57 protein-coding genes (1 of these 57 running past the window's edge) are annotated in these 54015 nt (G+C 71.7%); 25 read left to right on the top strand and 32 right to left on the bottom strand.

Annotated elements, in window-relative coordinates:
- Positions 1-52 precede the first annotated feature (52 nt).
- Positions 53-409 carry a hypothetical protein gene (locus ASG63_RS06600; RefSeq protein ID WP_056213320.1) on the top strand — a complete coding sequence of 119 codons (357 nt, stop codon included), beginning with the start codon at positions 53-55 and terminating at the stop codon, positions 407-409.
- Between the two features lie 15 nt (positions 410-424).
- Here the strand turns inward: ASG63_RS06600 and ASG63_RS06595 are convergent, their stop codons facing one another.
- Both ASG63_RS06595 and ASG63_RS06590 read right to left on the bottom strand, forming a co-directional pair.
- On the bottom strand, positions 425-1294 hold the full coding sequence (locus tag ASG63_RS06595) for an NAD(P)-dependent oxidoreductase (protein ID WP_056213435.1): 870 nt from the start codon (positions 1292-1294) through the stop codon (positions 425-427).
- A 42-nt stretch (positions 1295-1336) separates the two neighbouring features.
- A complete protein-coding gene (locus tag ASG63_RS06590) occupies positions 1337-2356 on the bottom strand; it encodes an alpha/beta fold hydrolase (protein WP_056213317.1) in 1020 nt (339 codons plus the stop codon).
- A gap of 315 nt (positions 2357-2671) precedes the next feature.
- Between ASG63_RS06590 and ASG63_RS06585 the strand changes: the two genes are divergently transcribed.
- The 3 genes from ASG63_RS06585 (at position 2672) to ASG63_RS06575 (ending at position 6008) form a co-directional block, all read left to right on the top strand.
- A complete protein-coding gene (locus ASG63_RS06585) occupies positions 2672-4000 on the top strand; it encodes an MFS transporter (RefSeq protein ID WP_056213315.1) in 1329 nt (442 codons plus the stop codon).
- A gap of 74 nt (positions 4001-4074) precedes the next feature.
- Complete coding sequence (locus ASG63_RS06580; protein ID WP_056213313.1) at positions 4075-4887, top strand: SDR family NAD(P)-dependent oxidoreductase; 813 nt, start codon at positions 4075-4077, stop codon at positions 4885-4887.
- Between the two features lie 92 nt (positions 4888-4979).
- Positions 4980-6008 carry a matrixin family metalloprotease gene (locus tag ASG63_RS06575; RefSeq protein ID WP_056213311.1) on the top strand — a complete coding sequence of 343 codons (1029 nt, stop codon included), beginning with the start codon at positions 4980-4982 and terminating at the stop codon, positions 6006-6008.
- 53 nt (positions 6009-6061) lie between these two features.
- Here ASG63_RS06575 and phoB read toward each other — a convergent pair whose 3' ends face one another.
- The 6 genes from phoB to pstS all read right to left on the bottom strand — a co-directional run bounded on the left by phoB (position 6062) and on the right by pstS (position 11641).
- Positions 6062-6766: a phosphate regulon transcriptional regulator PhoB gene (gene phoB, locus ASG63_RS06570; RefSeq protein ID WP_056213308.1), complete on the bottom strand. Its 705-nt coding sequence runs from the start codon at positions 6764-6766 to the stop codon at positions 6062-6064.
- Between the two features lie 30 nt (positions 6767-6796).
- Entirely contained in the window at positions 6797-7522 is a 726-nt protein-coding gene (gene phoU / locus ASG63_RS06565; RefSeq protein WP_056213306.1) for a phosphate signaling complex protein PhoU, read from the bottom strand.
- 86 nt (positions 7523-7608) lie between these two features.
- Positions 7609-8427 carry a phosphate ABC transporter ATP-binding protein PstB gene (gene pstB / locus ASG63_RS06560; RefSeq protein WP_056213304.1) on the bottom strand — a complete coding sequence of 273 codons (819 nt, stop codon included), beginning with the start codon at positions 8425-8427 and terminating at the stop codon, positions 7609-7611.
- A 52-nt stretch (positions 8428-8479) separates the two neighbouring features.
- A complete protein-coding gene (pstA, locus tag ASG63_RS06555; RefSeq protein ID WP_056213301.1) occupies positions 8480-9370 on the bottom strand; it encodes a phosphate ABC transporter permease PstA in 891 nt (296 codons plus the stop codon).
- A 33-nt stretch (positions 9371-9403) separates the two neighbouring features.
- Positions 9404-10378 (bottom strand): phosphate ABC transporter permease subunit PstC, encoded by a 975-nt coding sequence (pstC, locus tag ASG63_RS06550; RefSeq protein ID WP_056213299.1) that lies wholly within the window; start codon positions 10376-10378, stop codon positions 9404-9406.
- Between the two features lie 225 nt (positions 10379-10603).
- Entirely contained in the window at positions 10604-11641 is a 1038-nt protein-coding gene (gene pstS / locus ASG63_RS06545; protein ID WP_056213297.1) for a phosphate ABC transporter substrate-binding protein PstS, read from the bottom strand.
- Positions 11642-11980: 339 nt separating this feature from the next.
- Between pstS and ASG63_RS06540 the strand changes: the two genes are divergently transcribed.
- Together ASG63_RS06540 and dut are read left to right on the top strand one after the other, a co-directional pair.
- Complete coding sequence (locus tag ASG63_RS06540) at positions 11981-12868, top strand: HpcH/HpaI aldolase/citrate lyase family protein (protein ID WP_056213295.1); 888 nt, start codon at positions 11981-11983, stop codon at positions 12866-12868.
- On the top strand, positions 12865-13356 hold the full coding sequence (dut, locus tag ASG63_RS06535; RefSeq protein ID WP_056213292.1) for a dUTP diphosphatase: 492 nt from the start codon (positions 12865-12867) through the stop codon (positions 13354-13356). Before ASG63_RS06540 ends, dut begins: the two co-directional genes overlap by 4 nt.
- Positions 13357-13366: 10 nt before the next feature.
- Here dut and ASG63_RS06530 read toward each other — a convergent pair whose 3' ends face one another.
- Positions 13367-13573, bottom strand: a complete 207-nt coding sequence (locus ASG63_RS06530) for a DUF3606 domain-containing protein (RefSeq protein WP_056213289.1) — start codon at positions 13571-13573, stop codon at positions 13367-13369.
- Between the two features lie 165 nt (positions 13574-13738).
- Between ASG63_RS06530 and motA the strand changes: the two genes are divergently transcribed.
- The 8 genes from motA to ASG63_RS06490 all read left to right on the top strand — a co-directional run bounded on the left by motA (position 13739) and on the right by ASG63_RS06490 (position 19893).
- Positions 13739-14611 (top strand): flagellar motor stator protein MotA, encoded by an 873-nt coding sequence (gene motA, locus ASG63_RS06525; protein WP_056213286.1) that lies wholly within the window; start codon positions 13739-13741, stop codon positions 14609-14611.
- 2 nt (positions 14612-14613) lie between these two features.
- Complete coding sequence (locus ASG63_RS06520; protein WP_056213285.1) at positions 14614-15546, top strand: flagellar motor switch protein FliM; 933 nt, start codon at positions 14614-14616, stop codon at positions 15544-15546.
- Positions 15530-15829, top strand: coding sequence for a hypothetical protein (locus ASG63_RS06515; protein WP_056213282.1), 300 nt, complete (start codon positions 15530-15532; stop codon positions 15827-15829). Before ASG63_RS06520 ends, ASG63_RS06515 begins: the two co-directional genes overlap by 17 nt.
- A gap of 107 nt (positions 15830-15936) precedes the next feature.
- Positions 15937-16326 (top strand): flagellar motor switch protein FliN, encoded by a 390-nt coding sequence (gene fliN / locus ASG63_RS06510; protein ID WP_056213280.1) that lies wholly within the window; start codon positions 15937-15939, stop codon positions 16324-16326.
- A gap of 10 nt (positions 16327-16336) precedes the next feature.
- Positions 16337-17374: a flagellar motor switch protein FliG gene (locus ASG63_RS06505; protein WP_056213432.1), complete on the top strand. Its 1038-nt coding sequence runs from the start codon at positions 16337-16339 to the stop codon at positions 17372-17374.
- 27 nt (positions 17375-17401) lie between these two features.
- Positions 17402-18463, top strand: a complete 1062-nt coding sequence (gene flhB, locus ASG63_RS06500; protein WP_056213279.1) for a flagellar biosynthesis protein FlhB — start codon at positions 17402-17404, stop codon at positions 18461-18463.
- A complete protein-coding gene (locus ASG63_RS06495; protein ID WP_056213276.1) occupies positions 18463-18915 on the top strand; it encodes a hypothetical protein in 453 nt (150 codons plus the stop codon). The genes flhB and ASG63_RS06495 overlap by 1 nt, the downstream gene beginning before the upstream one ends.
- 294 nt (positions 18916-19209) lie before the next feature.
- Entirely contained in the window at positions 19210-19893 is a 684-nt protein-coding gene (locus tag ASG63_RS06490; RefSeq protein ID WP_056213274.1) for a response regulator transcription factor, read from the top strand.
- Positions 19894-20026: 133 nt separating this feature from the next.
- Here the strand turns inward: ASG63_RS06490 and ASG63_RS06485 are convergent, their stop codons facing one another.
- Complete coding sequence (locus tag ASG63_RS06485) at positions 20027-20275, bottom strand: hypothetical protein (protein WP_082504734.1); 249 nt, start codon at positions 20273-20275, stop codon at positions 20027-20029.
- A gap of 493 nt (positions 20276-20768) precedes the next feature.
- Here ASG63_RS06485 and ASG63_RS06480 point away from each other — a divergent pair, with 493 nt between their 5' ends.
- Positions 20769-20993: a hypothetical protein gene (locus tag ASG63_RS06480; RefSeq protein WP_056349604.1), complete on the top strand. Its 225-nt coding sequence runs from the start codon at positions 20769-20771 to the stop codon at positions 20991-20993.
- 25 nt (positions 20994-21018) lie between these two features.
- On the opposite strand, the gene ASG63_RS06475 is transcribed toward ASG63_RS06480, so the two are convergent.
- The 19 genes from ASG63_RS06475 to ASG63_RS06385 form a co-directional block, all read right to left on the bottom strand.
- A complete protein-coding gene (locus tag ASG63_RS06475; RefSeq protein ID WP_056213270.1) occupies positions 21019-21375 on the bottom strand; it encodes a cupin domain-containing protein in 357 nt (118 codons plus the stop codon).
- Between the two features lie 151 nt (positions 21376-21526).
- Positions 21527-22150 carry a transglycosylase SLT domain-containing protein gene (locus ASG63_RS06470; RefSeq protein ID WP_082487038.1) on the bottom strand — a complete coding sequence of 208 codons (624 nt, stop codon included), beginning with the start codon at positions 22148-22150 and terminating at the stop codon, positions 21527-21529.
- The gene (fliK, locus tag ASG63_RS06465; protein ID WP_056213266.1) at positions 22104-23849 is read right to left on the bottom strand and encodes a flagellar hook-length control protein FliK; all 1746 of its coding nucleotides are present in this window, start codon (positions 23847-23849) and stop codon (positions 22104-22106) included. The genes ASG63_RS06470 and fliK overlap by 47 nt, the downstream gene beginning before the upstream one ends.
- A complete protein-coding gene (locus ASG63_RS06460) occupies positions 23846-25090 on the bottom strand; it encodes a chemotaxis protein MotC (protein WP_244479829.1) in 1245 nt (414 codons plus the stop codon). Before ASG63_RS06460 ends, fliK begins: the two co-directional genes overlap by 4 nt.
- A gap of 14 nt (positions 25091-25104) precedes the next feature.
- The gene (locus tag ASG63_RS06455) at positions 25105-26520 is read right to left on the bottom strand and encodes a MotB family protein (RefSeq protein ID WP_056213262.1); all 1416 of its coding nucleotides are present in this window, start codon (positions 26518-26520) and stop codon (positions 25105-25107) included.
- Positions 26521-26524: 4 nt separating this feature from the next.
- Positions 26525-27199 carry a hypothetical protein gene (locus ASG63_RS06450; RefSeq protein WP_056213260.1) on the bottom strand — a complete coding sequence of 225 codons (675 nt, stop codon included), beginning with the start codon at positions 27197-27199 and terminating at the stop codon, positions 26525-26527.
- Positions 27199-28896, bottom strand: a complete 1698-nt coding sequence (gene fliF, locus ASG63_RS06445) for a flagellar basal-body MS-ring/collar protein FliF (protein ID WP_056213258.1) — start codon at positions 28894-28896, stop codon at positions 27199-27201. The genes ASG63_RS06450 and fliF overlap by 1 nt, the downstream gene beginning before the upstream one ends.
- Positions 28897-29005: 109 nt before the next feature.
- The gene (gene fliP, locus ASG63_RS06440) at positions 29006-29791 is read right to left on the bottom strand and encodes a flagellar type III secretion system pore protein FliP (protein ID WP_056213256.1); all 786 of its coding nucleotides are present in this window, start codon (positions 29789-29791) and stop codon (positions 29006-29008) included.
- Positions 29792-29797: 6 nt separating this feature from the next.
- Positions 29798-30292 (bottom strand): flagellar basal body-associated FliL family protein, encoded by a 495-nt coding sequence (locus ASG63_RS06435; RefSeq protein ID WP_056213255.1) that lies wholly within the window; start codon positions 30290-30292, stop codon positions 29798-29800.
- Between the two features lie 24 nt (positions 30293-30316).
- Positions 30317-31033, bottom strand: coding sequence for a flagellar basal body L-ring protein FlgH (gene flgH, locus ASG63_RS06430; RefSeq protein ID WP_056213253.1), 717 nt, complete (start codon positions 31031-31033; stop codon positions 30317-30319).
- Complete coding sequence (locus tag ASG63_RS27005; RefSeq protein WP_244479828.1) at positions 31033-31962, bottom strand: hypothetical protein; 930 nt, start codon at positions 31960-31962, stop codon at positions 31033-31035. Before ASG63_RS27005 ends, flgH begins: the two co-directional genes overlap by 1 nt.
- Positions 31959-33086, bottom strand: a complete 1128-nt coding sequence (gene flgI / locus ASG63_RS06420; RefSeq protein WP_056213251.1) for a flagellar basal body P-ring protein FlgI — start codon at positions 33084-33086, stop codon at positions 31959-31961. The genes ASG63_RS27005 and flgI overlap by 4 nt, the downstream gene beginning before the upstream one ends.
- Positions 33086-33568, bottom strand: coding sequence for a flagellar basal body P-ring formation chaperone FlgA (gene flgA, locus ASG63_RS06415; RefSeq protein ID WP_056213249.1), 483 nt, complete (start codon positions 33566-33568; stop codon positions 33086-33088). The genes flgI and flgA overlap by 1 nt, the downstream gene beginning before the upstream one ends.
- Positions 33569-33695: 127 nt before the next feature.
- Positions 33696-34484: a flagellar basal-body rod protein FlgG gene (gene flgG / locus ASG63_RS06410; RefSeq protein WP_056213247.1), complete on the bottom strand. Its 789-nt coding sequence runs from the start codon at positions 34482-34484 to the stop codon at positions 33696-33698.
- A 52-nt stretch (positions 34485-34536) separates the two neighbouring features.
- The gene (locus ASG63_RS06405; protein ID WP_056213245.1) at positions 34537-34881 is read right to left on the bottom strand and encodes a flagellar hook-basal body complex protein FliE; all 345 of its coding nucleotides are present in this window, start codon (positions 34879-34881) and stop codon (positions 34537-34539) included.
- A gap of 8 nt (positions 34882-34889) precedes the next feature.
- The gene (gene flgC, locus ASG63_RS06400) at positions 34890-35306 is read right to left on the bottom strand and encodes a flagellar basal body rod protein FlgC (RefSeq protein WP_056213243.1); all 417 of its coding nucleotides are present in this window, start codon (positions 35304-35306) and stop codon (positions 34890-34892) included.
- Positions 35306-35689, bottom strand: a complete 384-nt coding sequence (flgB, locus tag ASG63_RS06395) for a flagellar basal body rod protein FlgB (protein WP_056213241.1) — start codon at positions 35687-35689, stop codon at positions 35306-35308. Before flgB ends, flgC begins: the two co-directional genes overlap by 1 nt.
- 90 nt (positions 35690-35779) lie before the next feature.
- Positions 35780-37090 carry an MFS transporter gene (locus ASG63_RS06390; protein ID WP_056213428.1) on the bottom strand — a complete coding sequence of 437 codons (1311 nt, stop codon included), beginning with the start codon at positions 37088-37090 and terminating at the stop codon, positions 35780-35782.
- A 32-nt stretch (positions 37091-37122) separates the two neighbouring features.
- Positions 37123-39075, bottom strand: a complete 1953-nt coding sequence (locus ASG63_RS06385; RefSeq protein WP_056213239.1) for a hypothetical protein — start codon at positions 39073-39075, stop codon at positions 37123-37125.
- 198 nt (positions 39076-39273) lie between these two features.
- On the opposite strand from ASG63_RS06385, the gene ASG63_RS06380 reads away from it, so the two are divergent.
- Positions 39274-39471, top strand: coding sequence for a hypothetical protein (locus ASG63_RS06380; protein ID WP_056213238.1), 198 nt, complete (start codon positions 39274-39276; stop codon positions 39469-39471).
- A 77-nt stretch (positions 39472-39548) separates the two neighbouring features.
- Here the strand turns inward: ASG63_RS06380 and ASG63_RS06375 are convergent, their stop codons facing one another.
- Positions 39549-40532, bottom strand: a complete 984-nt coding sequence (locus ASG63_RS06375; protein ID WP_056213236.1) for a LacI family DNA-binding transcriptional regulator — start codon at positions 40530-40532, stop codon at positions 39549-39551.
- Between the two features lie 168 nt (positions 40533-40700).
- On the opposite strand from ASG63_RS06375, the gene ptsP reads away from it, so the two are divergent.
- The 4 genes from ptsP to ASG63_RS06355 all read left to right on the top strand — a co-directional run bounded on the left by ptsP (position 40701) and on the right by ASG63_RS06355 (position 47634).
- Entirely contained in the window at positions 40701-43253 is a 2553-nt protein-coding gene (ptsP, locus tag ASG63_RS06370) for a phosphoenolpyruvate--protein phosphotransferase (protein ID WP_056213234.1), read from the top strand.
- Positions 43250-44209 (top strand): 1-phosphofructokinase, encoded by a 960-nt coding sequence (pfkB, locus tag ASG63_RS06365; protein ID WP_056213232.1) that lies wholly within the window; start codon positions 43250-43252, stop codon positions 44207-44209. Before ptsP ends, pfkB begins: the two co-directional genes overlap by 4 nt.
- 82 nt (positions 44210-44291) lie before the next feature.
- Positions 44292-46019, top strand: coding sequence for a fructose-specific PTS transporter subunit EIIC (locus ASG63_RS06360; RefSeq protein WP_056213230.1), 1728 nt, complete (start codon positions 44292-44294; stop codon positions 46017-46019).
- Positions 46020-46128: 109 nt separating this feature from the next.
- Positions 46129-47634 (top strand): carbohydrate porin, encoded by a 1506-nt coding sequence (locus ASG63_RS06355; protein ID WP_244479827.1) that lies wholly within the window; start codon positions 46129-46131, stop codon positions 47632-47634.
- Positions 47635-47697: 63 nt separating this feature from the next.
- Here the strand turns inward: ASG63_RS06355 and ASG63_RS06350 are convergent, their stop codons facing one another.
- Together ASG63_RS06350 and ASG63_RS06340 are read right to left on the bottom strand one after the other, a co-directional pair.
- The gene (locus tag ASG63_RS06350) at positions 47698-48945 is read right to left on the bottom strand and encodes an MFS transporter (protein WP_056213226.1); all 1248 of its coding nucleotides are present in this window, start codon (positions 48943-48945) and stop codon (positions 47698-47700) included.
- A 429-nt stretch (positions 48946-49374) separates the two neighbouring features.
- The gene (locus ASG63_RS06340) at positions 49375-49641 is read right to left on the bottom strand and encodes a hypothetical protein (protein WP_056213221.1); all 267 of its coding nucleotides are present in this window, start codon (positions 49639-49641) and stop codon (positions 49375-49377) included.
- 512 nt (positions 49642-50153) lie between these two features.
- On the opposite strand from ASG63_RS06340, the gene ASG63_RS06335 reads away from it, so the two are divergent.
- The 5 genes from ASG63_RS06335 to ASG63_RS06320 all read left to right on the top strand — a co-directional run.
- Positions 50154-51017, top strand: coding sequence for a transporter (locus ASG63_RS06335; RefSeq protein WP_056213425.1), 864 nt, complete (start codon positions 50154-50156; stop codon positions 51015-51017).
- Between the two features lie 170 nt (positions 51018-51187).
- On the top strand, positions 51188-51508 hold the full coding sequence (locus ASG63_RS06330) for a hypothetical protein (RefSeq protein ID WP_056213219.1): 321 nt from the start codon (positions 51188-51190) through the stop codon (positions 51506-51508).
- Positions 51509-51720: 212 nt separating this feature from the next.
- Positions 51721-52998 carry an MFS transporter gene (locus tag ASG63_RS06325; protein WP_056213217.1) on the top strand — a complete coding sequence of 426 codons (1278 nt, stop codon included), beginning with the start codon at positions 51721-51723 and terminating at the stop codon, positions 52996-52998.
- Between the two features lie 290 nt (positions 52999-53288).
- Positions 53289-53558, top strand: a complete 270-nt coding sequence (locus tag ASG63_RS25045; protein ID WP_156394089.1) for a hypothetical protein — start codon at positions 53289-53291, stop codon at positions 53556-53558.
- 162 nt (positions 53559-53720) lie between these two features.
- Positions 53721-54015, top strand: the 5' end (the start) of a protein-coding gene (locus ASG63_RS06320) for a heparinase II/III domain-containing protein (RefSeq protein WP_056213216.1). The gene runs 2447 nt beyond the window's last position; 295 of the gene's 2742 nt are visible here — the first part of the coding sequence; its start codon is at positions 53721-53723; its stop codon lies off the right edge, out of view.

Raw genomic sequence — 54015 nt, 5'->3', positions numbered from 1 at the left:
GGCCATGGCGCGTTGCCTCCCCACAGGTCCGCCCCCGGACACGGAGCCCCCCATGACCTTACGATCCGAAACACCCCCGTCCCCGGGCAACCTCGCGGTCGCGACGCCGCCCGAATCCGACCGGCCCACCACCGCCATGCTGAAGGCGGACATCGACAGTGGCCGGACCGGGGACAAGATCGCCCAGTACGACCCCGGCCTGTCGCAGCTTGGCACCGACGACGAGGCGGCCGGCAACGCCCCCTCGCATGCCCGCGTGGCGCTCGCCCGGAAGACCGAGGCCGCGCCGCCGAAGGCGCGAGAGGCCGCGAGGCCGGAGACCGGCGGCGGCTGGGTCATGCCGCTGTTCATCGGCCTCGCCGCCCTGGTGCCGGTGGTGGTCGGCGTGTCGCTCTTCGTCTTCCGCTGAAGGCGGAAACCGCCCTCAGGCCGTCCGGCCCCGCCGGCGGGCGACCTCGGCGAGGGCCGCGAGGTCCTTCTCGGCGTCGCCGTGGCCCATCGCCTCGATGAGGTTGTCGCGCAGCACGCTGGCGAAGGGCATCGGCACCCCGGCGGCCCCGGCCGCGGAGAGCGCCAGGCCGACATCCTTGGCGCCGAGCTTGAGGTTGAACCCCGGCGGCTCGTAGCGCCGGGCCGCGATGAGCGCGCCGTAGTTCTTGTAGACGGGGGAAGCGAACAGGGTGTTCGTCAGGAGGTCGAGGAGGTCGGCTCCCGTCACCCCGTGGCCCTCGGCCAGGGCGGCCGCCTCGCCCATGGCCTCGATCGCCGCGATCAGCATGAAGTTGCCCGCGAGCTTCACCGCGTTGGCCCGGTGCGGCTCGGTCCCGAAGCCCCAGGTCCTGGCGCCCATGGCGTCGAGGAGCGGCTGGGCCCGCGCGATCGCGTCCAGATCTCCGGCCGCCACGATGTTCAGGGCGCCGGCCTCGGCGACGTCCGGACGTCCGAAGACCGGAGCGGCGATGTAGGGCACGCCGGCGCGGGCGTGGATGGCGGCGAGCTCCTGCGCCAGGGCCACCGAGATCGTGCTCATCGAGAGATGCAGGCCCGGGCGCCCGGGGCCGTCGAGGAGGCCGCCCTCCATGATCACCGCCCGCAGGGCCGCGTCGTCGGCCAGCATGGTGATGGCCGCATCCCCGGCGAAGGCCTCGGCGGCGCTCGCCACCGGGACCACCCCGTCGAGCCCGTCGGCCGCGCCGGCCGAGCGGTTCCAGACCCGGACCCTGTGCCCGGCCCGGACCAGGCTCGCCGCCATGCCGCGGCCCATCCGTCCGAGGCCGATCACGCCGACATCCATGCGCACGCTCATGTCGTCTCTCCCGTCGTGGTGGCCCGGCGCTCAGTGGCCGTCGAGGAATTCGAGCGTCAGGCTGTTGAACTGGTCCGTCGCCTCCATGTGGACGAGGTGCCCGATGCCGGGCAGCACCACGGCATGGCCGTTCGGCATCCGGCCGGCCAGCGTCCGCGCGTGCTCGGCATTGCGCCCCATCCCGGCCCGGAGGGCTTCCGGCGCGAAGGGCTTGCCGGGGGCGTTGTGGTCGTTCTCGCCCATGATGAAGAGGGTCGGGACCGGGAGCAGCGGGATCTCGTGCACCACCGGCTGCCCCCAGATCGCCTGGTAGGCATTGACGAAGGACTGCAGCCAGCGCGGATACTCGCCCGAGCCCTTCACCCGCTCGCGCAGCGACACGAAGGGTTCGATGGCGGAGGCCGGCAGCGACAGGGCGTAGTTCGTCATCAGCTGGCGGCGGTAGGACTCCGCCGTGGCGTCGCCCTCCAGGCGCAGCAGGGTGGCGTCGGAAACCGGCGGCACCGTGAACCGGTAATCCTCCAGGCCGATCGGCGCTTCGAGGACGAGGCTGTTGACCCGGGTCGGGGCATTGCGCGCGAGGCGCACCGCCAGCATCCCCCCCATGGAATGGGCCACCACGTCGACCCGGGCCAGGCCGAGGGAGTCGAGCAGCGCCACGGTGTCGGCCGCCATGGCGTCGAAGGTGTAGGCCCCCACGGGCTTGGCCGACTTGCCGAAGCCGAGCTGGTCCGGGGCCAGCACCCGGTAGCCCGCGCGGGTCAGGGCCTGGATCACCGGCTGCCAGTAGCTCGACGGGAAGTTGCGCCCGTGCAGCAGCAGGACGGTCCGGCCGTTGGCCTGTCCCTCCGCGGGCACGTCCATGTAGGCGAGGCGCTGGCGCTCGCCGTCGCGCATCCGCTCGAGATAGAAGACCGGGTACGGGTAGGCGAAGCCCTCCAGGGCGATGCCGAGGGGCGCCGTGTCGTTGGCGGTCGGCTGGGCGGCGGCGGGCGCCACGGACAGCAGGGCCGCCAGCAGCAGGGCGGAGAGTTTGAGGAGCGCGTCCATGTGGGGTCCCGGCAACGGCGCGCAATCCTACGCACCGGGCTGACATAGCGCAGGTTCCGCACCAGCGTCGCCCGATCCCGGTGACAAACGACACGCCGCGTTTCCCCGGCCCTTGCGGTTTCCGGCCCGGCGTCCCAGGGCTCGGCCATGACCACCGACGTTCCCGGCCCGGATCCGCGCGGCCGACCTTCCTCCCCGGACCGGACGACGTCCCGGGATCAGGATCCCTCCCAGGGTCAAGATCTCCCGCACCAGGATCTCCCGCCCCGGACACCGCCCGAGCCCGGACTGGACGGCATTCCGGTGCGCGAACGCATGCTGGCGCTCCTCGCGATCGGCCTCGCCATGACCATGGCGGTCCTCGACGGCGCCATCGTCAACGTCGCCCTGCCGGTGATGGCCAAGGACCTCGGGGTCGAGCCCTCCGCGGCGATCTTCGTGACCAACAGCTTCCAGATCGCGGTGACGGCCGCCCTGCTGCCCCTGGCCGCCCTGGGCGACATCCTGGGCTATCGCCGGATCTACCTCGCCGGTCTCGCCGTGTTCACGGCGGCGTCCGTCGCCTGCGCCTTCGCCCCCAGCTTCGAAGCCCTGGTGGCCGCGCGGATCGCGCAGGGGCTCGGGGCCGCCGGCATCATGAGCGTGAACACCGCCCTGGTGCGCTTCATCTACCCGCAGCGGATGATCGGGCGCGGCGTCGGCAACATCGCCCTGGTGGTGGCCATGGCCTCCGCCGCCGGTCCGACGGTGGCGGCCGCCATTCTGTCGGTGGCGAGCTGGCCCTGGCTGTTCCTGGTCAACCTGCCGGTGGGGCTGATCGCCCTGACGGTGGGGGCCCGCACCCTCCCGGTGACGCCCCGGAACGGCGGGCGCTTCGACCTCCGCAGCGCCCTCCTCAACGCCGTGACCTTCGGGCTCCTCATCATCGGGGTCGACGGCCTCGGCGACCCGGCGACCCGGGGCGTGGCGCTGGCCGAGATCGGGGCGGCCCTGGCGATCGGCGCGGTGTTCGTCCGGACCCAGACCCGGCTGGCGCGCCCGCTCCTGCCCGTCGACCTCCTGCGGATTCCCGCCTTCGCCCTGTCGATGGCGAGCTCGGTCGCCTCCTTCGCGGCCCAGATGATGGCCTACGTCGCCCTGCCCTTCTACTTCCAGGACGTGCTGCACCTCTCCGAGACCCAGACCGGCTTCCTGATGACGCCGTGGCCCCTGGCCATCGCCCTGATGGCCCCGATCTCGGGGCGCCTCGCCGACCGCTACGCCCCGGGACTGCTCGGCGGCTTCGGCCTCGCCCTGATGGCCACCGGCCTGACGGCGACGGCCCTCCTCCCCGCGGGCGCGTCGCATCCCGACATCGCCTGGCGCCTGACCCTGTGCGGCCTCGGCTTCGGGTTGTTCCAGTCGCCCAACAACAAGGTCATCATCACCAGCGCCCCGCGGGACCGCAGCGGCGGGGCGAGCGGGATGCAGTCCACCGCCCGCCTCACCGGGCAATCCTTCGGCGCGGCCCTGGTGGCGGTGATCTTCGGCCTGCACCAGGGCGGCCCGCCGGCCGGGCCGGTGACCGCGACCCTGTGGTGCGCCGTCGCGCTGGCGAGCCTCGGGGCGGTGACCAGCGTCCTGCGGCGCCAGCCCCGCGCCTGACGCATCCGCCGCGATCGCACCAGGGCCCGACCTGCGCGTTGACCCGGATCAGTGCCTCTCCGAAGGACGATCCCATGAACCTCGACCTGTCCGGCAAGCGCGCCCTCGTCAGCGGCTCCACCAGCGGCATCGGCTACGCCATCGCCAAGGCCCTGGGCGAACTCGGCGCCAACGTGGCGATCAACGGGCGGACGCAGGACCGCGTCCGCGACGCCGTCGACCGCCTGAAGCGCGAGACCGGCCGTGCCGGCTTCATCGGGGCGCCCGGGGACGTCGCCAGTCCGGACGGGGCGGCCCGCGTGGTCGCCGGCCTGCCGGACGTCGACATCCTGGTGAACAACACCGGCATCTTCGAGCCGAAGCCGTTCTTCGAGATCCCGGACGAGGACTGGCAGCGGTTCTTCGAGACCAACGTGATGAGCGGCGTGCGCCTGGCGCGGGCCTACACCCCCGGCATGGTCGCGCGCGGCTGGGGCCGGGTGGTCTTCATCTCCAGCGAATCCGGCGTGAACATCCCGGTGGAGATGGTCCATTACGGGATGACGAAGACCGCCCAGCTCGCCGTGGCCCGGGGGCTCGCCGAGACCGTGTCGGGCAGCGGCGTCACCGTGAACAGCGTGCTGCCGGGGCCGACCCTGTCCGAGGGGGTCGCCGATTTCATGAAGAGCATGGCGCAGGGGCAGGACGGCGGAGCCGGGGGCGCCGTCGACCTCGACGCCGCCGGCCGCGCCTTCGTGGCCGAGCACCGCCCGACCTCGCTGATCGGCCGCCTCGCCACCGTCGAGGAGGTCGCCAGCATGGTCGCCTACATCTGCAGCCCGGCCGCCAGCGCCACCAGCGGGGCGGCGCTGCGCGTCGATGGCGGCGTGGTGCGCAGCATCGTGTGAGGACGCGCCGCCCCGACGCGTGGCGGCCGGTCCGGTAAGGATTTCGCAAGCTCTGCCGCCGACCCTGGCCCGAACGCACGGGAGGGCGGTCGATGGGGGATTATGCGCTGGAAGGTCCACGCTGGGGAACGGGCGCGGCAGGCACGGGCGGCGGCACCGTCACCTGGGCCGTCGACGGCACGATCCCCACCGGCTTCGTGAGCCTCCTCCAGGCCGCCTTCGCCACCTGGGCCGCCGCCGCCGACATCGCCTTCCAGCAGGTGGCCGCGACGGCCAACGCCCAGATCGACTTCACCCTCGGGGGGATCGACGGGCTCGGCAAGACCCTGGGCTACGCCACCTATTCCTACAGCGGCCAGCGCATGCAGTCCGCGGAGGTGACCTTCGACAGCGGCGAGGGCTGGCACGCCTCCGGCGCCCGCGTCTTCGGCACCCAGAACGTCGATTTCTCCCTGGTGGCGCTGCACGAGATCGGCCACGCGCTCGGCCTCGACCATTACGACGCCAAGCCCGAGGTGATGAACACCATCCTCGACAGGGGCATCACGACCCTGTCGGCCGGCGACATCGCCGGGATCCAGGCCCTGTACGGTGCGCCGCCCGCCCCGGTGGTGGCCGCGGCGGCACAGACGAGCCCGGTCGCCGGCACCGCCGTCACGGCGGTCTATCGGTTCTACGACACCCATACGGGGGATCACTTCTACACCACGAGTACGGCCGAGAAGGCGCAGATCGAAAAGACGCTGCCGTGGTTCACCTACGAGGGCACCCCGTGGGCGGCCCCGGCCCAGGGCGCCGACACGGTGGACGTGTTCCGGTTCTTCGACACGGCCTCGAACGCCCACTTCTTCACGACGAGCGTCGCCGAGCGGGACCAGGTCCTCAAGACGGCGCCGACCTACACGTACGAGGGCGTGGCCTTCGAGGCCTACGCGGATGCGGGCGCCCCCGGCGGCCTGACCCTGGAGCGCTTCTACAACACCCAGACCGGCCAGCATCACTTCGCCGGCAGTGCCGAGGAAGCCAACGGCATCAACCACGGCGCCGCCGGTCCGGGCTGGGTCGACGAGGGCAAGGCCTTCACCGTCCACCTGCCCACCGATGCGATGATCTTCGCCTAGGCGGCGGGCCCGGCTGTCCGCCTGACGGCTGGGCCGACGCGCCTCGGGATCGGCTACTCGGCCTCGGCCTCGAACATCTCGTCGAAGGAGTAGCCCGAGCCGCGGACCGTGCGGATCGGGTCGCTCTGGCGCGGGCGGTTCAGGGCCTTGCGCAGGCGCCCGACATGGACGTCGACCGTGCGCTCGTCGATGTAGACGTCGTGGCCCCAGACGCCGTCGAGGAGCTGCTCGCGCGAGAACACCCGGCCGGGGCTCTGCATCAGGAATTCGAGGAGCTTGAACTCGGTCGGCCCGAGATGGATCTCGCGGCCTTCCCGGCGAATGCGGTGGCTGACCCGGTCGAGCTCGATGTCGCCGGCCACCAGCAGGTTGGCGACGTGGGCCGGCTTGGCCCGGCGCAGCAGGGCGCGGACCCGGGCGAGGAGCTCCGGCACCGAGAACGGCTTCACGATGTAGTCGTCGGCGCCCGTTCCGAGGCCCCGGATGCGGTCGCCCTCCTCGCCCCGCGCCGTGAGCATGATGACCGGCAGCCGCTCGGTCTCGCGCCGGGCGCGGATGCGGCGGCAGAGCTCGATCCCCGACAGGGCCGGCAGCATCCAGTCGAGCAGGACGAGGTCAGGCACCTGCTCCTGCAGGCGCAGGTCCGCCTCGTCGCCGCGGGCGGCCGAGTCGACGATGAACCCCTCGGCCTCGAGGTTGTAGCGGAGGAGGAGGGTCAGGGCCTCCTCGTCCTCGACGATCAGGATACGCGTACTCATCGTGCGCTTTCGATCAGACCGGCACGGGGGTCAGGCCGCGCCGGGCATGTCCACGGTGGCGTAGTTGGACGCGTCGTTCTTCGGGCGCTCGCGCTCGGCCAGGAGGTTCTCGCCGGTGACGAGGTAGTGGATCGTCTCGGCGATGTTGGTGGTGTGGTCGCCAATGCGCTCGATGTTCTTGGCCACGAACAGGAGATGCGTGCAGAACGAGATGTTGCGCGGGTCCTCCATCATGTAGGTCAGGAGCTCGCGGAACAGGGAATTGTAGAGGGCATCGATGGCGTCGTCGCGCTCCCAGACGTCGAGGGCCGCCTTGGTGTCGCGGCTGGCATAGGCGTCGAGGACGTCCTTGAGCTGCTCCTGCACCAGGTCGCTCATGTGCTGGACGCCGATGACGATCTTCTGCGGCTGGATCTGGTCGGCGATCGCCACGACGCGCTTGGCGACGTTCTTGGCAAGGTCGCCGATGCGTTCGAGATCGTTCGACACGCGGATCGCCGTCACGGTCTCGCGCAGGTCGATGGCCAGGGGCTGGCGCCGGGCGATGAGCAGGATCGCCCGCTCCTCGATCTCGCGCTGGAGGGTGTCGAGGCGGGCGTCGGCGGCGATCACCGCCTGGGCCAGGGGCGCGTCCCGGCGCACCAGGGCCTCGCCGGCCTCGGTCATCATCTTCTCGGCGATGCCGCCCATCTCGGAGATCGAGCGGCGCAGGTCCTCGAGGTCCGTATCATAGGATTTGACGATGTGGTCGGGCATGGGGTTCGCTCCTCGATCGGGCCCGTCTGTCCGGGGCCCGCCCTGGCGGTGATGGGGGACGCGGGCCGAGACCGGCCGGCGGAGGATCAGCCGAAGCGGCCGGTGATGTAGTCCTGCGTCTGGCGCTTTTCCGGATTCATGAAGATGCGCGTGGTGGGCCCGAACTCCACCAGTTCGCCGAGATACATGAAGGCGGTGAACTGCGAGATGCGCGCCGCCTGCTGCATGTTGTGCGTGACGATGACGATGGTGAATTCCGAACGCAGCTGCTCGATCAGCTCCTCGATGCGGCCCGTCGAGATCGGGTCGAGGGCCGAGGTCGGCTCGTCGAACAGGATCACCTCGGGGCGCTGGGCCACCGTGCGGGCGATGCAGAGGCGCTGCTGCTGGCCGCCCGAGAGGCCCATGCCGGATTGCTTGAGCTTGTCCTTCACCTCGTCCCAGAGGGCGGCCTTGCGCAGGGATTCCTCGACGCGCATGTCGAGGTCGGCCTTGGGCAGCTTCTCGTAGAGGCGCAGGCCGAAGGCGACGTTGTCGTAGATCGACATCGGGAACGGGGTCGGCTTCTGGAACACCATGCCGATGCGCGAGCGCAGCTCGTTCAGGTCGACCCCGGAATCCAGGACGTTCTGGCCGTCGAGGAGGATCTCCCCTTCCGCGCGCTGGTCCGGATACAGGCTGTAGATCCGGTTGAAGGTGCGCAACAGGGTGGACTTCCCGCAGCCCGACGGGCCGATCAGCGCCGTGACCTGGCGGTCGTGGAAGTTGAGGTTGACCGACTTCAGGCCGTGGAAGCTGCCGTAGTAGAAGTTCAGGTCCTTGACGGCGATGCGGACCGGTGAGGACTCGTCGGCCTTGTGGCGTCCGGTGAGCTGCGCGGACGTGATCCCGGGGGCGGCGTTCATCGGTTCAAGATCCTATCGGGCGAAGCGGCGGGGACAGGCGGCGCGCGGGTGGTCAGCGCGACCGCTCGGTCTTGATGACGAAGCGGGCCACGATCGACAGGGCGAGGATCGTGACGGTGATGAGGAGGGCGCCGGCCCAGGCGAGCTGCTGCCAGTTCGGATAGGGCGAGAGGGCGAACTGGTAGATCATCACGGGCAGGTTCGGCACACCGCCCATCAGGTTGGGGGCGAACCAGCTGTTGTTGTTGAGCGCGGTGAAGAGCAGCGGCGCGGTCTCGCCGGCGATGCGGGCCAGGGCCAGGATGATGCCGGTGACGATGCCGGCGCTGGCGCCGCGCCAGGTGATGCTCCGGATGACGATGGAGGGCGGGGCGCCCAGCGCGGCGCCGGCCTCGCGCAGGGTCGAGGGCACGAGGCGCAGCATGTCCTCGGTGGTGCGCACGATCACCGGGGTGGCGATGATGGCCAGCGCCACCGCGCCGGCCCAGCCGGAATAGGAGCCCATGGGGCGCACCATCAGCGTATAGACGAACAGGCCGATGAGGATCGAGGGCGCCGAGAGCAGGATGTCGTTGAGGAAGCGGATGACGTCGGCGATCTTCGAGTTGCGGCCGTACTCGGCCAGGAACGTCCCCGCCATCACGCCGACGGGCGTCGCCACCAGGATGGCCAGGAGGGTCATCACCAGGCTGCCGAGGATCGCGTTGGCGATGCCGCCGCCCTCGGAACCGGGCCCCGGCGTCGGGGCGGTGAAGAGGGTCGGCGAGACGCCCTTGATGCCCTCGACCACCAGCATGAACAGGATCGAGCCGAGCACGACGATGCCCACCAGCGTGGCGATCGTGCTCGCCAGGATCAGGATCCGGTCGGCGACCCGGCGGCCGGGCCGGACCCGGCTGATCCGGGCCGGGGCGGCGGTGGTGAGGGGGTTCGCGGCGTCCATGATGCGGCTCCTGACGACTCGGTGAGGCTGGCCTCAGGCGACCTTCGCGCGGCGGGTGAGGAGGCGCGCGACGATCAGGACGAAGAAGGTGATGACGAAGAGGATGCAGCCGAGGGCCATCAGGGCGTTCAGCTGCATGCCGTCGGCCTCATTGAACTCGTTGGCGATGCGCGAGGCGATGGTGGAGCCCGGGTCGAAGACCGAGCCCGAGAGGCGGTTGGCGTTGCCGATGACGAAGGTCACCGCCATGGTCTCGCCGAGCGCCCGGCCGAGGCCCAGCATGATGGCCCCGATGATGGAGACCGAGGCCTGGGGCACCAGCACGTGGCGCACCACCTCCCAGGTGGTGCAGCCGATGCCGTAGGCGCTCTCCCGCAGCACCGTCGGGATCTGGTCGAGCATGTCGCGGGTGATCGAGGCCACGAAGGGCACGATCATGATGGCCAGGATGATGCCCGCGGTGAGGATGCCGACGCCCGAGGGGACGCGGGCATAGAACAGGGTGCCGACGATCGGCATGCCCTCGACGAGGTTCGACACCGGCACCTGCACGAAGCGGGCGAAGAGCGGGGCGAACACGAACAGGCCCCACATGCCGTAGATGATGCTCGGCACCGAGGCGAGGAGCTCGATGGTCATCGAGACGGGCTTGCGGGCCCAGCCGGGGCAGAGCTGCGTCAGGTAGACGGCGATGCCGAGCGAGAGCGGCACGCCGATCAGCAGGGCGAGAACGGCCGAGGCCAGGGTCCCGACGATGGCCACGAGGCCGCCGTACTGCTCCTGCCCGATGTTCCAGACGCTGGAGGTGATGAAGCCGAGGCCGAATTCCTGGAAGGCCGGCCAGGCGCCGTACGCGATGGAGGCCAGGATGCCGGCCAGAAACAGGAGCACCAGGATCGCCGCGCCGTAGGAGGCCGCGCGGAACAGGCTGTCGCCGAGGCCGCCGGGCGTCTTGCGGGCCGCGGCGCGGCCCCGCGTCAGGGCGATCTGGTCAGTCAAGGCGGCCATCCGAATGTCTTCTCTTCACCGGGCGGCGTCCTACCCTGCGCCGGTCGTCGGCGCGAGGGGGGATCACCGGATCGTTGCCAAGGGGTGGCGATAGGGGGTGGCGAAGGGGGAGCCCGGCATCGCGACGCCGGGCCCGTCGGTCGCAGTCATTGGGGCGCGGTGGCTCGCCCCCTGGCCCCGCGGGCGGAGCGCCCGCGAGGTTCGGCTTCCCGGGTGAGGACGGGCCTACATGTTGAAGACGGGTTTGCCGTCCTTGCCCTTGATCTCCTTCCACGCGTCGTGGATCTGGCTGACGACGGTGTCGGGCAGCGGCACGTAGTCGAGGTCGACGGCGAGCTTGTCGCCGTTCTTGTAGGCCCAGTCGAAGAACTTCAGCACTTCGGCGGTGCGGGCCGCGTCGGCCGGATCCTTGTGGACCAGGATGAAGGTGGCGGCGGTGATCGGCCAGGCGCCCTCGCCGCCCTCGTTGGTCAGCGAGATGCCGAAGCCGGGGGCGGCTTTCCAGTCGGCGCTGGCGGCGGCGGCCTGGAAGGCCTTGTCGTCGGGCTGCGGGAACTTGCCGGCCTTGTTCTGGATCAGGGCGTAGCTCAGCTTGTTCTGCTTGGCGTAGGCCGACTCGACGTAGCCGATGGCGTTCGGGACCTGCTTGACGGTGGCGGTGACGCCCTCGTTGCCCTTGCCGCCCTGGCCCACAGGCCAGCTGATCGTGGTGGCCGCGCCGTACTCCTTCTTCCAGGGCTCGGAGACCTGGGAGAGGTAGGTGGTGAAGATGTTGGTCGTGCCCGAGGCATCGGACCGGTAGACCGGGGTGATGTTGGCGTCGGGGAGCTTCAGCCCCTCGTTCAGCTTGGCGATCTTGGCGTCCGACCACTTGGCGATCTTGCCGGCGTAGATCTCGGCGATGACCTCGCCGGTGAGCTTCAGCTTGCCCGGCTCGACACCCGGGATATTCACCACGGTGACCACGCCGCCCATGACGGTCGGGAACTGGACGAGGCCGTCCTTCTCCAGGGCGGGGCCCTTCAGCGGCGCGTCGGTGGCGCCGAAATCGACGGTCTTGGCCTGGATCTGCTTGATGCCGCCACCCGAGCCGATGGACTGGTAGTTCAGTCCGAGACCGCTCTCCTTGCGATAGGCTTCGGCCCACTTGGAGTAGACCGGGAACGGGAAGGTGGCGCCGGCGCCGGTGATCTCGGCCGCCTGAGCGGGGGCGAGAGTGGCGAGGCCGAGGCCCACGAGGGCGGCGAGGGTCGTGAATTTCATCTGTGGTCTCCTTGAGGAGCGCGCATCGGCCCGGGCGCGGCGCCCGTGCGCCGTTGTGCACCGCGCCATACGGTCGGTTGGGCTAAGGCGGTATGACGATTGCGCGACAGTTCGATGACACGGGCCCCGGACAGGGGCGGACCGGCCGCGGCCGACGCGCTTTTCCGGGGAGGACGGGCCGGCGCTCGGTCCGCGCCGCCGCCTTGAATCGGGATTCGCGGGAGGCTATCGCCGGAGCCGAGGGCGAGTCGCTGCCGGTCGAGGCCTCGACCGGAACGGCGCGCCGCCGGGTGCGGACGTGCGGCGCCCGATTCCCGACCGTGCCTCAAGGGATGCGCCATGACCGAGATCCGCCCGCGCCGCAGCGTTCTGGCCATGCCGGGGTCGAATCCGCGCCTGCTCGTGAAGGCCCGCACCCTCCCCACCGACGTGGTGATGATCGACCTCGAGGACGGGGTGGCCCCCGAGACCCGCGCCGCGACGCGCGAGGCCGTGGCCCGCGCCGTGGCCGAGGGCGGCTTCGGCCCGCGCGAGGTGGTGGTGCGGATCAACGCCCTCGACACGCCCGACGGCGCGGACGACCTCGCCGCCATCGCGCCGGCCGGGCCGGACGCGATCGTGGTGCCGAAGGTGACGGGGGCCGACGCCCTGGTGGCGGTGGGCTCGCGCCTGCGCCGCCTCGGCGCCCCGGACCGGACCCGGACCTGGGCCATGATCGAGAGCCCGATGGCGATCCTGCACCTCGCCGAGATCGCCAGCTCGGCCCGGGACGTCGACACCCGGCTCGCCTGCCTCATGGTGGGGCCGAACGATCTCGCCAAGGCCAGCCGGCTGCGCCTCGGCGTGCCGGGCCGCCCCGCCCTGATGCCCTGGCTGATGAGCGTGATCGCGGCCGCGCGCGCCTACGAGATCGACGTCATCGACGGCATCTACAACGCGTTTCGCGATGCGCCCGGTTTCGCGGCCGAGTGCGCACAGGGCCGCGATTGCGGCTTCGACGGCAAGATGCTGATCCATCCCGACCAGATCGCCCCGGCCAACGCCGCCTTCGGCCCCGACGAGGCCGAGATCGCCTGGGCCCGGCGCATCCTCGCCGCCTTCGCCGAACCGGAGAACCGCACCCGCGGCGTCATCGGCCTCGACGGCCAGATGGTGGAGCGCCTGCACGCGGCCGAAGCCGCCCGCACCGTGGCCCTGGCCGACGCCATCGCGGCCCGGACGGCGTGAGCGCGGCCCTCGCCGTCGAGATCCGCCTCCTGGACGGCCGCCTCTCCGGCTGGGGCTTTCCGCGCTGGGGTTCGGCGGCCGCCGCGGGCCTCGACCTGCATGCCTGCCTCGACGCGCCGCTGGCGCTGGCGCCCCAGGGGCCGCCGGCCCTGATTCCGGCGGGCTTCAGCCTGGCCATCGGCGACCCGGGCTGGTGCGGCCTCGTCTTTCCGCGCTCCGGCCTCGGCCATCGCGAGGGCCTCGTCCTCGGCAACGGCACCGGCGTGATCGACGCCGATTACGAGGGGCCGCTGATGATCTCGGCCTGGAACCGCAATCCCGGCGGGACCGACCTGCGCATCGAGCCCGGCGACCGCATCGCCCAGCTCGTCTTCACCCGCGTGACCCGGCCGGCGCTCACGCTCCGCGACGCCTCGGACGCGGTGCCGCCCTCCGGGGAGGCCGGTGCGCGGGGCACCGGCGGGTTCGGTTCGACCGGGCGGCGCTAGGGCGCGCACCTCATACGATGCCGCTGCCCGCGAAGGGCCAGGGCCGGCCGAGCTCAGCGGCGACCTTCGCGGGCTCGTGGCCGACCGCGGCGACGGCGGCCTCGACGTCCTCGCGCGGCACCTCGAAGCGGCGGGCCCAGTAGGCCAGGGTCCAGGGCTCCGAGACGTTGACGGTGGCGGGCTCGTGGTCGTTGTCGGGGGTCGCGCTGCTGCTCATGGCGTGTCTCGCTGCTGTATCGGGTTCCTCCCTAACGCGCGGCCGGGCCGCCGGTGCGTTTTCGCGGCTCACCCGCCCCCGCGCCCCGCCCACCCAGCCCCGCGCAAGCCATCCTGCGTAGGTCCGCTGCATCGGATTCCACATTCCCATCGGAGGCGTTGAGCCTTGGGCGTTCTGATCGGCCTCGTCATCGCAATCGGCTGCATGCTCGGCGGCTTCGTCGCCATGGGCGGCCACCTCGTCGTGCTCTGGCAGCCCTGGGAGTTCGTCATCATCGGCGGCATGGGCGCCGGCACCTTCGTCATGGCCAACCCGATGAAGACGGTGGTCGATACGGGCAAGGCCAGCCTCGACGCGCTCACGGGCAAGGTGCCCAAGCGCAAGGACTACCTCGCCCTCCTCGGCCTGATGCACGCCCTGATCCGCGAGCTGAAGACCAAGCCCCGCAACGAGGTCGAGCCGCATCTCGACGACCCGGCCAATTCCGAGATCTTCAAGGCCTACCCGGACGTGGCCAAGAACGCCGACCTCGTGCTGTTCATCTGCGACTATGCCCGCCTGATCCTGATCGGCAACGCCCGCGCCCACGAGATCGAGGCGCTGATGGACGAGGAGATCAGCGGCTACCGCAAGGACCGCCTCAAGCCCTACGGCGCCGTGACCACGGTGGCCGAGGCGATGCCGGCGCTGGGCATCGTGGCGGCGGTGCTCGGCATCGTCAAGGCGATGGGCGCCCTCGACCAGTCGCCGCAGATCCTCGGCGGCCTCATCGGCGCCGCACTCGTGGGGACATTCTTCGGGGTGTTCATGTCCTACGGCGTGCTGGCCCCCTTCGCGATCAAGATCAAGACCATCCGCGAGAAGCAGAACCACGTCTACATCATCGTGAAGCAGAGCCTGATCGCCCACATGAGCGGAGCGGTGCCGCAGATCGCCGTCGAGCACGGGCGCAAGGGCATCTCGCTCGGCGATCGTCCCACCATCGACGAGGTCGAGAACGCCACCGTCACCGGCGGCGCCCAGCGGGAGGCCGCCTGAGCATGGACGGCCCCACCGGGAACGCCACCGACATCCGCGCCCGCCTGATCGAGGCCGGGGGCCTGTCCCTCGACCGCATGCCGATGCTGAACGTGGTGTTCGACCGGCTCACCTCGGGCTGCTCGGACAACCTGAAGCCCCTCGTCGCCTCGCCGGTCTACTTCGCCTTCAGCGGCTTCGCGAGCGGCCGCTTCGGCGAGATGCTCGACGCCTACGAGAACAACGCGGTGGCGGGCATCTTCCACGCCCCCGAATGGGACAGCCACATCCTCATCGGCCTCGACCGGGACTTCCTCTTCACCATGGTGGAGGCCCTGTTCGGCAGCGACGGGGCCGAGCCGCCGGTGGAGGACGAGCGCGCCTTCTCCAGCCTCGAGATCCGGCTCGCCCAGACCATCCTCGAACAGGTCGGCCGCGCGCTCGAATCGTCGTTCTCCCTGGTCTCCGCGACGCCGTTCCGCCTGGAGCGGACCGAGACCCGGATGGAGTTCGCCGTGATCGGGGGGCGCAACAACAAGGCGGTGGAGGCCAAGTTCACCATCCAGGCCCTCAACCGCGGCGGCGAGATGTTCCTCATCCTGCCCCAATCGGTCATCAACCCGATGCGGCCGGCCCTGTCCAAGGTGCTCACCGGCGACACGGCGGCCCGCGACCCGAAATGGACGCAGCAGATCGCCGCCGAGGTGCAGAAGGCGGAAGTCACCCTCCGGGCGGTGCTCGAGGAGCGCCTGCTGACGCTGGGTGAGATCGCCGACCTCAAGGTCGGCCAGATCATCGGCCTCGACGCCACGCCCTCGACCCGGGTGAAGCTCGAGGGCAACGACCGCCCGCTGTTCTGGTGCCACATGGGCCAGGCGCAGGGCTCCTACGTGCTGCGGGTCGACGAGGCCATCGCACAGGACAAGGAAGGCACACCCGATGACACCGTGGGTTGACACCATTCTCCTCGTGGCCCTCGTGGCGACGAGTGCCTGCGTGGTGCCGATGTACCTCAAGCTGAAGCGCCTCGACCGGACCCAGGCCGAGTACGGCCGCATCCTGACGCAGTCGGGCCAGGCCCTCGCCCAGGCGGGCGACGCGGTCCGCAACTTCAGCACCGAGGGACGCGAGATCCTGGAGGCCCTCGACCAGCGCATCGGCGAGGCGCGCCAGACCCTCGCCGAATTGGAGGCGAGCCGACGCGATCTTGCGGCCACACGCGCCCCCCAACTCGGCTGAGGCCGGCCGATCCGCTTGCGCCCCGGCCGCGTTTACCCGATCCTTTCCCTTCCGCTGCCAGACGACTCTTCCCCTGACGTTCGATTGCAGCCCCTGACGAGCGGACGATGAGCAACAGCCCCTTCGACGATGCGGACCTCGCGTCCACCGGCACCGCCCCGGTCTTTCCGACCGTCTCGCCCAGCGTCGCGCCCGAGGGGTCGGCGACCGGCGACGCGCGGATCGGCGATGGCCGCAACCTCGATTCGATCCTGCGCATCCCGGTGCTGATCCAGGTGGTCCTCGGCTCGGCGACGATGCCGGTGGCCAACCTGATGAAGCTCGGGCGCGGCGCCATCGTGCCCCTCGACCACCGGGTCGGAGAGCCCGTGGACGTCACGGTCAACGGCCGCGTCGTCGCCCGGGGCGAGATCGTCGTGGTCGAGGAGGACAATTCCCGCTTCGGGGTCTCCCTCACCGAGATCGTCGGCCCGGCCGATGCCGGCCAGAACGGCTGAGGACGAACCCGTGGCGAGCGTGCCGATCCCCCACCGGACGCAGGGCGTCCACCGGCACCTCAACCCCGTGGACGAGGTCGCGGCGCTGCTGCTCGCCATGGGCAAGCCGGCGGCCGGTCGCCTGCTGAAGTACTTCGATCCCGAGGAGATCCGGCGCATCACGCGCTCGGCGACGCAGCTCGGCACCGTCAGCGCCCACCAGCTCGACGACATCGTGGAGATGTTCTCGCACGAATTCGCCGCCGACGGGCGCCTCGTCGGCACCGCGTCGGAGGTGGAGAAGCTCCTCACCGGCCTGCTCCCCGCCGACCAGGTGGCCGAGATCCTGGCCGACGTCCGGGGGGACGCCACGCGCTCGGTCTGGGAGCGCCTGACCACGGTCTCCGAGGGCGTGATCGCGAGCTACCTGATCAAGGAGCATCCCCAGACCGCGGCCCTCGTGCTGTCCCGCCTGAAGCCCGCGGCGGCCGCCAAAGTGATAGCCCACCTGCCCCAGCCCACCCGCAACACGGTGATGCGGCGGATGCTGAGCTTCAAGCCGGTCTGCGACGCGGTGATCGCCACCGTCGAGCGCGCCCTGCACGAGGACCTCCTCGCCAGCGGCGCCCGCAACGGCGGGGCCGACACCCACGCGAAGATGGCCGACATCATCAACAAGATGGAGCGGACCCAGATCGACGAGGTGCTCACCAGCCTGTCCGAGTCGCGCCCAAAATCCGTGGAGATCCTCAAGGGCCTGCTCTTCACCTTCGACGACATCGTGAAGCTCCAGCCCCGTGCCCGGACCACGCTGTTCGACGCCGTGCCCAACGACCGCCTGGTCCTGGCGCTCAAGGGCACCGACGCGGAGTTCCGCAGCGTCATCCTCGGCGCCCTCTCCGCCCGCGTCCGCCGCATGGTCGAGCACGAGCTGAACGGCGGCGAGCCGGCCGCGCAGAAGGACGTGACCGAGGCCCGCCGCAGCATCACCGACCTCGCCCTCGAGATGGCCGGGCGCGGCGAGCTGGAGATCAATTCCGGGGACGAGGTCGAGGCCCTCGTCCGCTAGGGACGGTGGCCCGACCCGGCGTGAGCGATGTCCGACGAGGATCAGGAGAGCAAGACCGAAGCCGCCACCGAGCGGAAGATCCGGGAGGCCGTCGAGAAGGGCAACGTCCCGTTCTCCCGGGAGGCCCCCATCTTCGCCTCGATCCTTGGCCTGCTCATCGCCCTCAGCTTCGTCGTGCGCGACGCGGTCACGCCCCTGATGCAGGCGCTCGCGCCCTTCTTCGACCATCCCCGCGATTTCGCCCTGGAGAACAATCAGGACGTCGCCCGGATTCTCGAAGGAACCGCGATGGCGGCCGCACGCTTCCTGATCCCGGTCGTGCTGATCCTCGGCCTCTGCGGCCTCGTCTCCGCCCTGATCCAGAACGTGCCGAGCCTCGTGGGCGAACGCATCCGCCCGCAATGGTCGCGCATCTCGCCGGCGGCGGGCTGGGGACGAATCTTCGGAAAAGCGGGTCAGCTCGAGTTCCTGAAATCGGTCCTTAAATTTTTAAGCATCAGTCTCGTCTGCCTGCTGCTCCTGCGCTCGGAGGGCAGCAAAGCCGTGAGTGCCATGTTCACCGACCCGAGCCAGATCCCGGACCTCATCCTCACCGTCTCGATCCGGCTCGTTTCCGTCGTCTGCATCGCCACCATCGTCATCGTGGCCGCCGACCTGGTCTGGTCGCGCCTGCGCTGGCAGCGCTCCCTGCGGATGTCGAAGCAGGACCTCAAGGACGAGCACAAGCAGACCGAGGGCGATCCCCTGGTGAAGAGCCGCCTGCGCTCCCTGGCCCAGGACCGCTCCCGCAAGCGCATGCTCGCCAATGTGAAGCAGGCCACCGTGGTCATCGCCAATCCGACGCACTACGCGATCGCGCTCCGGTATGCGCGCGACGAACAGCCCGCGCCTCTCGTTCTCGCCAAGGGAAAGGACCTCGTGGCGCTCCGCATCCGAGAAATCGCCGAGGCGAACGGCATTGCGGTCGTGGAAGACAAGCCTCTCGCAAGGTCCCTGTACGACAGTGTCGAGGTGGACCAGATGATTCCCGCGGAGTTCTACAGCGCAGTGGCTCAGATCCTGTTCTTCCTGTTCTCGAAGGCTCGCTGATGACCGAGGCGTCTTCCTCCCCCGGAGCCCTGTGCGTGGACGTCCCGGACGTGCTCGCCGATGCAGAGCGCGTCTTCGCCAACGCGATCCGGGACTTCATCGCGGAACTCTGCCTCCTCGACGGCGGCATCCTGATCGGCTGGGTGCAGGCCGCCCGGCACGGGAACATCGCCGACCTCGTCGCCTCCTCCGCCGAGCCGTTCTTCAAGGAAGCGACCATCGCGTACGCGGACGGGGCCGACGTCCGGTTCGACTGGGGCCGCTCGCTCACCGTGGTGCTCGACATGGAGTTCGTCACCGAACCCGTGACGGTGTTCTTCAAGCTCATCCTCGACGGCGTCTACGTGGGCGTCGCGATCCAGCGGATCCTGGCCGACCAGGGCCCGACCTTCTGCCTCGACGGCTTCGAGACGGCCCTCGCCGGGGCCCGCCTGACCCGCGCCGCCGCCTGAGCGGAGGCCGGGCGTACCGGCCCGATCGATCCGGCCCGGCCGCGTCCTCGCAGCTCCTCGCCCGCACCGCGACCGTTTGTCGACGCGCCGATCGCGCGATCACATCTGCGTGTGACCCGAACCTCATTGACGGCGCCGGCGATGCCCGACATTGCTAAATGATAGGCGATTCCCTCAGCAAGGCTGGACTTGAGGAGCGACGTGCAAGGCTCCGTACCGACCCCTGATTGTTTCGCTGTTCAGTTGTAACCCAGCATACCCCCCGACTGTCGCAAGATCATCCGGAGATTGCCGATGTATGTCCTGGTCGACGAGCGGCCTTCGGTGAATTCCGGCTACAAGGCGAGCTTCGACCGCGAGGGCATCTCCTCCCTCGGCCTCGACCCGCAGGAATTCACCCACTGGTTCCAGTCTTCCTCCCGGGTCGACCGCGAGGCGATCCAGGGCTTCCTCCTGGGCGATTTCGAGGGCCGGGCGAAGTGCGCCACGCTGATCCGCAAGCTGTCGCGCGCCCCCATCATCGCCCTGAGCGACGTGCGCTCCCTTGACCAGACCCTGCAGCTCTTCGAGGCCGGCATCGACGACGTGCTGCCCAAGCCCGTCCATATCCGGGAGATCCTGGCACGATCCGAGGCGATCTGGCGCCGGGTGAACGCGCAGGCCAGCCCGGTCCGCGAGGCGCCGCCCGAGCCCGAGCGCCTGAAGGTACATTTCGATGGCCGCGATCCCGAGGTGGACGGCGCGGTGCTGCCCCTGCCGCGGCGCGAGCGCCACATCCTGGAGTGCCTGGTGCGCAACCGGGGCCGGCGGATGACCAAGTCGCAGATCTACAACATCGTCTACGGCGTCTACAGCAACGGCGTCGAGGAGAGCGTCATCGAGGGCCACGTCAGCAAGCTGCGCAAGAAGCTCAGCCAGCGACTCGGCTACGACCCGATCGAGGCCAAGCGCTTCATGGGCTACACCTTCGTCGGCTGAGCCCCGCCTGCCGCGACGCCGATGCACAACGAAACGGGCCCACCGGGGCGGATCCTTCAGGGGATCGCCCGATGAGCCCGGGTTCGACGACCTCGGCGGATGGACCGCAGGGTCGCGGCGGTCGGTCTCTTCCTCAGAAGGAGCCCGTCGTTTCGACTTCGCTGCCGGCCAGCGCGCTCTGCGGGGCGGTGGCGGCCTTCGCGGGGGCGACGGGCTGAGGGGTGGTGGTCAGGTCGCTGAGGGTCCGCACCTGCTGGGTCTCGCGCGCCTGCTCACGGAACAGCGGGGGCGTCAGGTAGAGGGCCTCGCCCGCCATGGCCGCGCCGGTGGCGACGGTGGCGGACGCGAGGACGGTCAAGGCGAAGAGGCGGGTCGCGCGCATCTGAAATCTCCGGTTTGGCTGGCGACGTGCCGGCCGTTGAGGAGATGAAACCACATTTTTGTGCGCTGCGACTTGCTCATTTTGCAACGCACCATAATGCGAAGGCCTCAGCGTCCGACCACTATAGCGCATGCTCCAGAGGAGGGTTCGGAGGCTTCTACGCAAAGAGCCATGTCTTCAGCGCATAGGCCTGAAATGGAAGATTTGGCCGCCCAAATTTAATTTTCGCGTCTCTCAATCGTATTTTGATGTTCTCAGGTGAGAAACAGCACATGCGCCGCGGTTCATCAGCATCCGCCCCACCGATCGCGCGCCTGTGCTTGCAAGAGCGGCTCGCCGGCCGATCCCTGATCGGGCGCGGCCGTCGCCGTGATTCAGCGGCCCGCTCCTTGCGCATCGTCCTCCCCAAACGCCGAGGGGCGGAGGAATCTATTTACCACATTCGCCCGCTCACGCAGCCGTGACGGCCGAAAGCCGGCGCGCCGGACGTTCCGTGTTCATGCACATGTCCCGGTCGGCTCTCCCCGCGCTACAGACCCTGGCGGCCCTGCCAGCCCGTGACGCCGATATGCTGCTGGGGTCCGCGGAACGGATGTGTCGCGCCCAATCGGGTCGGGAACAGCAGAAGGCCTTGCGGCGCATCGCCGTCTATCGCCGTGTCCTCGGCCTGCCGCCGTCGATGCAGCTGATGCAGGAGCGATGGGCGGCCTCCGCGTGAGGACGCGCCCGATCCCCGGGACGGCTCAGGACCCTGCCGGCGGGGACGGCCCGTCGCCGGGCTCCGCCGTCGTGACCAGGGCCTCCGGGCGTTTGACCTCGATCTCGACGAAGGCGATCGGGTGGTCGGAGCCGTTCATCACGTCGTGCCGGATGCCGGCCGGGCGGGCATAGGCCTGTCCGGCCTCCAGGATGCTGTCGGTGAACCGGTCGCCGTCGTAAACCCTGAGGGTCCCGGCCACCAGCATCACGACGAAGTAGGGCCATCCGTGCTCGTGCCAGCCGGTGACCGCGCCGGGCGCGAAATCCCACCGCGTGATGCGCACGGTCGCGTCGTCCTGCTGGAGGGTGGCGACCGCGGGGATGGTGCAGGCAAAGGCCATGGGCGTTCCTTCCTGAGCCGGGACGCTCGCAAAGTCGGCGCCACCTGGCGGCCCCCGGAGGCCGTCCAGGCCACAAGGGGGCTCGGACGGGGGCGTGGCGCGAGAGGAGGCTCCGACGGAGTCCCCAACGCGCGCGCGCCTTAAGCGCGCTTTACTGGCAGAAGCTGCGCGCCCCCGGCGTCCAGGCGCCGAAGCCCGTGGCCACCATGTTGGTGATGACCCGGCAGACATACTGCTTCTGGGCCGGATTGTTGTTCGGACCCGCATGATAGCGCGCCACCGCCAGGGTCCAGCTGCCCTCGCGCGCCTTCAGCTGCTTCAGGAACAGGGTCGCGTACTCGACGTTCTGGCGCGGATCGATCATCGCCTCCAGGCTGGCGAACTTCTCGCGGTGATAGTGGTGGTTGATCTGCATGCAGCCGAGGTCGACGAGCTTGATGCCGCTCGCCCGCGCCTGGGCGAGCTGGCTCATCACGTCGGCGGCGCTGGTGCCGAAATAGGCCCGGCCCTGGATGTTCATGGCATAGGGCTGCAGCGAGCCGCGCCGGCCGCTCTCCGTCAAGCCGACCGCGTAGAGGACGCCGAGCGGCACCCCGTGCTTGGCCGAGGCCCCCGCCATCTCCCGCTCGCAGATATTGGCCGAGGCCGGCAGCGCCGCAGCCTTTCCCGGCACCGGCGGGGCGCTGTTGGCCAGCGCCCCGCCCAGACCGGAGACGGCCAGGCCGGGGCTAGAGGTAAACGCCGCTGCGATCAGGGCTGCTCGAAACGCTCTCATGCATCCGCTCGTGAAGGTCGGAGGCGGCCGGATCGCCGCCCGGGGAGGACCGGCGCCCGGCCTGGTCCGGGGTGGGGCGGCCCTGGTTCGCACCGGACTCGCCCTGGCCCGGGAAGCCCTGTGCGCCCTGTCCCTGTTGCGAGCCTGGATTCCCCGATGCGCCCCGGCCGTCGGCAGGGGGCGACGCGACGGTGACGGTGACGCTCTCGGGCCGGTAGCCGCCCTGGCGCAGGAGATCGTTGAGAACCTCGCCGCCCTCGCGGAGCAGGCGCGCCGAGTCCTCGCGGCTGGCCTGAAGACTCATCTCGAGCTGGCCGTCGCGCAGGCGCATCCGCACCAGAACGGTGCCGAGGTCCGCCGGATGAAGCTGCAGCGTGAGGAGCTTCAGGGGGCCCTCCCCCGTCGGAGCCCCGGGCAGCGCGCCGGGGACGGCCCCGGCCGGTCCGCGCGGCAGCTCCGCCAGGACGGCGGCGGCCACCTGCTGGGCCGGCGCGGCGGCCGGGCCGGACAGGGACCCGGCCGGCAGGGTCAGGGGGGTGGACAGGTTCGCGTCGGCAACGCCCGGCAGGGCCGGCGCGAGGCTGCTCCGGGCCGCGCGCGCGGCTGCGGTGCCGGTCTCGGCGGACGCCGCCACCGGATCGACGCGCAGGATCGCAGAGGGCGTCGCGGGGGGCCGCTCGGTCCCGCCCGGTCCCGCGCCGCCACGGACGGGATCGCGCGCGGGCATGACGGCGTCGCCCGAGAGCGATCCCGGCGCGCGCGCGGGGGCGGCCGCCGCGGTCGCGGAGACGAGGGCGGCCTGCGTCGGGGGCTGCGCCGGAAGGACGGGGGCGCCCGATGCGGGCAGGTTTGCCGGGCCGGTGGGCGGCGCAGCCGGGGTCGGGCCGACCGCAGCGGCAGCTTCGCCGGGAGCCAAGCCCCCCGCGGCGGCGGGCAGGCCCCCCGCGGCGGCGGCCAGACCCCCCGCGGCGGCGGCCAAGCCCCCCGCGGCGGCGGGCAGCCCCCCAGCGGCGGCGGGCAGGAGCGCCGCAGCATCGGGCAGGCCGGGCGCGCCCGGCGCCGGGACGGCCGCCCGCGATCCGCCGAGGAGGCTCGGAAGCACCGGCGCGAAGTGGGTCTCGCGCTGGAGCACGGCGATGCGGGTCCGCGCCTCGGCGCCCGCGGCCTGCGGCACGCGGCCGGCGGCGACCGGGTCCGTCCCGGCCAGCAGGTCCGCCCCCGGAAGCAGGTCCGCCCCGGCCAGCAGGTCCGCCCCAGCCAGCAGGTCCGCCCCGGCTAGCGGGTCCGTCCCGGCCGGACCGTCCGGTCCGCCGGGCCGGGTCGCCGGGCCGCTGGCCACGGCCTGCCCCGGGGCCTGGGCCGGCAAGGCGCGGGCCACCAGGGTCTCGAGGGTGATCGCCTGCGGCTTCGGCGCCGGGGCGCCGGCGGCGGGGGCGGCCGTCGGAACCACGAGGGCGAGCAGGGCCAGCGGATCGGTCTCCTCGCCGGACGGGGCCTGGGCGGCCTCGTCGTCGCGGCGGCCCGGCCGGTCGGCCTCCGGCGTGGGCGTCTCGTCCGCGTTGCGTCCCCCCCCGAGGGCGCCCAGCACGGCTCCGAAGGCATCGCGGGGCGCCTCCGGTGTCTCCGAGCCTGCGCCGCGGGGGCCGGGCGCGTCCGACAGGGCGCGGGGGCCGGGACTGGTGGCACCGAGGGTGTTCAACGCTCGCTCCTGCGCATGATCTCGTCGATGCGCCCGATGGCGTCCTGCGCCCGGGCAATGGATGGCGCGACCGGCAGGACGCGGGGACCCGTGGGGTCCGCCTGGACCGGGATCGGGGCGGGCGGCCCGGCCCGGATCTCCCGGGCGGTCGAGAGCGCGGCGTCCAGGAGGTCGCGGTCGGCGGAGTCCAGCACGGTGCGGTCGGTCATGCGCAGGGTCTCGACGGATTCGTCGAAGCGCCCCTCCCCGACGAGGAGGGCCGCCGCGCGATAGAGGCGCGCGCGCACCGCCTCCGGCGAGCCGGGCTCCGCCAGGGTGACGCCGCGCTCGGCGGAGAACACCGCCGTGGTGGTCTTGCCCTGATCGAGGGCGGCCCGGGCGAGAAGGAGGTAGAGCTCGCGCCGCCCCTCGATCTCGATCTCGTCGAGCATGGCCTGGAGGCGGGCGAAGCGGACGTCGTCGCCGGCAAAGTCGAGTCGGGTGAGCGCGGCGGCGAAGCGCTGGCGGAAGTTGCCGGCATAGACCGAGTGGCGGAAGCGCCGCAGGTACTGCACCGCCAGGGTCTCGAATTTCGCCAGGTCGTTGGCCTGGGCCAGCACGAAGATCTCGCGGCGCAGCGCCCCCTCCTCCACCAGGGTGCCGGGGGCGAGCAGGCGCGCGAGGTCGAGGAGGCGGATCGACTGGGTGGGATCGTCGCGCACCACCAGGGCGGATTGCGCCAGGGCGAGCTGCGCGCCGAGACTCACCGGCACGACCAGCGGGTCGATCTTCACCAGGAGGGCGCGGGCCTCCTTCTCGCGTCCCTCGAGATAGGCGAGCGCGCCGAACACCACCGGCCGCTCGGCCTCCGGCACCTTGCCCGAGGCGACGAGGTGGCGCAGCAGCCCCGGGCCGCCGCCGCCGAGCCCGAAGGTCACCGCCGCGTGCACGCTGACGGGGTCGGCCCAGGTCTCGGGATCGAGGCCGAGCATGCGCGATTCGGCCAGGGACAGAAAGGCGCGCTGGCCCTGATGGGCCTGGGCCGAGCCCTGGGCGATCCGGTCCTGGAGCAGTTGCAGCGTGCGCACCAGCTCCACCGGAACCGGGCGCGGGGCCACGGGCAGGGGCTCGATCGGGGCGGCCGGGGCGGCGCCGTGATCGCTTCCGCCGTGATCCCCCGCGCCGTGGGAGTCCGCCCCCCAGGCGGCCGGGACGAAGCCCAGGCCGGCGAGCAGGACGCAGGCGATCCGCGCGCGGCGCATCCCGGCGGCCCGCATCACTCGGGCCGCGCCCGCAGCAGGATCTCGATGCGCCGGTTCTCGGCCGCCTTCGGATCGGCGGGGTTGCGCGGCTGACGGTCGGCATAGCCCTCGATGCGTTCCAGGCGTGCGTCGGGCACGCCGCCGCGCACGAGCATGTAGGAGGCCATCTGTGCCCGGGCAGAGGACAGCCGCCAGTTGTCGTAGACCTCCGAGCGGAAGGGGCGCGCATCGGTGTGGCCGCGCACGACGATCCGGCCGGGCCGGTCCTTGAGGATGCGGGCGACCTGCTCCAGGGCCCGCACCACCTTGGCCTGCGGCTCGGCCGAACCGACGCTGAACATCGCGAAGTTCACCTCGTCGGTGAGGCTGATGAGGATGCCCTCGCCGGTGCGGCGGACCTCCGTGCGGGGCGCCGGCGCGCCGCCCTGCATCGGCAGCACCTTGGCGATCTCGGCCCTGATCTCGGCCAGCGTCGCGGTCTCGGCGGCATCGGCCGCCTGCCGGGCCTCCTCGGCCGCCCGGGCCTCCGCGGACCTGGATTCCGCGGACCTGGCTTCCGCGGCCGCCTTCTCGGCGGCGGACTTCTCGGCGGCCGACTTGGCCTCGGCCGCAGCCTTCGCGTCCTTGTTTGCGTCCTTGGGCGCCTCGGTCTTGGGCACCTCGGTCTTGGGCGCCTCGGCCTTGGCCAGGAGCGCCATCACCCTGGCGTCCGTCTCGCCCGGCAGGGCCGAGGCGACCTTGATCGCGGCCGACTTCGCCCCGGGGGCGGCCGCGCGCACGTCGGGGCGCGCCTCCTGCGGCAGGGGGGTCACCGTCCCGGTGGACCCGGCCTGCTCGGTGCGTGTCTTGGCGAGGGGCGCCACCTGCCAGTAGAGCGGATCGAAGGGATCGCGGGCGGCCTCGCCGCCCTTGATGCCGGGCTCGCCGGTCTCGGTGACGACCGCGTCGGCCGAGGCCGTCTCCGGGCCGGGCTCGAGCTCGGCGGCGAGCTTGGCCAGGACCGCGTAGGGGTCCTGGAACAGGGCCGCCTCGCGGGCGCGGCTGCCCGGCGGCCCGGAGGCGCTCTTGCCGTCGGTCTTGGCGTCCGACTTCGCGTCGGACTGGCCGCCCTTGCCGTCGGCGCTGCTGTCGCCGGTTCCGCCGTCGGGCTTGCCCTCCTCCGGCGTGGGCTCGCCGGGCTTGTTCTGGGGATCGCGCAGGCCCTTGCGATCGAAGCTCACGTCGGCGAGCTTCACCGGGTTGAAGTACTCGGCGATGGCCGACTTCGTCTCCTTGGTGGTGGAGCCGATCAGCCACAGCACCAGGAACAGCGCCATCATGGCGGTCATGAAATCGGCGAGCGCGATCTTCCAGGCACCGCCGTGGTGACCGTCCTCGTGGTCGCCGTGGCGCCGGATGATGATGATCTCGTGGTGGCCCTCGTCCGCCATCGGGTCAGGCTCCCTGGACCGCGGCGGTCATGAGGCGGCCCCAGGCGCCGAGCTGGGTCTCGATCACGGTCTGGTCGGCCTGCACCGTGACGTCCACGGCCTCGGAGGGCTGGAACGCGAGGGTGGCCTCGAAGGGGCCGAGCTTGCCCGCCACCGCGTCGAGGAGGTCGGCCGGTCCGCTCACCCGCACGGGCGCGCGGGCCTCGCCGAGGATGCGGGCGAGGCTCTGGGCCAGCTCGTCGACGGCCTGGCGGCGCAGGGCCTCGGTGAGCACGGGCACGAGGAGATGCCCCACCCGGTCGGTGAGTCCGGCGCCAAGGGCCTGGAGCGCGTCGGCGAAGCCGGCCGCGAGGCGGTCGCCCTCTTCCACGCACCAGGCCTGGCGCATTTCGATGAGGCGGGCCGCGTGATCGGCCTGCAGGCAGGCGATCACCGAGGCGGACTCGGCCGCAGCCTCCGCCCGACCGAGTTCGCGTCCGCGCTCCAGGCCCCGGGCCTCGGCGGCGCGGAGCAGGGCCTCGCGGTCCTCGGGCGGTTCCACGGGCTTGCGCAGCAGGGCCGCGAGCCCTTCGGAGGGACGGGGCGCGGCGGGCGCGGCGGTGTGGGGCACGGGGGCGCCGCGCACCGGCACCACGGCGTCGGAGAAGTCGGGCAGGAGGCGGGCGATCACGGGGGCCATCACGCGGCCTCACGCAGCAGCCAGCGCTTCAGGATCTCGGCGGCCTGCGCCTCGTCGGCCTCGATCATCTGCTCAAGTCTCTTCTGCGGCGAACGGTTCAGCTTCTCGGTGAGGTCCTCGATCATGCTGGCGACCGGGCTCTGGCCGGGGGCCGCGAGGCTCGGGACGGCGTCCGAATCGGCGCCGAGGGCGGCGTTGGGACCCGCGAGCGCCGCGTTCGGAGCGGCCGCCGCGAGGGCCTGGGCCTCCGCCGCCGCGGCCAGGGCGCGGGCCTCCTCCTGTTGGGCGGCCGGGATCTCCAGGATGGCCCGCATGGCGGGGCGCAGGCCGAACCAGATCAGCAGGCCGGCGACCAGCAGGATGGTGCCGGCGTTGATGAGGGTCGCCGACTGGCGCATCAGCACGTCGGTGAGGCTGAGCGGGGCCACCGGCTCCAGGGGCTGCCCGTCATTGACGAAGCCGACGGCGGCGACCTTGACGTTGTCGCCGCGCTCCTTGTTGAAGCCCGCGGCCGAGCCGACGAGCTGCTCGATCTCGGCGACCTGCGCGTCGATGGCGGCCTTGCTGGCATCCGGCCCGGCCAGGGCGGCGAGGCGGGCGCGGTTGACGAGGACCGCCACCGAGATGTGCTTGATGTTGTAGCCGTCGCTCACCGTCTGGATCGTCTTCGAGGAGATCTCGTAGTTCGTCAGATCCTCGCGCTTCTGCGTCTCGTTGCTGGCGGTGTCGCCGCCATCCGAGCGGGCGCGCTGGTCGGGCAGGTTCGCCTGCGCGGTGGTGGGCCGCTGGCCGGCGTTGCGGTTCTGCGAGTTCTCGGTCTCGCGCACGGCCCGGGTCGAGCGCTCGACGCGCTGATCGGGGTTGAAGATCGTCTCGTTCTGCACCGTCTTGTCGGTGTTCAGGCGCGCCGCGACGCTGACCTCGAAGTTGCCGACGCCGAGATAGGGGGTCAGCGTCCGGCGGATGTTGTCCTGGACCTCGTGGCCGATGGTCTTCTCCAGGGTCGCCATCTTGCCGGTGGGCACCGCGTTGGCATCGTCCCCGGAGAGCAGGAGCGAGCCGTCCGAGCCGATCACGGTGACGCGGTCCGGCTTCATGCCGGGCACCGCGGAGGCGACGAGGTGGCGGATCGACTGGGCGCCGCTGACGTCGTCGGCGGGCTCGGTCCGCACCACCACGGAGGCGGAGGGGGGCTGCTGGTCGCGGCGGAACGAGCCCCGGTCGGACAGCACGATGTGGACCCGGGCGGCCTTCACGCCCTTCATGCCCTGGATGGTGCGGGCGATCTCGCCCTCCAGGGCGCGCACGCGGGTCACCTCCTGCATGAACGAGGTCATGCCCAGCGAGCCGAGGTCGTTGAACAGCTCGTAGCCGGACTTGGCGCTCTGCGGCAGGCCCTTCTCGGCGAGCAGCATCCGGGCCTGGGCGGTGTGGCCGTAGGCGACGAGCACCGCCGCGCCGTCGGCGCTGACGTCGAAGGGGATGTTGGCGTCCTTCAGGACGCTGCCGATGCGCCCGACATCCTCGCGGCTCAGGCCCGTGTAGAGCGGCTCCTGGGCCGGGCGGCTCAGGTAATAGGCGCCGAGGCCGACGGCGAGGAACACCACCACGCCGATGAGCGACAGGGCGGCGATGCGCCGTCCGCCGAGGGCGAGGATGTTGTTCCAGAGCCGTTCGGCGTGCTGAAGACCGGACATTCGGTGGGCTGCTCCGCTTCGGATCCGCGATCCGATCCCGTCCTGTCGCCCGCCAGCCTTGCGCGGAGATTGCGTCGCGACGCGCCGGGCGGCCCGCGCCGCCGAAGCGCTAGAAGAACGACCGGACCAGGCCTCCCACCAGCATGTTCCAGCCGTCGATGAGGATGAAGAACAGCACCTTGAACGGCAGCGAGATCACCGTGGGCGGCAGCATCATCATGCCCATCGACATGACGATGGTGGAGACGATCATGTCGATCACCAGGAACGGCAGGGCGATCAGGAAGCCGATCTCGAAGCCGCGGCGCAGCTCCGAGATCATGAAGGCCGGGATCAGGATGCGCATGTCGATCTTCTCCCCCCCCTCGGCCTTCGGGATGTTGCGGCTGGCCAGATCCGTGAAGGTCTGGAGGTCCTTCGGGCGGACATGCTGGGTCATGAACTCCCGGAACGGCTCGACGAGCTTCGGGATCGCCTCCACCTCGGAGATCCGGTTCTCCGTGAGCGGCTTCAGTCCCTCCTCCCAGGCCCGGTCGAAGGTCGGCGCCATGACGTAGAAGGTCATGAACAGCGACAGGCTGACGAGGAAGATGTTGGCCGGCGTGCTCTGGAGGCCGAGGCCCGAGCGCAGGAACGAGAACGCGATGGCGAACCGGGTGAAGCTCGTCACCATGACGAGGAGGCCGGGGGCCAGCGACAGCACGGTGAGCAGCGCCACGAGCTGCAGGATGCGCCCGCTCGCCGCCCCGTTCCCGGCCGGCAGCAGCGCATCGAGGGCGGGCAGGCCCGTGGCCGACTGGGCCAGCGCCGGCCCGGCGAGGGCGAGGCCGGCGCCGAGTCCGGCGGCGAGGGCGAGGCCGGCGGTGACGGATCTTGAGAGGGTCGGCACGGTCATGGGCCCCTACTGCACCACCAGCATCTCGACGATCAGCTCGCGGACCTGCCCCTTCGTGCGCAGGGCCACCCGCTCGTTGAGGTCCTCGCGCAGGTGCAGGAGCCCGCTGGCACCCTCGATCTGCTTCAGGGAGACGGTGCGCAGGTAGGCGACGATGTCGGAGCGGATCTCGGCGAGCGCCACGTCCGGGTTCGGCACGGCGCCGGTCTTGAACACGACCGAGGATTCGAGGCGGACCCAGGCGTCGTTGGTGTCGGCGAGGTTGGTGACCACCGAGCCGACGCTGCGCAGGGCGAGGTCGCCGGTGTATTTCAGGACCTTGACCGCCTTGTCCTCCTCGTCCTTCTTCTTGCCGTCCACCGCCTTCTCGACGGTGGACAGGAGGTAGAGGCCGAGACCGCCGCCCGTGCCGATGGCGACGAGGCTGGTCAGGGCGAGGGCCAGGATCCAGCCCTTGCCGCCGCCCTTCTTCGCCGCCGTCTTGTCGTCCTTGGCCGCCATGGTTCCGCTCCCGCCCCCCAGGTTTCAGAACGGCGCCAGGGTCTCGAAGACCTGCTGGCCGAAGGTCGGCGCCTGCACCTCCGAGATGCGGCCGCGCCCGCCATAGGAGATGCGCGCCTCGGCGATCTTGTCGTAGTCGATGGTGTTCTTGCGTGAGATGTCCCGCGGCCGGACGATGCCCGCCACGGTCAGCACGCGGACCTCGTTGTTCACCCGCACCTCCTGCGAGCCGCCGATGACGACGTTGCCGTTGGGCATCTGCTCGGTGACGATGGCGGCGACCTGGAGGCGCAGCACCTCCGAGCGGTCGATGTTGCCGGCGCCCTTGGTCTCGGTGGAGGAGCGGATGCCGGCATCCGCGGTGGCCGTGTCCTTCAGGGCCGAGACGCCGTAGCCGAAATCGAAGCCGAGGCCCGACTTCTGGCTGCGCGAGCGGTCGCTCGAATTGCCGAACTGCGCCTTGTCGTCGATGAGGATCGAGACCGTGATCACGTCGCCGATGTTGCGGGCGCGTGGATCCTGGAACATCTCGGCGCTGCCCGGCGCCCAGGTCGAGTGGTAGGTCCGGCGCCCGAGGGAGCCGTAGGTGGTCGGCAAGGCCTCGCGTGGCGGCTGCAGGCCGGTGCCGATCGGCGTCAGCAGCGGCGCCTGGCCGATCCGGTCCACCGGCGTGTTGCAGGCGCCGAGGGCGGGCGCCGCCAGCACCAGGATCAGGCCGGCCCGGAACGTGTTGGGAAGCATCAGGATTTCTCGCTCGTGCGGGGCTTCTTGCCCGGCTCGGTCTTACCCGCGCCGGTCTTGCCCATCTCGGTCATCATGCGGGCCAGCTGCGCGGCGCGCGCGGCCTCCATCTCGCTCAGGATCGCGCTCGCGTTCCGGGCGTTGAGCTTGGTCAGGATCGCAGCGGCGCCCTCGTCGGGCATGTTGGCGAGCTGGAGCGCGGCGGCATCCGCCCGCATCTTGGTGTAGATCGCCACCACGCCCTCGTCGGCCTTGGCCAGGAAGGCGTCGCGGCGGGCGAGCCAGGTCTCGTACTCGGCGCGCTTGGCCTCCAGGGCGGCGATCCGCTCCTCGACCTGCCTCTCCAGGGTTGCCAGCTGCTCCTTCTGCCAGGCGAAGCGGGCGTCGGCGGCGGCGTCCGCGATGCTGGCGCAATAGGCCGGTGGCTTCGGCGCGGGCTTGACCGGCTCCGGCTCGGAGGCCCGGACCTCGGCGACCTGCGCCGGTTCGGCGGGCTTCACCTCGGACGCCTTGGCCTCGGACGCCTTGGCCTCGGATGCCTTGGCTTCGATCGCCCCCGTGGTCTCGATCGGCTGGGACACCACCGTGACGGGCTCGGCCGGGCCGACCGGTGGGATGACGCCGGCGACGGGCTTGTCTGCCACGGGCTTGGCCGCGACGGCGAGGCGGGGCGTGGCCGGCTTCGCCGCGGCCTTCGGGAGCGGGCCCGGGTTCATCCCCGAGATCGCCGGTCGGCCGCCCTCGACGGCGCCGGCCGGGCCGAGGCCGAAGGCGGCGAGCGCCAGGACGCCGACGAACAGGAGGCCGACGAACAGCAGGACCCGCAGCGCCATCAGGGCGAGCCAGCGGGCGGGCCGGGTCAGGCCGGGCGTGCGCACGACGAGGCGGGCCGCCGCGCCCGGCAGGGGATGGCCGTTGGCCGCGCTCATTGCACCACGAGCTCCGCCTGAAGCGCCCCGGAGGTCTTCACCGCCTGGAGGATCGAGATGATGTCGCTGGGCTTGAGGCCGACGTTGTTGAGGCCGCGCACCAGGGTCTGGAGGTCCGAGCCGCCGATGATCGCCATCCGGCCGGACTGCTCGTTGACCGCCACCTCCGTGCGCGGCACCACCGCCGTCTGCCCGTTGGAGAACGGCGCCGGCTGCGAGACTTCGGGGGCCTCCGTCACCCGCACCGTGAGGTTGCCGTGCGTCACCGCCACGGTGGAGATCTGGACGTTGCGGCCGATCACCACCGTGCCGGTGCGCTGGTCGACGACGACGCGGGCCGGGGTGTCGGGGTTGACGGTGAGGTCGCCGATCTCGGCCACGAACCGGGTCTGGGCGATGTTGCTCGGCCGCATCAGGGCGATGGCGCGCTGATCCCGCGGGGCCGCGACCCGGCGGTTGAAGCGCGCCAGCGCGTAGGCGTTGATGGCGTCGGCCACCATGGTGGCGGTCTTGAAGTCGGGGTTCTTCAGCTCGAACACGAGTTCCGGCAGGTCCCGGAAGGTGCCCGGCACCTCGCGCTCGATCAGGGCGCCGTTGGGGATGCGCCCGGCCGTCGGCACGCCCTGGGTCACCGTCTCGGCCTGGCCGCCGACGCTGAAGCCCGAGACCGCGAGGGGCCCCTGCGCGGCGGCGTAGGTCAGGCTGTCGCCGCCCATCAGCGGCGTCATCAGCAGGGTGCCGCCCTTGAGGGAGGTGGCGTCGCCCAGCGAGGTCACGGTGACGTCGATGCGCGAGCCGGTGCCGGTGTAGGGCGGCAGGTCGGCGGTCACCATCACGGCGGCGACGTTGCGGGTGCGCAGGCGGGCGTCGCGGACGTTGATGCCCATGCGATCGAGCATCGACTGCAGGGATTGCTCGGTGAACTGGGCGTTGCGCAGGGTGTCGCCGGTGCCCTGCAGGCCGGTGACGAGGCCGTAGCCCACGAGCTGGTTGTCGCGCACGCCCTTGAGGGTGGCGATGTCCTTGATCCGGGTGCCGGCCAGGGCGGGCGCGGGCAGGGCCAGGAGGAGGGCCGCGGCGAGAGCCGGGAGCTTGGCGAGGATTCTGGCCAGGAGGCGGTGCATCAATGGTCCCCGGTCCGGATTCGGCCGTCGGCCATCACGGTGCCGAGCACGATGCGGTTGGTGTCGGTGTTGCGCACGCGGATGACGTCGCCGAGGCCGCCGTTCTGGAGCGGCGCGCCGACGGCGGTGATGAGCAGGCCCTGCTCCTCGAACACGATCTGCGTCGGGGTGCCCCGGCTGACGAGGCGGGGATCATCGATGGCGTTGACCGGCACCGGCTCGCCCGGGAGCAGCATCCGCTTGGCGACGCGCCCGGAGATCGCCAGGGCGGCGTCGACCACGGCGGTGCGGGCCTTGAAGCTCTCCGGATAGGCCTGCATCCGCAGCATCGACGGCTTGATGGTGTCGCCGGGATAGATCGTCACCGTCGGCACCGGCAGCATCAGGTCCTCGGCCGCGGCCGGCCCGGCCAGCAGCGCGAGCCCGACGGCGGCGAGGCGGCACCGGCTGCGCGGGGAAAGGCCCGGAAGGTGAATACCCATGACGTTGTCGCGCCCTTGGAGAATGCCCGAACGGGCGGCCACGGCCCCGGCGGAGAGCCGGTGCCGCCCGTCGCCGCCGCGCGGAGGTGGGGGTATGGGGCTCAGGCGGCGGCGCCGCCCGACGCGCTTAGCGGATGCCCTTGGAGATCGTTCCGGCCATCTCGTCGGCGGCCTGGATCACCTTCGAGTTCATCTCGAAGGCGCGCTGGGCCGTGATCATGTTGGTGATCTCCTTGACGGGATCGACGTTCGAGCTCTCCAGGTAGCCCTGCTGCAGCTTGCCGAAGCTCGGGTCGCCGGGCACGCCGGTGACGGGGGCACCGGAGGCCGCGGTCTCGCGGTAGAGGCCGTTGCCGAGGGGCTCCAGGCCGGCATCGTTGGCGAAGTTCGCCAGGGTGATCTGGCCCAGGTTCTGCGCCTGCACCTGCCCGTCCACCTTGGCGAAGACCTGGCCCGACTGGTTGATCACCACGTCGACGGCGCCGTTGGGGATGAGGACCGCCGGGTCGAGGGCGTAGCCCTCCAGGGTGACGATCTGGCCGGTGTTGTTGCGGTTGAAGGCCCCGGCGCGGGTGTAGTTGATCTCGCCGTTGGGGTTGGTGATCTGGAAGTAGCCCCGGCCGTTCACCGCGAGGTCGAGCTGGTTGGCGGTGTTGGCGAGCGGCCCCTGGCGGTGCAGGTTGCGGATGGCGGCGGTGCGCACGCCGAGGCCGAGCATCGCGCCTTCCGGCACCGGCTCCTGGCCGGCCTGGTTGGGCACGCCCTGCTGGCGCTCGGCCTGGTAGAGCAGGTCGGTGAACTCGGCCCGCGCCCCCTTGAACCCAGTGGTGTTCAGGTTGGCGATGTTGTTGGCGATGACCTCGAGGTTCATCTGCTGGGCGTTCATGCCCGTGGCCGCGATGGCGAGCGCTCTCATGGTGTCCCGGTCCCGTCGAAGCGTTTGGCAGGGTTGTCCACGCGATCCATCGTCAGATCGGCATGCGGCTGAGCTCGAGATAGGCGGCGACCACCTTGTCCCGGACGGCGATGGCGGTCTGCAGGCTTTGCTCGGCCGACATCACCGCCTCGACCACCTGCTGCGTCGAGGCCTTGCCCTGGATGCCCGAGATGGCGGTGGCCTCGCCGGTGCGCAGGGAGGTGCGCAGCCCCCCGGCGAGCTGCGCCATGACGTCCCCGAAATCGGTGGCGGGACCGGCCGTGGCGGCCGCCGGGATCACGGGGAAGCTCGTGCGCGCCAGCGGCGCGGCCGAGTCGGTGCGGGTGATGCCGGCGGCCCGGTCGAAGGCGGCGAGCGAGGTGAGGGCTTCGATCATCGCGGGTCTCAGGTTCTCAGGAGGTCGATGACGCTGGCGACCATGGCGCGGGCCTGCTTGATCACCTGGACGTTGGCTTCGTAGGAGCGGTTGGCCTCACGGATGTCGGCCATCTCCACCAGCACGTTGACGTTGGGCATCTTCACGTTGCCCTCGGCATCGGCCGCCGGGTTGCCGGGGTCGCGCTCGATGCGGAACGGCGCGTCGTCGGTGCCGATCCGCCGCAGGGCCACGGTGGGGCCGCCCGCGGCCCGGTCCAGGGCGGACCGGAAGGTCACGGTCTTGCGGGCATAGGGGTCCGCCCCGGGGCCATCGCCGACGGATTGCGCGTTGGCGACGTTCTCGGCGGCGATGCGCAGGCGCAGGGACTGCGCCTCCATGCCGGCGCTGGCGAGGCGGGTGGAGGCGGCGAGGGGGTCGATCATCAGCTCTTCACCGCCGCCTTGAGCATCCGGTCGAAGGCCTTGACGATGCCCATGTTGAGGTTGTGCTCGCGGCTGACCTCGCCGGCCTTGAGCATCTCCTGCTCCAGGCTCACCGAGCTCGAGGTCGAGAGCGCGTCCCAGGCCTCGGCGGCCGAGACCGGCTTCGTCGGGATGCGGCCCTCGACGGAGGTGACGTGGGCGCTTTCCGTCAAGGCCATGCCGGCGGAGGCCGTGCGCGCCATCACCTCGGAGAACGGCACCACGTCGCGCGCCTTGTAATCGGGCGTGTTGGCGTTCGCGACGTTGCTCGCGATGGTCGACTGACGCACCGCGAGGTAGCGCGCCTGCTGCGAGGCCAAGTCGAAGAGGTAGACGCCTGTCACGGCCGGCTCCGGTCCCGATCATTCATGACCGAAGCTTTAGGGAGCCTATCTTGTCCGAGGCTGACGGGGGCGGCGCGCGCCGGCCGCCGCTCAGCGCGCCTCCGCGTTCGCCTCGAGGTCCCGGCCGCGGGTCTCGGGCATGAGGAGGGCCGCGATCGTGCCCACGATGCTGAAGGCCACGAGGTAGTAGGCCGGGGCCAGCTTGTCGCCCGAGACGGCGATGAGCTTGTTCACGAGGTAGTTCGTGCTCCCCCCGAAGATCGAGACCGAGAAGGCGTACACGATGGAGAGGCCGGCGCTGCGCACCGCGCGCGGCAGGGCTTCGGGAATCGCCACGATGATCGCCGCCGCGTTGATCGAGGACAGGGCCGAGAGCAGGAAGGTCACGGCGTAGACCGACGGGCCGGTCGGGTCGCGCACGAGCCAGGCGAAGGCCGGCACGGTCAGCACGACGATGAGCGCCCGGGGCCAGATCATCACCGGGCGCCGGCCGAACCGGTCGGCGAGCCAGCCGCCGAGGAGCGGGAAGGCGATGGAGGCGAGGCCGAGGGCGATCGGCACGGCGGTGGAGACCGTCTCGGTGAGCCCGAGGGTGGCCTGGGCGTAGACCGGCATGTTGGTGCCCACCGCGTTGGAGACGGTGGAGGCCGCGATGACGAGGAAGGTCAGGACCAGCATCCGGCCGTGCTCGCGCACCAGGCGCCGGACCACCGCGCGCGTGGACTCGGCCGCGGCCGGGTCGGCGCGCTCGCCGGCGGTCTCGGGCAGGTGGCTGCGGATGATCAGGCCGACGGGGACGACGCCGATGCCCAGCGCGAACATCACCCGCCAGCCCCAGCTGGCCATGGCGTCGTCGCCAACCGCGTAGGTCAGGGCCGAGGCCACCAGGCCGGCGATCAGCGCGGCGCAGCCCTGGCTGGCGATCTGCCAGCTCGCCACGAAGCCGCGCTGCTGCCCCGGCGCGGCCTCCAGGAGGTAGGCGGTGGAGGGGCCGACCTCGCCCCCCAGCGCGAGCCCCTGGATGAGCCGGCCCACGATGACGATGACCTGCGACCAGCCCCCCAGGGTGGCGTAGCCGGGGGCGGCCGCCAGCATCACCATGCCGATGGCCATCAGCGCGATGGTGATCAGCATGGCGGGCTTGCGTCCCGCCCGGTCCGCGAAGGCCCCGATGAGGATGCCGCCGATGGGCCGCATGACGTAGCCGATGCCGAACAGGGCCAGGGAGGCGAGCAGGCTGTCGGTGGCGTTCTGCGAGGGGAAGAACGCCTCCCCGATGGGTTTGGCGAAGAAGGCGTAGATGGTGAAGTCGTAGAACTCGAGGGCGTTGCCGAGCACCACGGCGGCGACCGCCTTGCGTTCGAGGCGCGGGGGCCCCTCGGTGGTTCCGGTCGTGGGCATCGTCGTGTCCTCGTGGGTGTCCGCGGCCGGGCTCATGGCACCGGCACGTCCTGCGTCAGGGCATCGATGGAGAGCAGGTAGCCCAGCAGCGCCTCCTGGTCGGCGGGGCCGAAGCCGGCCGCGGCATCGACCCAGTAGGGGTGCCCCTCGCCCGTCACGCGCGCCGTGCGTGCGGTGGCGGAGGCGCGGTTGGCGGCCACGACCCGCCCGCGCAGGTCCCGGTCCACCAGGGCCCGCAGGCTGTTGCGCGGGTCCGGCGCGAGGCCGCTTTCCAGGGTGCCGGGCACGCCGAGCTGGCCGGCGGGGTCGGTCCCCACCGCCACGCCGCCATCGTGCAGGTAGGGCGCCGACCAAGCGAGGCCGACGAGGTTCGGGACCTTGTAGCCGCCCTCGATGCCGGCATGGGCCCAGCCGAGCCGGACCTGCTTCAGGGCCTCGCCCTCCAGGCTGATCGGCACGATCCTGGGATCGGCCGGCAGGGGGAACGGCGTGTCGGTCGCGAACATCGACGGCGGTGCGAGGTGCGCCTCCATCTTGGCCCCGGCGCGGGCCCGGGTCGGCTCGGTGCCGATCTCGCCCACGGGCACGATCCGGTTGTTGGTCAGCGCCGGGCCGGCATGGCAGCCGGCACAGCCGGCCCGCGCGAACACCGCGCGGCCGGCCTCGGCCCCAGCCTTCGGGGCGGCCGGCGGACGCAGGAGGTTCTGGAAGGCCGACATGGCGTTGTTGGCGAAGTTCGCCGGCTCCCCGGCCGCGGAGGCGAACAGCCCGTTGTCGGTCATGTAGTTGGTCGCCGGAAAGCTCGGCAGGACGGCGTAGCGGTTGAGGCCGGGCGAGCCCGGCGTCGGGTCGAAGGCGGCCAGGATCGCACTCGGCCGCGTGGCTTTCGTCGGGTCGTAGCGCAGGGCCGGGTTCACCGCCCCCTGGAACAGGATGCCGAGGTAGAGGTCCGGATCGAGGCCGAACAGCCAGGGCGCGGCGGCGGCGAGCTGGGTCGTGTCGGAATTGGCCGCGTGCACGTTGTTGTTCAGGGACGACAGCCCGTGGAAGGGCCCGACCGCCTCGCGCCCGCTCCAGCTGTAGGGCTCGCCGTAGGCCGAGAAGCTCGACGGGATCGAGGTCGGGTTCGTCACCCGGTCGGCGGAGGAATCGAAGCTGCCCGGCGGCCAGCTCGCGACCTCGACCTTGGCCGCCGCCTCCAGCTTGTCCCGGTCCGGCAGCACCGCGGTCCCTCCCCCGGCGGTCGGGATCGTGCGGGACGGATCGCCCGCGACGGCCGCGAGGTCGACGCTGCCGTGCATGAAGTAGGCGGAGGCGTTGGCCGAGAGGGCGAGGAGCAGCCCGGCATTGAGGTCGGCGTTCGGCGCCCCCTCCACGACCTTGCCGGATCGGGGATCGACCGCCGCGTGGCAGAGGGCGCAGGTGATGCCGAGGCGCAGGTGGCCCCGGTCGTAGAAGGTCTTCAGACCGATGATGCCGAGGCCGCCCTTTTCGACGTCGAGGCCGGTCGAGACCAGGTCGCCCTTGCGCCACTGGCGTTCGCCGATCCGCACGTCCTGGGCGACGCGGACCTGGAGGTTGTGGGTGGCCGTCCCGCCCAGCAGCAGCACGGCGCGGGCGACCTCGTAGGGCGTCAGGGCGCCGTCGAGCATCCCCATCACGTCGGTGAGGAAGACCTCGTTCCCGAAGGTCTCGGTGTAGAAGGCCTCCCGCCCGCGCGCGATGACGGCTTCGTCGATGGCGAAGGCGCCGGCCTCGGGCGACAGGGTCCGACGCCCCGCCTCGGTGGTGCGCAGGGTCGCGGCCTCCTCCCGGCCGATGCGGCGCCCGAGCACGTCGTAGGCCGTCGAGATCGGGTAGCGGTCGGGGTTCGCGAGGGACTCCCGCGACGGCGTCGGCGCGTAGCTGAAGCGGCCGAAGCCGGCGAGGCCGGCCCCGGCGGCGAGGAGGACGAGGGAGCCGACGAGAAGGGAACGGGAACGCATGCCGAGGGGGTGTCTCCGGCCTGCAGGGGCCGGCGGACAACGAGTGCCGACGGCCAAGGTTCGATGACGGATGCGCGAGGGGCCGCGCCGCGCCGATCGGGTCTGCGGGACCGCACGGGGTCCGGCCCCTCGGAACCGGCGATCCCTGCGGGCGCTTGCTCCCCCGGGCGGGCCATCCGTCCGGTCGGGAGGACAGCCATGTCGCATGACACCGAAACGCATCAAGCCCTGCTCAGCGCCCTCAAGGCCTCCCAGGGTCGGTCCGACGGCGCCTTCGAGAAGGCCGTCACGGACGCCTTCGCGCATGTCTTCGAGCATCTCGAGCGCCTGAACGCCGTAAGCGGGCCGGACGAGGACCGGCCCCTGCACCCCGGCGAGTCGCCGACCCTGCGCTGAGTCCGCCCCGCGACGGATCCGGCGCCGGGGCGAGACCGGGCCGGCGACGCCTCGGGCCCCCTGCGGCGGGCGCGGAGCTAGCCGCGCCCCGACGACCCCCGGACTACCAGCCGGCCGCTCAGGGTGACCTTGCGGACGGCCTCGCCCGGCGCCTTCAGCCGGTCGAACAGCAGGGCCATCGCCTGGGCGCCGATCTGCGCCACCGGCTGCTCGATCACCGTGAGACCGGGCTCCACCAGGTCGGTCCAGGGGTCGTTGTCGAAGCCCGCGAGGCCGAGCTGGTCCGGGACCGCGAGGGCGAGCGTGCGCGCGGCGCGCACCGCGCCCATCAGCGTCAGGCCGTTCGACAGGATCAGCGCGTCGGGCCGGTCCGGCTCGGCCAGCCAGCGGGTGAGCGTGGCCTCGGCCGCCTCCGCGGTGGGCGGCGCCACGCGGGCCAGGGGCTCGGCGCCGCGATGCCGGAGCGCCGCCTCGTAGGCGGCCTGCCGCTCCTGCGCGGTGGAACTGGTCGAGCCAAACAGCCCCCCGATCCGGCGATAGCCGCGCTCCCAGAGATGATCGACCAGGGCGCCGGTGGCCGCCGCGTTGTCGAGGACGACGCTGTCGTAGGTCCCCGCCGGGCCGGTGCGGTCGATGAAAACCACCGGCACGTCGAGGCTGTCGGCCTTGAGCGATTCCGCCGTTCCGCGCGTGGGCGCGAAGATCACGCCGGTGACGCGCTCCTCCTCCATCAGCCGGAGGTACAGGCGCTCGCGCTCCGGATCCTCGTCGGTGTTGCACAGGATCACCCGCATGCCGGCGGCGTAGGCCGCGTCCTCCACCGCCCGGCTCACCGCCGTGAAGAACGGATTGCGGATATCGGCGACGATCAAGCCGATGGTCTGCGTCGATTGCGAGCGCAGGCGGCGCGCGGACAGATTCGGGCGATATCCGGTCGCCCGAACCGCTGCCTCGACCTGCTGGCGCAGGACGTCGCTGACCGGCCCTCGACCGAGAGCTCGGGAGACCGTGGCCGTCGAGACACCGGCGGCGCGCGCCACGTCACGAATACTGGCACTCATCTGGCGGATAACGTTTTCAGCGTCATGACGTCGTTCTGGCATCCCGTCCCACCATCGGCAAGCGGCGATACGGCATTATTGCGCCGAATCGCGTTGACACCGATTGTGAAAACGTTTTCATAGTGCCAACGAGCATTTTAACAACCGTTTTTCCGGGAGGAGCACGCCATGCTCGCGCCGACGCCGATCCTACCTCCGCGCCTGCTGATCCAGCTGGGCGCGGCCCCGGTCAGCAAGGAAGCGGCGATCCGCGCGGCGGCCCAGCTCCTCGTCGCGTCCGGCTGCATCGATGCGCCCTACGAGGCCAGCATGCTGCGGCGCGAGGGCGTAGCGAACACCTATCTGGGCCACGGCGTGGTCATCCCGCACGGCATGGTCGACGACCGTCACCACGTCCGCGCCAGCGGGCTGGCGGTCCTGCAGGTTCCGGGCGGGATCGAATGGCACGACGGCCAGGTCGCCCACCTGGTGGTCGCCATCGCGGCGCAGTCGGACACCCACATCACCATCCTGCGCCGCCTCACCCGGCTCATCCAGGACGAGGCGCGCCTCGCCGCCCTGCGCATTACCACCCGCAAGGAGGAGATCGCCGCGGCCCTCACCGAGGACGCGCCCGCCCCCGGCGCGGCCGGCCCGGCCGGCGACCTCAGGCAGCGCTTCGACTGGACCGTCGACTATCCCACCGGCCTCCACGCCCGCCCGGCCGCCCACTGGGTCGAGACGGCCCGCACCTGTCCCGCCCGGATCCAGGTGCGCCACGGCGCCGAGGTGGCCGACGCCAAGAACCTGATCGCCCTGCTCCAGCTCGGCCTGCGCTGCGGCGACGGGGTGACGATCTCGGCGGAGGGCGACGACGAGGCCGGCGCCCTCGCCCGGATCTGCGCGGCGGTGACGGGCCTGAGCGCGGGGGAGAAGGCCGCCGCCAAGGCCGCGGCGGACGCCGCCGCCCGGGCGGCCGGCCCGGTGGCCGGCTGGAATCCCGCCGATGCGCCGCGGGTGCTGGCGGGCCTCGGCGCGAGCCCCGGCCTCACCATCGGCCCCATCCACGTACTGAGCCAGACGGAGGTCACGGTCCGGGACGAGCCCGAGCCCCTGACCTCCGGCGGCGACCGCCTGCACGCCGCCCTCGCCGCCACCGAGGGCCAGCTCCGGGCGCTGGCGGACGACACCGAACGCCGCCTCGGCAAGACCGATGCGGGCATCTTCCGGGCCCAGGGCGAGCTCATCGCGGACACGGACCTGATCACCCTGGCCTGCCAGCTGATGGTGGAGGGCCACGGGGTCGCCTTCGCCTGGAACCAGGCGGTGGAGCGGATGGCCGGCCGGCTCTCGGCCCTGGGCAATCCCGTGCTGGCCGCCCGCGCGGCGGACCTGCGCGACGTCGGCCGGCGGGTGCTGGCGCAGATCGACCCGTCGCTCAAGAGCGGCCACGACCTGCCGGACGTACCCTGCATCCTCATCGCCCCCGATCTCGCCCCGTCCGACACCGCGGGCCTCGATCCCACCCGGGTGATCGGCCTCGCCACGGCCCAGGGCGGCCCGACCTCGCACACCGCGATCCTCGCCCGCACCCTCGGCATTCCCGCCCTGGTGGCGGGCGGCGCCACCCTGCTCGCCCTGGAGAACCACACCCCCGCGATCCTCGACGGCGGCACCGGCCGGCTCTACCTCGATCCGAGCGCCGCCGACCTCGCCTCCGCCCGGGACTGGAGCGCGCGCCAGCGCGCCAAGGCCGAGGAGGAGGCCCGCGCGCGCGCCCTGCCCGCCCGCACCCGGGACGGGCACGCGGTCGCCATCGGGGCCAACGTCAACAATCCCGAGCAGGTGCCCTTTGCCCTGGACCAGGGCGCGGAGGGCGTGGGCCTGATGCGCACCGAGTTCCTGTTCCTCGAGCGTGGCGACACGCCCACCGAGGACGACCAGTACGCCACCTACCGGGCGATGCTGGACGCCCTCGCCGGCCGTCCCCTCATCGTGCGCGCCCTCGACATCGGCGGCGACAAGCAGGTGGCCCACCTGCACCTGCCCCGTGAGGAGAACCCCTTCCTGGGCGTGCGCGGCGCCCGGCTGCTCCTGCGCCGGCCCGACCTGATGGAGCCGCAGCTGCGGGCCCTCTACCGGGCGGCGAGGGATGGAATTCCCGCCGATGCGGCCACCGGCAAGGAGGCCCCCCTGTCGATCATGTTCCCGATGATCACCTCGGTGCCGGAGGTGCTCGCGCTCCGGGCCCATTGCGACCGCATCCGGGCCGAACTCGACGCGCCGGAACTGCCGCTCGGCATCATGATCGAGGTGCCGGCCGCCGCGATCCAGGCCGACGCCCTGGCCCGGCACTGCGATTTCTTCTCGATCGGCACCAACGACCTGACGCAATACGCCCTGGCCATCGACCGCCAGAACACCGAACTCGCACCGGAGGCCGATTCCCTGCATCCGGCGGTGCTGCGCCTGATCCACCTGACCTGCGAGGGCGCCGCCCGGCACAAGCGCTGGGTCGGCGTCTGCGGCGGCATCGCCGGCGATCCGTTCGGCGCCCGCCTGCTCGCCGGCCTCGGGGTCGACGAATTGTCGATGACCCCGCGCGACGTGGCCTCCGTGAAGGCGCGCCTGCGGGCGAGCGAGATGGGCGCCCTGCGGGCCCTGGCCGCCCGGGCCTGCGCCCAGGAGGACGCGGCCGCGGTCCGGGCCCTGGCCGTCCTCCTCGACGGAGAGCCCGCATGACCCGCGTGGTCACCCTCACCCTCAACCCGGCCCTCGACCGGACCGTGATCCTCGACATCCTCCGGCCCGGCCACGTCCACCGGGCGCGCAGCACCCGCTCGGATGCGGGCGGCAAGGGCGTCAACGTCGCCGCCTGCCTCGCCGACTGGGGCGTGCCGGTGGCCGCCGCCGGCCTGCTCGGCCAGGACAATGCCGGGCCGTTCGAGGCCCTGCTCGCGGCCAAGGGCATTGCGGATCGCTTCGTCCGGATCCCGGGCGAGACCCGGACCAACCTGAAGCTGGTCGACGGCACCGGCGGCGACACCACCGACATCAACCTGCCGGGGCTCGCCGTCGAGGCCGGCACCCTCACCGCCGTCCGGGCGATGCTGCGCGAGGCCGTGGAGCCCGGCACCCTGGTGGTGCTGGCCGGCAGCCTGCCGGGCGGCGTGGCTCCGACGATCTACGCGGAGATCGCCGCCGAGCTGCGGCCGCTGGGCGCCCGCCTCGTCCTCGACGCGTCCGGCCCCGCCCTGGCGGCGGCCCTGGCCGCCCCGGCCGCGGCCCTGCCCTTCGCGGTCAAGCCCAACCGGCACGAGCTCGAGGAATGGGCCGAGCGGTCCCTGCCGGATCTGGCCGGGGTGGCGGCGGCGGCCCGGGGCCTGGTGGCCCGCGGCATCCCCCTGGTGGTGGTCTCGCTCGGTGCCGAGGGGGCGCTGTTCGCCAGCGCCGACGGCACGGACCTGGCCCATCCGCCCGCGACCCGGGTGACCAGCACGGTGGGCGCGGGCGACGCCCTCGTGGCCGGCCTCGTGGCGGGCCTGCAGGCGGGCCTGGACCGGACCGCCACCGCCCGGCTCGCCCTGGCCTTCGCGGCCGGCAAGCTCGGGCTGGCGGGCGCCAACCTGCCCGCCCGCGACACGGTCCTGGCCCTCGCCGCGGCGGTACGGGTGGAGCCCCTCACGGCCTCGGCCTGAGGCACGGACCTTCGACGCAGCACGACGACGCACCGGCGGGCCGGGACGCGCCGCAAGGTGAGGAAACCATGGGGAGGAAGCCATGACGCAGGTGCTCGCAGTGGTGGGCGGTGGGGATCTCGGCCTGCACGCGGTGCTGGCCGGCGAGGCCCTGCGCGAGGCGGCGGGCCGGCGCAACCAGCCCCTGGACCTGGAACTGCGCGGCAAGGGCGTGCCCGGCACCGCCCTGAGCGCCGGCGCCATCGCCCGGGCCGACGCGGTGCTGCTGGTGGGCGAGGGCGACCTCGACGAGGGGCGCTTCGGGGCCATGCGCCGGGCCCGGATCCGCATCGAGGACGTGCTCACCGACGCCCACGCGGTGCTCGACCGGTTCCTCGGGGGGGCGGGCGAGGCGGCCGCGGCGACGGACGGGGCGCCGAGCGGACGCCGGCGGATCGTCGCCATCACCTCCTGCCCCACCGGCATCGCCCATACCTTCATGGCCGCCGAGGGCATCCAGGCGGCGGCCGAGGCCCTCGGCTACGCCGTCCGGGTCGAGACGCAGGGGTCGGTGGGCGCCCGCGACGCCCTGACCGCCGAGGAGATCGCGGCGGCCGACCTCGTGCTGATCGCCGCCGATACCGGGGTCGACCGGACGCGCTTCGCCGGCAAGCGGCTCTACGCCACCAACACCAAGGCGGCGATCCGCGACGGCAAGGGCTTGCTGGCCACGGCCTTCGCCGAGGCGCAGCGCCAGCCCGACGCGGGGACCACCGCGGCGGACGGGTCGGCCCGTCAGGCGGCGGCGGAGGAGAAGAAGGCGGGCGCCTACAAGCACCTGATGACCGGCGTCTCGTTCATGCTGCCCTTCGTGGTGGCGGGCGGCCTGCTCATCGCCCTGGCCTTCGCCGTCGGCGGCATCGACGCGATGAAGCCCGACCACGCCGGCACCCTGGGCTTCGCCCTGGGGGAGATCGGCGCCAAGGCGGCCTTCGCGCTCATCGTTCCGGTGCTGGCCGGCTACATCGCCTTCTCCATCGCCGACCGGCCCGGCATCGCGCCGGGGATGATCGGCGGCATGCTCGCCGCCAACCTGCAGGCGGGCTTCCTCGGCGGCATCGCGGCGGGCTTCATCGCCGGCACCACCACCGCCTTCCTCAATCGGCACATCCGCCTGCACCGGAACCTGGAGGGCCTGAAGCCGGTCCTGATCCTGCCGCTGCTGGCCACCGCCGTCACCGGCCTGCTCATGGTCTACGTCGTCGGCGTGCCCGTGGCGGCGATCCTGGCGGCGCTCACGGACTGGCTGCGCAGCATGCAGGGGGCGAGCGCCGTCGTGCTCGGTCTGGTGCTCGGCGGCATGATGGCGGTGGATATGGGCGGCCCGGTCAACAAGGCCGCCTATGCCTCCGCCGCCGCGCTGATCGCATCGGGCATCACCGCGCCCATGGCCGCCGTGATGATCGGCGGGATGACGCCCCCCCTGGGGATCGCGCTCGCCACCCGCCTGTTCCCCGGACGCTTCTCGCAGGCCGAGCGCGAAGCCGGCGGCGCGGCCGCGGTGCTCGGCGCCGCCTTCGTCACCGAGGGGGCGATTCCCTTCGCAGCGGCCGATCCCCTGCGGGTGATCCCCGCGATGGTGGCGGGCTCGGCGCTGGCCGGCGCCGTGGCGCTCAGCCTCGGGGTCGAACTGAAGGTGCCCCATGGCGGCCTCTTCGTCCTGCCGATCCCCAACGCGGTGACCAACGTCCCCGGCGCCCTGATCGCCCTGGTGGTCGGCACCCTCGTCACCGGGCTGCTCGTCGGCCTGCTCAAGACGCGCGCCGCCTGAGCCCGGCCGTCCCCCCTCCGTGGGGGAGGAACCCGCGCCGGGGCTGCGAACGATCGGACTACGACCACCCAACCCGGCACCAAGACCGGCCACGCGAACACCACGGACCATGAGGGGACGACAGATGGGCACGGGATTGAAGACGGCTGCCATCGGCCTGGGACTGGTAACGCTGACGCTCGGATCGCAGGCACAGGCGCAGGATGCGGCCACCGCCGGGTTCGGCGTTCCCGACACGGCTCAGCGCCCGGCGCTGCGCTCTCCGGGTCGATTGCCGCCCCGTCCCGACGGCCAGGACATCACCGGAGCGCAGAGCGCGGCCGGGGCGGCGGACACCCTGGGCCAGAGCGCGACGCCCGCCACCCTGCCCACCGGCGTGTTCGACCTCGGCCACGGCCTCACCCTCAGCGCCAACTACACCGGCCAGGCCGCCGCCAATCCCGTCGGCGGCATCCGCCAGGGCCGCGCCTATGCCGGGCAGCTGTTCTTCGGCATCGATGCCGACCTCGACCGCATCGCCGGCCTCGCCGGAGGCGCCCTCCACATCGCCGTCACCAACCGCCACGGCGACAACCTCGCGGGCGACTTCATCGGCAACAACACCTCCGTTCAGGAGATCTACGGCGGCGGACAGACCACCCGCCTCACCCTGCTCAGCTACGAGCAGAAGCTCTTCGACGACCGCCTCGTGGTCGAGTTCGGCCGCCTCGTGGCCAACATCGCCTTCCTCAACTCGCCGCTCTACTGCAACTTCCAGTCCAATTCCGCCTGCGGAAACCCGACCTTCGTCTTCAAGACCTCGAACTTCACCTTCTGGCCCGTCTCCAGCTGGGGGGCCCACGCCAAGGCCTGGCTCACCGACCGCATCTTCGTCCATGCCGGCGTCTACGAGGTCAATCCCCGCCACCAGCAGCCCGGCGACAACGGCCTCGACCTCTCCACCCGCGGCGCCACCGGCGCGGTCCTGCCCTTCGAGCTCGGCTACTCCACCACCTTCGCCAACGACCCCCTGCCCCGCAACTACGGCATCGGCGGATGGTACGACGTCTCCGACTACGCCGACCCCGTGCGCGACATCACCGGCCAGCGTGCCGTCCTCACCGGCCTGGCCCCCGCCACCCGCTTCGGACGCTGGGGCGTCTATGCGCGCTTCGACCAGATGGTCTGGCGCCCCGATCCCGGCGCCGTCCAGGGCCTGACCCTGTTCGGCGTGGCCATGGCGGGCACCTCCGGGCGCCTCGTCGAGGACTACTTCCTCGAGATCGGCGCCCTCCAGACCGGCACCTTCGCGGGCCGGCCCTTTGACACCCTGGGCTTCGTCGTCAACACCCAGCGCTTCTCGCCCCTGGCCCTGTCCAACATCGCCGCCGTCCAGGGCACCCTCGGCCTCGACCGCGCCCTGCCCCGCCAGCAGGTCATGATGGAGTTCAACTACGGCATCCAGGTCACCCCCGCCGTCCGCCTCACCCCCAACCTCCAGTACATCATCAACCCCGACCAGACCCGTTTCCCCGCCTACCCAAAGAACATCCCCGATGCCCTCGTCGTCGGCGCCAAGCTCTCCGTCGACCTCTTCACCCTCGCGGGCCTCGCCACAGGACCCGGGGCGTACTGACGCGGCGGCTCCGGGGATCGGGTCCCGTGGGCCTGCGCATCGCCTGCGGCGGCCGGGACCTTCTCAGGCCCGCTCCGCCGAAGGCTCCGGCATGCGCGTGAGGAGGAGCGCCGAACCGATGCCGATGGCCGCCGAGACGAGGAACGCCGCCGTGAAGCCGCTCCAATCGACGATGCTCCCGGCCAGCACGTTCGAGAGGGCGATGGCGACGCCCTGGACCGTGGCGATCACCCCCGAGGCGAGGTTGTAGCGGGCCTTGTCCTCCATGAGGTCGGCGATCACCAGGGGCTTGATGGCGCTGTAGAGGCCGGTGCTGACGCCCTCCAGGCCCTGCACCGCGAAGAGCCAGATCGCGTCGTCCGACAGGGTGTAGAGCAGCGCGCGCACCGGCAGCATCGCGAAGGCGAACAGGAGGATCGGTTTCCGGCCCCAGCCGTCGGCGAAGCGCCCGACCAGGATGGCCATGGGCAGCATCACCGCCTGCGCCGCCACGATGGTCGTCGAGGTGATGGCGGCCGACCAGGTCTCGTGGGCCAGGGAGATCTTCTGCGCGACCAGGGAAGCCATCGGCCCGTTGGCGAGCTGGAACAGGAAGATCGCGGCGGCGAAGACGAGGAGCGGGCGATTGCCGAGGAGCACCTTGAAGGCGGCCCCCGAGCGCGGCTTCGGCTTCCCCCCCTCGGCGAGCTCCCGCCCGACGATGTCCCGGGGAATTGACAGGACCGCCGCGGCGGCCGCGAACGACAGGGCCGGCACGAGGAAGAACACCGCCCGGTCGGGAAAGCCGTAACCGACCAGCGCGATCAGGACGGCGATGACGACGTTGCCGGCCCGGTACCAGGCGCTGTTGCGGCCCATCCGGCGCGACAGGCGCGCCTTCGGGAAGATGCCGAGGGTGAGGCCCGCGATGGTCGGGGTGAAGCTGCTGCCCGCCGCGGTCAGGACCGTGAAGGCGAGGAGCACCGGCCAGAATTGCGGCCAGAGCGCAATGACCACCGCCCCGGCGGAGGCCGCCATCAGAGCGGCCACGATGGCCCAGCGCTTGTCGCGCGCGCGGTCGATGACGGCCCCGAGGGGGGCCTGCAGGCCGACGCCGACGAGCCCCGCCAGGGTCGTCACGAGGCCGACCGTGGTCGCGCTCCATTCGCGGTGCACCAGCAGGAAGACGTTGAGATAGGGCCGCAGCCCGCCATTCACGTCGACCAGGGTGAGGTTGAGCAGGTCGAACTTGCGCGGATGCAGGTCCTTCGCGATGCCCGCCTCGTCTTGTCCCTCATCTTGGCCGCCGTCTTGTTCCGCCCTGTGCGCCATCGCTCTGTGTTGCCCGTTCCGGTCCCGCTGTGACCGGATGTGACGTCCCGGCGGTCGTTGTGTTCCCGGGCGGGCGGCATCGGGAGGACGACGAGGGGGTCGGGCATGGTCGCCCCCAGGCGCGCATGGCGCGACCCGCCACGGCGGAGGCCGGGCGGGTCGGTGTGAGATCTTGTCGGTCGGGAACGGCTCAGAGGTTGAGGAGGGACTGGGCCGAGCCGACGAGGGTGAAGACGAGTCCGCCGGCGAAGGCGGCGATCATGGCGTAGGAGAAGCCTTTCAGCAGCATGGGGGTCTCCTCGGGGTGTCCGGTCGGGTTGGGGTGTCCGATCAGCAGCGGNCCGGCGAAGGCGGCGATCATGGCGTAGGAGAAGCCTTTCAGCAGCATGGGGGTCTCCTCGGGGTGTCCGGTCGGGTTGGGGTGTCCGATCAGCAGCGGTTTCCGCCCGAGGTCTGGCCGTACTGCTGGGTGGGGAAGTTCTGCTGGTTGGCGTTGCCCTCGGCGGCCGAGCTCATCGGACAGCTGTAGGGGTTTCGCAGGGGGGCGACGCTGTGAAACTCGAGCGAACCGGTCGTTTCGACGTCGGAGGGCGAGAAGGCGGTGTAACGGGACGGCCTTTCGAAAGCCATGGCGGACGAGATCGGAGCAACGCCGAGGACGAGGGCGGCGGCGAGGGCGGCGATACGGGTCTTCATTGTGGCTATCNCGGGACGGCCTTTCGAAAGCCATGGCGGACGAGATCGGAGCAACGCCGAGGACGAGGGCGGCGGCGAGGGCGGCGATACGGGTCTTCATTGTGGCTATCAGGCTCCTATACAGTGCGAACCGTTTTTCTTGGTTCGCTTCATCTGTCTGAACCCAATATGGGGCCTCGATCTCAGCCATGACGTGCGGCCAGGCACGTCGAGGACAGGATTAAACGGTGGGACCTGAGATGAGGGTTCGCCCCGTCTCGATGCATCATGAATACATCTTGGACAAAGGTGCCGTAAGTCTCTGAGGGCGGTCGGCCCGCGCCCCTCCGCCCGGCGCGGGCGCGGGCCACCGGACTAAAGCGTGGCGGGCAATCGTCTGACAGGAAGACGCTGGGTTGCCGGCCGCCGACCGGCGGCACCTGTCCCCGGGCAGCCGAGCCAGGGAGACATGCGTGATCCGCACCATCGCCAAGGCCCTCCGTCCGACCACCCGCCGCCGGCGCGGCGGCAAGATCCTTCTCGCCCTCCCGCTCCTGCCCCTCCCACTCCTGGCCCCGGCCCCGACCCTGGCGGGGTCCGCGGCCCAGCCGGGCCAGACCATCGGCCTCCCGGCCGGCGCCCAGCTCCCGGTGGGTCTCTACTTCGTCAACACGTCGAGCTTCGGGGTGCGCGACACGCGCCCGCTCGACTCGGAATCGAACGTCAACCTGCCGGCCTTCGTCTGGGCGACGCCCTGGACCCTGCTCGGCGCACGCCTGAACCTCATCGCGATCCAGCCCGTCGTCGCCTCGAGCCCCCGCGGCACGCCCTACCAGAGCGGCATCGGCCAGCCGCTGCTGGCCGGCCAGCTCGCCTGGAACCTCGGCAACAATTTCGGCGTCAGCTACCTCTTCGGCGGCTACCTGCCGATCGAAACCCGCTTCCTGACCCAGAACGCCTCCCTGAGCCACCGCTTCGCCGCCAGCTACACCGGGGACGGCCTGAACCTCACGGCCAACCTGCTCTACGGGATCTTCCTCGACCCCATCTCGCCGCAGGGCGGGGTCTATCCCGACTATCTCAACCTCGATCTCACCGCGACGAAGAAGTTCGGCAAATGGGAGGTCGGCCCCGTGGCCTTCGGCTCCACCGACCTGCCGACCCGGTTCCCCGGCTATCGCCGCCAGGGCCAGATCGCGGTGGGCGGCCTCGTCGGGTACAATTTCGGTCCGGTGAACCTGCAGGCCTACGTCACCCAGGACGTGGTCGAGCGCAATTACGGAGGCCGCGAGACCCGAGGCTGGCTCCGGGTCATCGTACCGATCTACAAGGAGAGCACCAACGCCGCCGCGCCCACCCTGCCGGTCGCGGGCCCGGGCCGGATCGCAGGCCGGTAGCCGCTGCCTGCGCGTGGTCTATTGAATTCTCTATGAATTCCTCAAGTCCACGTGCAGGCCGGGCCGGATAATCCATGACATTAATGTCAAGCAACACCGCGGAACATCAAGTTCGGAACAGACTTACAGCCGCACTGTGCCGCTCGTGAGCACATGACTGGAAGTCTCACATGAAAACCCTCGCCATGGTTCTGGCCTCCGGCCTGATGTTCGCCAGCTTTTCCCTCGGCTCGGCCTCGGCCGCTCCGGGCCTGACCCCGGCCGAGCGGATGCGTGCCAGCTCGTCGATCGGCCACGCGGGCAACTACAAGGCGCGCAAGGACCACATGCGCCATCGCGGCCATCGCCACGACGCGATCCACCATTCGCGCGCCCATCGCCTGCACCACACCCGCAACCGCCTGATGCACGGCGATCCGAACGCCCGCAATCCGATGCTGCCCGGCTACGCCCAGCAGCGCGGCAGCACCTCGGGCGGCCCGCGCTACTGAGGCCGCCCGCGCGGGACAAAGCCCCGAGGCGCCGTTCGTCGCCTTGCGCGGATTGTCCGGGGCGGCCCCGCGCCGCGCCGATGACCCGTCCGGCCCGGCCGGCCGGCGCATCCCATCGGATGGGGTGACGCCGGCCGGCCGCGTCGGCTAAGCACGGGGTCCGCGCGGCCCGGACGGCGGCGCCTGGCCGGCGTGAGCGAGGACCGGACCCGATGCCGCCGTGGCCGCCGAGCCTGCAGGACGCGCGCTGGCGGGTCGGCCTCTTCACCCTGCTCTACCTCTACCAGGGGCTCGTCGCCGGCTTCGCCCTGACGGCGCTGGCCAACCACTTCGCCGCCGTAGGCGCATCCACCGCGGAGGTCGGCCGCCACCTCGCCGTGGTCGGCCTGCCTTGGGTGCTGCAGCCCCTGCTCTGGGGGCCGGTGATCGACCGGGCGACACCCGACCGCATGGGGCCGCGCCGCCGCTGGCTCGTCCTCGCCCTGGCCGGCGCACAGGCGAGCCTCGCCGGCCTGCTCCTCCTCGGCAGCGCCCCGAGCCTCACGGCGGTCAGTCTCGTCCTCCTGCTGCACAGCCTGGCCGCCTCCCTGGCCGACACCGCCACCGACCGCCTGATCGCCGACAGCGTGCCGGCCGGCGAACTGGGGCGCACCAGCGCGGCCACGCGGGCGGGCTTCGTCCTCGGCAGCGCGGCCGGGACCGCCCTCTTCGCCTGGGTGCTGGAAGCCGGGGGGTTCGCCGCGGCGGCGGGCGCCCTCCTCGGCCTGACCACCCCCATCGCCCTGGCAGCCGCGCTCGTGCGCGAGGCCTCGGGGGACCGGCTCCTCGCCTGGCCGCAGCGCGGGCCGGCCCGTGCGGCCGGACCGGGCCGGATCGCCGCGGCGGCCGCCTTCGCGCGCGGGCTCGCCGACGGCTTCCGGAGCCGCGACGCCGCGCGCCTGCTGGCGCTGTGCTTCGCCATCGACTTCGCCCTGGCGCTGTTCCAGGTGCCCTTCGCCGTCGCCCTGGTGCAGGTGCATGGCTGGGACGCGGGCGGACTCTCGCGCCTGCAGGCCCTGCTCGCCCTCCTGGGCGGAACCCTCGGGGCAGCGGGCATCGGCGCCTCCGTCGACCGCCTCGGCCCGGGGCCGGCCCTGCGCGCCCTCCTGGTCGCCTGCGCGGCGGCCTTCGGAATCGCGGGCGGGTTGATCGCGGCCGGGCTGGAGGCGGCCACGGGGCCCGTCATCCTGGGCCTCGCCAACGTCGTGCCGGCCCTCCTCTACGTCGCCCTGCTGCCGACCGTCCTCCTGGCGAGCCGGACCGGACGGGCCTCGGCCACGCAGTTCCAGATCTACATGGCGGCGATGAACCTCGGCGACGTCGCCGGCTCGGCGCTCGCCAGCGGCCTCGCCGCGGCGGTTCCCCCGAGCCTCGTCGCCCTCGGCGTCGCCCTGCTGTTCCTCCTCGGCACCCGCGTCGCCCGGGTGATGGGGGCACCACTGGCTGCGTGACCGCGAGATCAGGGAGCCGTTCACAAGGCGAGAACAGGGGAGCGCTGGCGGGACCCCGCGCCCCCTACCGTCCCGACGAACGTGCATTTTGTACCCGTGCCGGTCTCTACTCCTCCGGTCGACAGCACGTCGCCCTCCTCATCGCACCCCGTTTCCCGGCACGGGCCGGACCTGCGACATGGTCCGGCCAGGCGCCTTGCGAGGGCGTTCTCTAACGCCCTGCGCCCATTCCTGGGACGGCCGGGATTTCCGGAACGTCCGGTCGGGCATCCGGCACCGAGCCCCCGAGGATGCGGATCGCGACTGATCCCGCATCCCGGCTCCGCGCCGGCGCACCGTTCCAGCAGGCAGGCGCGATCGAAATTGGATCGCGGATCCGACCGATCAGAATGTTCCAGTCCGCGATCGCGTATCGCGAAGCCGACGGCAACGGTCCGGTTTTCCAGAGCCTTTCCGCTCTCGCGCAGGACCACCACCAAAATCCGCATCCGGGCCATACCGGCCTGACCGAAACCGCCGGTCGGAACCGGGCACCGGCTGTCGGGCATGCTGCCCCCTGAAGGCCGGCGGATGCTTGACACGGAGCGACCCGACCGCCTCAGTGGCGGCATCGCGCCGACACCGGGGCGCCCTGGACCACCACGTCGGCCAGACCGACTTACCCCCGCGCCGCACCCCGCCTTGCCGATGTCCCCTCCCCCCGCCTCCGCCCGGTCCGCCTCGTGAGCGAACCGAGCGCGCCCGGCCTTCGGGTCCTGCTGCCCGAGGCCGCCCGCTATGCCGGGGGCGCGCGCGTCGGGCCGGGGGAGAACGAGCATTGGGTTCAGGCCAAGAACCGCTGGTCGCGGGTGGTGCTGCCCTTCGGGGGGCTGATGCCGGAGGCGTGGTGCTGCCTCGGCTTCCGCCTCGCCTGGGCGGCGGAGGAGGCCGCCGGGTCCGCCCTCGACTTCGCCCTGGTGGGGATCGACTTCCTGGCCGAGGACGGCTCGAGCCTCGACTTCGACCACGTGCCCGGTC

Origin of the sequence: Methylobacterium sp. Leaf94 (assembly GCF_001426045.1) — a bacterium.
Lineage (GTDB): Bacteria > Pseudomonadota > Alphaproteobacteria > Rhizobiales > Beijerinckiaceae > Methylobacterium.
The sequence above is the reverse complement of the archived record's forward strand: the minus strand, read 5'-3'. Positions and strand labels throughout refer to the sequence as shown.

What these genes read in the sequence shown, in the direction of transcription:
- ASG63_RS06600 (WP_056213320.1), top strand. Translation starts at nt 53, where the DNA reads ATGACCTTACGATCCGAAACACCCCCGTCCCCGGGCAACCTCGCGGTC.
- ASG63_RS06595 (WP_056213435.1), bottom strand. Translation starts at nt 1,294, where the DNA reads ATGGATGTCGGCGTGATCGGCCTCGGACGGATGGGCCGCGGCATGGCG.
- ASG63_RS06590 (WP_056213317.1), bottom strand. Translation starts at nt 2,356, where the DNA reads ATGGACGCGCTCCTCAAACTCTCCGCCCTGCTGCTGGCGGCCCTGCTG.
- ASG63_RS06585 (WP_056213315.1), top strand. Translation starts at nt 2,672, where the DNA reads ATGCTGGCGCTCCTCGCGATCGGCCTCGCCATGACCATGGCGGTCCTC.
- ASG63_RS06580 (WP_056213313.1), top strand. Translation starts at nt 4,075, where the DNA reads ATGAACCTCGACCTGTCCGGCAAGCGCGCCCTCGTCAGCGGCTCCACC.
- ASG63_RS06575 (WP_056213311.1), top strand. Translation starts at nt 4,980, where the DNA reads ATGGGGGATTATGCGCTGGAAGGTCCACGCTGGGGAACGGGCGCGGCA.
- phoB (WP_056213308.1), bottom strand. Translation starts at nt 6,766, where the DNA reads ATGAGTACGCGTATCCTGATCGTCGAGGACGAGGAGGCCCTGACCCTC.
- phoU (WP_056213306.1), bottom strand. Translation starts at nt 7,522, where the DNA reads ATGCCCGACCACATCGTCAAATCCTATGATACGGACCTCGAGGACCTG.
- pstB (WP_056213304.1), bottom strand. Translation starts at nt 8,427, where the DNA reads ATGAACGCCGCCCCCGGGATCACGTCCGCGCAGCTCACCGGACGCCAC.
- pstA (WP_056213301.1), bottom strand. Translation starts at nt 9,370, where the DNA reads ATGGACGCCGCGAACCCCCTCACCACCGCCGCCCCGGCCCGGATCAGC.
- pstC (WP_056213299.1), bottom strand. Translation starts at nt 10,378, where the DNA reads ATGGCCGCCTTGACTGACCAGATCGCCCTGACGCGGGGCCGCGCCGCG.
- pstS (WP_056213297.1), bottom strand. Translation starts at nt 11,641, where the DNA reads ATGAAATTCACGACCCTCGCCGCCCTCGTGGGCCTCGGCCTCGCCACT.
- ASG63_RS06540 (WP_056213295.1), top strand. Translation starts at nt 11,981, where the DNA reads ATGACCGAGATCCGCCCGCGCCGCAGCGTTCTGGCCATGCCGGGGTCG.
- ASG63_RS06530 (WP_056213289.1), bottom strand. Translation starts at nt 13,573, where the DNA reads ATGAGCAGCAGCGCGACCCCCGACAACGACCACGAGCCCGCCACCGTC.
- ASG63_RS06520 (WP_056213285.1), top strand. Translation starts at nt 14,614, where the DNA reads ATGGACGGCCCCACCGGGAACGCCACCGACATCCGCGCCCGCCTGATC.
- ASG63_RS06515 (WP_056213282.1), top strand. Translation starts at nt 15,530, where the DNA reads ATGACACCGTGGGTTGACACCATTCTCCTCGTGGCCCTCGTGGCGACG.
- fliN (WP_056213280.1), top strand. Translation starts at nt 15,937, where the DNA reads ATGAGCAACAGCCCCTTCGACGATGCGGACCTCGCGTCCACCGGCACC.
- flhB (WP_056213279.1), top strand. Translation starts at nt 17,402, where the DNA reads ATGTCCGACGAGGATCAGGAGAGCAAGACCGAAGCCGCCACCGAGCGG.
- ASG63_RS06495 (WP_056213276.1), top strand. Translation starts at nt 18,463, where the DNA reads ATGACCGAGGCGTCTTCCTCCCCCGGAGCCCTGTGCGTGGACGTCCCG.
- ASG63_RS06490 (WP_056213274.1), top strand. Translation starts at nt 19,210, where the DNA reads ATGTATGTCCTGGTCGACGAGCGGCCTTCGGTGAATTCCGGCTACAAG.
- ASG63_RS06485 (WP_082504734.1), bottom strand. Translation starts at nt 20,275, where the DNA reads ATGCGCGCGACCCGCCTCTTCGCCTTGACCGTCCTCGCGTCCGCCACC.
- ASG63_RS06475 (WP_056213270.1), bottom strand. Translation starts at nt 21,375, where the DNA reads ATGGCCTTTGCCTGCACCATCCCCGCGGTCGCCACCCTCCAGCAGGAC.
- ASG63_RS06470 (WP_082487038.1), bottom strand. Translation starts at nt 22,150, where the DNA reads ATGAGAGCGTTTCGAGCAGCCCTGATCGCAGCGGCGTTTACCTCTAGC.
- ASG63_RS06460 (WP_244479829.1), bottom strand. Translation starts at nt 25,090, where the DNA reads ATGCGCCGCGCGCGGATCGCCTGCGTCCTGCTCGCCGGCCTGGGCTTC.
- ASG63_RS06455 (WP_056213262.1), bottom strand. Translation starts at nt 26,520, where the DNA reads ATGGCGGACGAGGGCCACCACGAGATCATCATCATCCGGCGCCACGGC.
- ASG63_RS06450 (WP_056213260.1), bottom strand. Translation starts at nt 27,199, where the DNA reads ATGGCCCCCGTGATCGCCCGCCTCCTGCCCGACTTCTCCGACGCCGTG.
- fliF (WP_056213258.1), bottom strand. Translation starts at nt 28,896, where the DNA reads ATGTCCGGTCTTCAGCACGCCGAACGGCTCTGGAACAACATCCTCGCC.
- fliP (WP_056213256.1), bottom strand. Translation starts at nt 29,791, where the DNA reads ATGACCGTGCCGACCCTCTCAAGATCCGTCACCGCCGGCCTCGCCCTC.
- ASG63_RS06435 (WP_056213255.1), bottom strand. Translation starts at nt 30,292, where the DNA reads ATGGCGGCCAAGGACGACAAGACGGCGGCGAAGAAGGGCGGCGGCAAG.
- flgH (WP_056213253.1), bottom strand. Translation starts at nt 31,033, where the DNA reads ATGCTTCCCAACACGTTCCGGGCCGGCCTGATCCTGGTGCTGGCGGCG.
- ASG63_RS27005 (WP_244479828.1), bottom strand. Translation starts at nt 31,962, where the DNA reads ATGAGCGCGGCCAACGGCCATCCCCTGCCGGGCGCGGCGGCCCGCCTC.
- flgI (WP_056213251.1), bottom strand. Translation starts at nt 33,086, where the DNA reads ATGCACCGCCTCCTGGCCAGAATCCTCGCCAAGCTCCCGGCTCTCGCC.
- flgA (WP_056213249.1), bottom strand. Translation starts at nt 33,568, where the DNA reads ATGGGTATTCACCTTCCGGGCCTTTCCCCGCGCAGCCGGTGCCGCCTC.
- flgG (WP_056213247.1), bottom strand. Translation starts at nt 34,484, where the DNA reads ATGAGAGCGCTCGCCATCGCGGCCACGGGCATGAACGCCCAGCAGATG.
- ASG63_RS06405 (WP_056213245.1), bottom strand. Translation starts at nt 34,881, where the DNA reads ATGATCGAAGCCCTCACCTCGCTCGCCGCCTTCGACCGGGCCGCCGGC.
- flgC (WP_056213243.1), bottom strand. Translation starts at nt 35,306, where the DNA reads ATGATCGACCCCCTCGCCGCCTCCACCCGCCTCGCCAGCGCCGGCATG.
- ASG63_RS06390 (WP_056213428.1), bottom strand. Translation starts at nt 37,090, where the DNA reads ATGCCCACGACCGGAACCACCGAGGGGCCCCCGCGCCTCGAACGCAAG.
- ASG63_RS06385 (WP_056213239.1), bottom strand. Translation starts at nt 39,075, where the DNA reads ATGCGTTCCCGTTCCCTTCTCGTCGGCTCCCTCGTCCTCCTCGCCGCC.
- ASG63_RS06380 (WP_056213238.1), top strand. Translation starts at nt 39,274, where the DNA reads ATGTCGCATGACACCGAAACGCATCAAGCCCTGCTCAGCGCCCTCAAG.
- ASG63_RS06375 (WP_056213236.1), bottom strand. Translation starts at nt 40,532, where the DNA reads ATGAGTGCCAGTATTCGTGACGTGGCGCGCGCCGCCGGTGTCTCGACG.
- ptsP (WP_056213234.1), top strand. Translation starts at nt 40,701, where the DNA reads ATGCTCGCGCCGACGCCGATCCTACCTCCGCGCCTGCTGATCCAGCTG.
- pfkB (WP_056213232.1), top strand. Translation starts at nt 43,250, where the DNA reads ATGACCCGCGTGGTCACCCTCACCCTCAACCCGGCCCTCGACCGGACC.
- ASG63_RS06360 (WP_056213230.1), top strand. Translation starts at nt 44,292, where the DNA reads ATGACGCAGGTGCTCGCAGTGGTGGGCGGTGGGGATCTCGGCCTGCAC.
- ASG63_RS06355 (WP_244479827.1), top strand. Translation starts at nt 46,129, where the DNA reads ATGAGGGGACGACAGATGGGCACGGGATTGAAGACGGCTGCCATCGGC.
- ASG63_RS06350 (WP_056213226.1), bottom strand. Translation starts at nt 48,945, where the DNA reads ATGGCGCACAGGGCGGAACAAGACGGCGGCCAAGATGAGGGACAAGAC.
- ASG63_RS06340 (WP_056213221.1), bottom strand. Translation starts at nt 49,641, where the DNA reads ATGAAGACCCGTATCGCCGCCCTCGCCGCCGCCCTCGTCCTCGGCGTT.
- ASG63_RS06330 (WP_056213219.1), top strand. Translation starts at nt 51,188, where the DNA reads ATGAAAACCCTCGCCATGGTTCTGGCCTCCGGCCTGATGTTCGCCAGC.
- ASG63_RS06325 (WP_056213217.1), top strand. Translation starts at nt 51,721, where the DNA reads ATGCCGCCGTGGCCGCCGAGCCTGCAGGACGCGCGCTGGCGGGTCGGC.
- ASG63_RS25045 (WP_156394089.1), top strand. Translation starts at nt 53,289, where the DNA reads ATGCGGATCGCGACTGATCCCGCATCCCGGCTCCGCGCCGGCGCACCG.